Raw genomic sequence first — 53,061 nt, forward strand, 5'->3', positions numbered from 1 at the left:
GAGCTGAAGCCGGCGCCGGCCAAGGGCAAGAAGGTGCTGGTGGACGGCATCGTCGGCGACAGCCCGGCGCTGCGCGCGCTGCTCGAGAAGATCAACGTCGTCGCCAAGTCGAACGCGCCGGTGCTGCTGCGTGGTGAATCCGGCACCGGCAAGGAGCTGGTGGCGAAGGCGATCCACGAATTGTCGAACCGCGCCAAGCGGCCGTTCATCAAGATCAACTGCGCGGCGCTGCCCGAGACGGTGCTGGAATCCGAGCTGTTCGGCCACGAGAAGGGCGCTTTCACCGGCGCGATCAATGCGCGCAAGGGCCGCTTCGAGCTGGCCGACAAGGGCACCTTGTTCCTCGACGAGATCGGCGAGATCTCGCCGGCGTTCCAGGCGAAGCTCTTACGCGTGCTGCAGGAGCAGGAGTTCGAGCGCGTCGGCGGCAACCAGACCATCAAGGTCGACGTGCGCATCGTCACCGCCACCAACCGCAACCTGGAAGAGGCGGTGGCGCGCAATGAATTCCGCGCCGATCTCTATTATCGGATCAGCGTGGTGCCGATCAAACTGCCGCCGCTGCGCGACCGGCGCAGCGACATCCCGCAGCTCGCGCGCGAGTTCCTGCGCCGCTTCAATTGCGAGAACGAGCGCGATCTCACCTTCGACGTCAGCGCCATCGAGGTGCTGATGCATTGCGGCTTCCCCGGCAATGTGCGCGAGCTGGAGAACTGCGTGCAGCGGACCGCGACCCTGGCAGCAGGATCGGCGATCGGCCAGCACGACTTCGCCTGCAGCCGCAACGAATGCATGTCGGCGATCCTGTGGAAGGGCAACACGGTGACGCCGCCGCCGCCGCGCGGCCAGCCGATGGTGCCGTTGCCGATCCTGCCGCGCACCTCGGCGCCGATCGAGCCGCCAGCCGATCTGCCTGCGGCCGAGGCCGACGATGGTGAGTACTCCGAGGCCATGGACGGCGGCGCCGTCCCCGAGCGCGAGCGCATCGTCCAGGCCATGGAACGCTCCGGCTGGGTCCAGGCGAAGGCTGCGCGTCTGTTGGGGCTGACGCCAAGGCAGATCGGCTACGCGCTGAAGAAGTACAACATCGAGGTCAAGCGGTTTTGAGTGGATGGGCTCGGTCGTGATGAAGGGCGCGCTGTGGCGCGCCCTTTGTGTTTGAGGCAATGCTCGGATCGAGGACGCCGTGCTAATGAGATCCCCACTTTCGCTCCAACTGCGGTGGGCTCCCCTCCCCCTTGCGGGGAGGGGTCGGGGGTGGGGGTCCCCGAGCACACTGCGCGTGATGCGCGCGAACCTCTTCGTCAGAAACACCGCCCTTCATTGACGAAGTCGAACGCCGGCTGATCGCACAGTCATCGTCGAACGTACGCACAACAATTTATCCGACTCACAAGCATCAGCGCCCGGAGACCCCCACCCCCGACCCCTCCCCGCAAGGGGGAGGGGAGCGCACCGGCCGTGCGGCGAGATCTCGACTCTCGCTTCGCGCACGTCATCCATCGCTCCTGTCGCACTTACGACATGCTGTCGGGAGAGCGACAGCTGGCCCTCATCCGCGATATTTAGAATCTTCCTTAGAAATCAACCAAATGCGCTCTGGCACGGCGCTTGAAAGATCAGACCCGAAAGACATCGCCCGATGTCGCTGGAGCGCGGGGAACAGCACATGACCTACAAGATCATCGCTTCACAATGCACGGTCTGCGGAGCCTGCGAGTTCGAATGTCCGAACGCGGCCATTCGGCTGAAGAACGACATGTACATCATTGATCCGAAGAAGTGCACGGAGTGCGAAGGCCACTTCGACGCGCCGCAATGCGCCGCCGTCTGTCCGGTGCCGGACACCTGCGTGCCCGCCTGACGCGGGCGCGACGGCAACATTGCAAGCGGAGTGGAAGATGGCAGCTGTTCAGGAGACCATTGATCGCGTCAAGGACATCGACGTCGATCAATATCGCTACGGGTTCGAGACCGTCATCGAATCCGAAAAGGCGCCGAAAGGGCTGTCCGAAGATACGATCCGCTTCATCTCGGCGAAGAAGAACGAGCCGGCCTGGATGCTGGACTGGCGGCTCGAGGCGTATCGCCGCTGGCTCACCATGACCGAGCCGACCTGGGCGCGCGTCGGGTACCCGAAGATCGACTATCAGGATCTCTATTACTATTCGGCGCCGAAGCCGAAGAAGAAGGTCGCCTCGCTCGACGAGATCGATCCGGAGATTCTCAAGACCTATGAGAAGCTTGGCATTCCCTTGCGCGAGGTCGAGATCCTCGAAGGCGTCGAGCGTCCCTCCGCGGCAGCGGAGACCGAGGACGGCGAGGCGGCTGCGCCGCGCACCAAGATCGCGGTCGATGCCGTGTTCGACTCCGTCTCGGTAGCAACGACCTTCAAGGAGGAGCTGAAGAAGGCCGGCGTGATCTTCATGCCGATCTCCGAGGCGCTGCGCGAGCACCCGGACCTGGTGCAGAAATATCTCGGCACTGTCGTGCCGACGACCGACAATTATTTCGCGACGCTCAACTCGGCGGTGTTCTCCGACGGCTCCTTCGTCTACATCCCGCCGGGCGTGCGCTGCCCGATGGAGCTGTCGACCTATTTCCGCATCAACGAGCGCAACACCGGCCAGTTCGAGCGCACGCTGATCATCGCCGACAAGGGCGCTTATGTCAGCTATCTCGAAGGATGCACGGCGCCGCAGCGCGACGAGAACCAGCTGCACGCCGCTGTCGTCGAGCTGGTCGCGCTGGACGATGCCGAGATCAAATATTCGACCGTGCAGAACTGGTACCCCGGCAATTCCGAGGGCGTCGGCGGCATCTACAATTTCGTCACCAAGCGCGGTGACTGCCGCGGCACGAACTCGAAGATCTCCTGGACCCAGGTCGAGACGGGCTCCGCCATTACCTGGAAATATCCGAGCTGCATCCTGCGCGGTGATAATTCCAGCGGCGAGTTCTACTCGATCGCGATCTCCAACGGCTTTCAGCAGGTCGATAGCGGCACTAAGATGATTCATCTCGGCAAGAACACGTCGAGCCGGATCATCTCCAAGGGCATCGCCGCCGGCAAGTCGCAGAACACCTATCGCGGCCTCGTCAGCGCCCACCGCAAGGCCTCCGGCGCGCGCAACTTCACCGCCTGCGACTCGCTCTTGATCGGCGACAAATGCGGCGCGCACACCGTGCCCTACATTGAGGCCAAGAATTCGTCGGCGGTGTTCGAGCATGAGGCGACGACCTCCAAGATCTCCGAGGACGTGCTGTTCTACTGCATCCAGCGCGGCCTCAGCCAGGAAGAGGCGGTCGGTCTCGTCGTCAACGGCTTCGTCAAGGACGTGCTGCAGCAGCTGCCGATGGAGTTCGCGGTCGAGGCGCAGAAGCTGATCTCGATCAGCCTCGAAGGTTCAGTCGGATAAGGACGTCGCGCGCGGCGACAACAGATGAGGAGTGTTCGATGACGGCCTTGCTCGAAATCAAGGGGCTCCATGCCGAGATCTCCGGTGGTCGCAAGATCATCCAGGGCCTGGACCTCACCGTGAACAAGGGCGAGATCCACGCCATCATGGGACCGAACGGCGCGGGCAAGTCGACGCTGTCCTATGTGCTCGCCGGCAAGCCCGGCTATGAGATCACCGCCGGCGAGGTCTATCTCAACGGCGAGGACCTGCTGGCGATGTCGGCTGACGAGCGCGCCGCGAAGGGCGTGTTCCTGGCGTTCCAGTACCCGCTGGAGATCCCGGGCGTCGCGACCCTGACGTTCCTGCGGGCGGCCTTCAACGCCCAGCGCAAGGCGCGCGGCGAGGAGGAGCTGTCCTCGCCCGACCTGATCAAGCGCGTGCGCGAGATCGCCAAGACCCTGAACATCGATTCGGAGATGCTGAAGCGGCCGCTCAATGTCGGCTTCTCCGGCGGCGAGAAGAAGCGCAACGAGACCCTGCAGATGGCGCTGCTGCAGCCGTCGCTCTGCGTGCTCGACGAGACGGATTCGGGCCTCGACATCGATGCGCTCAAGGTGGTGGCCAATGGCGTCAACGCGCTGCGCTCGGCCGAGCGCGGCATGATCGTCATCACCCATTATCAGCGGCTGCTCGACTACATCGTGCCGGACATCGTCCACGTGTTCGCGGCGGGCCGCATCGTCCGCACCGGCGGAGCGGATCTCGCGCGCGAGCTCGAGGCGACCGGCTACGCGCAGTACCAGAGCGAAGCAGCGTAAGGGGCGGGGACGAGCATGGGCGTCGCGATCCGCAAGACCAAGGCCGAGCTCGGACTGGCCGATCTGTACCAGGGCGCCCGCCGTTATCTGCCGGGCGGCGAGGAGATCACGGCGGTACGCGCCGCCGCGTTCGACCGTTTCACCGCGGTCGGCCTGCCGCACCGGCGCGTCGAGGCCTGGCGCTACACCGATCTGCGTACACAGATGAAGGAGGCCAAGCGCCTCGCTTCGCTGCCGGACGATGCCGCCAAGGCCAAAGCGCGCGAGGCCAAGGATCTGTTCGCCGGCGCCGGCTTCCGCAAGCTCGTCATCGTCGACGGCGCCTTCGTGCCGGAGCTATCCGACATCGCCAATCTCGAGCCCGGCCTGACCATCCAGCCGATGGCTGATGCGCTGGCCGCCGACAAGCCGCTGCTGTCGCAGCGCCTCGGCGCGATCGTGCCGGACGACGATCCGGCGCTGGCGCTCAACACGGCGCTCGCCGCCAATGGTGTCGTCATCCTGGTCGCGCCGGGCACCGCGCTGAGCCGGCCGATCCATGTTGCCTTTGTCACGACCAATTGGGTCGCGACCTCGATGTTCACGCGCTCCCAGGTGAATATTGGCGCCGGCGCCAGCGCCACCATCGTCGAGTCGCATCAGGGGCCCGACGGTAGCGAGTATCAGGTCAACACCGCGATGCAGCTCGTCGTCGGCGACGAGGCGCGGATCGATCACGTCAAGGTGGTCAGCGAGGGCAGCAGCGCGCTGCACATCGGCTCGCTGCTCGCCAATATCGGCGCGCGTGCGACCTTCAATCAGCTCGGCTTCGTCGCCGGCGGCAGCCTGGTCCGCAATCAGCTGTTCGTCCGCATGGCAGGTGAGGGCACCGTCGCCGATATCCGCGGCGGTTCGCTGCTGTCGGGCACGCAGCATGCCGACACCACGTTGTCGATCGAGCATGCGGCCGAGAACGGCCAGAGCCGCGAGACCTTCAAGGCGGTGGTCGGCGACACCGCCCGCGCGGTGTTCCAGGGCAAGATCACGGTCGCCCCGGGCGCGCAGAAGACCGACGCCAAGATGATGTCACGCGCGCTGCTGCTGTCCGACGAGGCCGAGGCAGACTCCAAGCCGGAGCTCGAGATCTTCGCCGACGACGTGCAGTGCGGCCACGGCACCACGACCGGCGCGATCGACGATGAGTTGCTGTTCTATCTCATGGCGCGTGGCATTCCGCCGGCAGAAGCGAAGGCGCTGCTGATCCAGGCCTTCATCGGCGAGATCATCGAGGGCGCGGCCAATGAGAGCGTGCGCGACGCGCTGACCGGGGCGCTGCTGGGCTGGCTCGGACGACGGGAGTAGACGATGCATGCAGCGGTGAACGGGAGCGGCTACGACGTCGGTCGCATCCGGGCGGACTTTCCCATTCTCGGCATGCAGGTGCACGGCAAGCCGCTGGTCTATCTCGACAACGCCGCCTCCGCGCAGAAGCCGCAGGCGGTGCTGGACCGGATGAACCAGGTCTACACGTCCGAATACGCCAACGTGCATCGCGGGCTGCATTATCTCGCCAATGCCGCGACCGAGGCCTATGAGGGCGCCCGCGCCAAGGTCGCGACGTTCCTCAACGCCGAGAGCCCCGAGCAGATCATCTTCACCCGTGGCGCCACCGAGGCGGTGAACCTGGTGGCCCAGACCTTCGGCCGCGAGCGGATCGGGCCGGGCGACGAGATCGTGCTCTCGATCATGGAGCACCATGCCAACATCATCCCCTGGCATTTCCTCCGGGAGCGCCAGGGGGCTGTCATCAAATGGGCTCCCGTCGACGACGACGGCAATTTCCTGCTCGACGAGTTCGAGAAGCTGCTGACGCCGCGCACCAAGATGGTGGCGATGACGCAGATGTCTAACGTGCTCGGCACGGTCGTCCCGGTGAAGGAGGTCATCCGCATCGCGCACGACCGCGGCATCCCAGTGCTGATCGACGGCTCGCAGGCCGCGGTGCACATGGAGGTCGACGTCAGGGATATCGATGCGGATTTCTATTGCATCACCGGGCACAAGATCTATGGCCCGACCGGGATCGGCGCGCTGTATGGCAAGCGCGAGCTCCTGGCCTCGATGCCGCCGTTCAATGGCGGCGGCGAGATGATCCGCGAGGTCGCGCGTGACTGGGTGACCTATGGCGACCCGCCGCACCGTTTCGAGGCCGGCACGCCGCCGATTGTCGAGGCCGCCGGGCTGGGTGCGGCGATCGACTATGTCTCCTCGATTGGCAAGCAGCGCATCGCCGCGCACGAGCATGATCTCGTGACCTATGCGACCGAGCAGCTGCGCGAGATCAACTCGCTGCGCATCATCGGCAATGCCGCCGACAAGGGCGCCATCGTGTCGTTCGAGATGCAGGGCGCCCACGCCCACGACTTCGCCACCGTCATCGACCGCTCCGGCGTCGCGGTGCGCGCCGGCACCCATTGCGCGATGCCGCTGCTGGAGCGCTTCGGCGTCTCGGCAACCTGCCGGGCGTCGTTTGCGATGTACAACACGCGGGAAGAGGTCGATGTGCTGGTCCGCGCGCTGAAGAAGGCGCAGGAGTTTTTCTCGTAGAGACGGAATGCCGCGGGCTATTGCCGGAAAGAAGCGGTGCCAATTGCTGCGCCCTCTCCCCTTGTGGGAGAGGGCTGCGCCGCTATTAGCTCCAGACCCGCTTGGGTGAGGGGTTGCCTCCGCGAGTCATGACCGTCTGAGTATGCCGAGAGAACCCCTCACCCGGCGCGCCTTCGTTGCGCTCATGCGCACCACCCTCTCCCACAAGGGGAGAGGGTGCACCGAGTATGACGCGCTAGACGGGCTCATCAAACAAGCAAACCAACTAATTCAACCTACGCCGCCGCGGCCATTGCCGCCTGCGCATCGGCCTTGATGCGCCTGACCATCGAGCGGAAGCCGTTGGAGCGCTGCGGCGTCAGATGCTCACGCAAACCGAGCTTTTCGAACAGCGCGATTGGATCGGCCGCCAGGATCTCCGGCGCGGTGCGGCCAGACACCATCGCGAGCAGGATCGCGACCAGGCCGCGGACGATATGCGCATCGCTGTCGCCGACGAAGTCGAGCAGCGGCGCTGCCGTGCCGTGCCGCACCGACGTGGCCACCCAGACCTGGCTGGTGCAACCCTGGACCTTGTTGCCGTCGTTGCGGTCGGCGTCGGGCAGGGGCGTGAGGCCACGGCCGAGCTCGATGACGTAGCGGTAGCGGTCGTCCCAATCGTCGAGCAGCGCGAAATTCTCGACGATGTCCTCGATATCCGGATTCGCCGGAGCTGCCGTCTGCGCCATCTTCAACATGATCCTCTCCTGGTCGTCTGCTGATCTCAATCCGCCTCGGGGCGCGGCTACGTCGCGAGGCTCGGCTCGGTGCTGCGCCGCGCCAGCACCGTCTCGACCGCGTGGGTCACGCCGTCAAAGGTGATCGGCTTGGCGATGACCGCCTCGGCGCCCTGGCGCAGGCCCGCCAGCGCGAGCGGTGACCTGGTCGAGCCGGCGACGACGATGATGCCGGCCTGATTGAGCTTGCGGGCGAGCATGCCGACCGTCTCGGCGCCGTCGTCCTCGAGAATGCTGCTGCCGACCAGCACCGCGTCCGGTGTCGCCCGTGCAGCCTTGCTCAGCGCATCCGCGGTCTCTGCGAAGGTGAAGGTCTCGTGACGCTCGCTGAGGATATAGCCGAGCGCCGAGCGGATCACCTGATCGGATTCAATGACAAAGACGCACGTCCTGCTCGACATCGAAAATGCTCCTTCTGGCCCGTTCGTAGAGCGGGTTTGATCTACATCAAGCAAACTCCGTACCGCAGGCCTGAGCGGGCTTCATACATGCGCTGCGAGGGAGGATCGCTGCAGCGCTGCGTGGAGCCTGCGACGACATGTGTCGTTTCGGACAGCACGTCGTGGGAGCGTCGGGTGAAAAACCCAGATGTCGGGTTTGCAACAAGCTCATCCTACCGCCGAGCTTGACCGCATCTCTTTCAAAACATGGCGTTTTTAACGATTCCAAAGCTCTGGCACAGCCGTTGCAAAACTCCGTTCAGGCAAAGGTTGAGGGCTGAGTGCACGCCGACGCTTCGGACGAGCGATGCTCTCCTTCCCAATAACCCGTCTGCCGGTTCTGGAGAGAGGACGCGGTCTCGTCATGCAAGGCGCATGCGGGACATTGGCAATCGGTTGATGGAGAGCAGAATGTCATCACTTCGACAAATCGCATTCTACGGCAAAGGCGGCATCGGCAAATCGACGACGTCGCAGAACACCCTCGCAGCGCTCGCCGAGATGGGTCATCGGATCCTGATCGTCGGCTGCGACCCCAAGGCGGATTCGACCCGCCTGATCCTGCACGCCAAGGCGCAGGACACCATCCTGAGCCTGGCCGCTGCCGCCGGCAGCGTCGAGGACCTCGAGATCGAAGAGGTCATGAAGGTCGGCTATCGCGACATCCGTTGCGTCGAGTCCGGCGGTCCGGAGCCGGGCGTCGGCTGCGCCGGCCGCGGCGTGATCACCTCGATCAACTTCCTGGAAGAGAACGGCGCCTATGAGGACATCGACTACGTGTCCTATGACGTGCTCGGCGACGTGGTCTGCGGCGGCTTCGCGATGCCGATCCGCGAGAACAAGGCGCAGGAGATCTACATCGTGATGTCCGGCGAGATGATGGCGATGTATGCCGCCAACAACATCTCCAAGGGCATTCTGAAGTATGCGAACTCCGGCGGCGTGCGCCTGGGCGGCCTGGTCTGCAACGAGCGCCAGACCGACAAGGAGCTGGAGCTGGCTGAGGCCCTGGCCAAGAAGCTCGGCACCCAGCTGATCTACTTCGTGCCGCGCGACAACATCGTGCAGCACGCCGAGCTGCGCCGCATGACCGTGCTGGAGTACGCTCCGGAGTCGGTCCAGGCCAACCACTACCGCAACTTGGCGACCAAGATCCACGGCAATGCCGGCAAGGGCATCATCCCGACCCCGATCACGATGGACGAGCTCGAGGACATGCTGATGGAGCACGGCATCATGAAGGCGGTCGACGAGAGCCAGATCGGCAAGACCGCCGCCGAGCTCGCCGCCACGGCCTAAAGCGTCACCGGTCATCCGGCCCGTCTGTTCGACGGGCCGGGCGATCTCCGCAACCGATCATCGAGGAAAAAGCCAGATGAGCGTTATCGAGAAACAAAGCGTTGCCGAGATCAAGGCACGCAACAAGGAACTGATCGCCGAGGTCCTCAAGGTTTATCCTGAGAAGACCGCCAAGCGCCGCGCCAAGCATCTCAACGTCCATGAGTCCGGCAAGTCGGACTGCGGCGTCAAGTCGAACATCAAGTCGATCCCGGGTGTCATGACCATCCGTGGTTGCGCCTATGCCGGCTCGAAGGGCGTGGTCTGGGGTCCGATCAAGGACATGATCCACATCAGCCACGGCCCGGTCGGCTGCGGCCAGTACTCCTGGGCGGCGCGCCGCAACTATTACATCGGCACGACCGGCATCGACACCTTCGTCACGATGCAGTTCACCTCCGACTTCCAGGAGAAGGACATCGTCTTCGGCGGCGACAAGAAGCTCGCCAAGATCATGGACGAAATCCAGGAGCTGTTCCCGCTGAACAACGGCATCACCGTGCAGTCGGAGTGCCCGATCGGTCTGATCGGCGACGACATCGAGGCGGTCTCCAAGGTCAAGTCCAAGGAGTATGACGGCAAGACCATCGTCCCCGTCCGCTGCGAAGGCTTCCGCGGTGTCTCGCAGTCGCTCGGCCACCACATCGCCAACGACGCGATCCGGGACTGGGTGTTCGACAAGCTGCCGGCCGACGCCGCGCCGCGCTTCGAGCCGTCGGATTACGACGTCGCGATCATCGGCGACTACAACATCGGTGGCGACGCCTGGTCCTCGCGCATCCTGCTCGAAGAGATGGGCCTGCGCGTGATCGCCCAGTGGTCGGGCGACGGCTCGCTCGCGGAGCTGGAGGCGACGCCGAAGGCGAAGCTGAACGTTCTGCACTGCTACCGCTCGATGAACTACATCTCGCGTCACATGGAAGAGAAGTACAACATTCCGTGGTGCGAGTACAACTTCTTCGGACCGAGCAAGATCGCCGAATCGCTGCGCAAGATCGCCAGCTATTTCGACGACAAGATCAAGGAAGGTGCCGAGCGCGTCATCGCCAAGTACCAGCCCTTGATGGACGCCGTGATCGCCAAGTACCGGCCGCGCCTGGAAGGCAAGACCGTGATGCTGTTCGTCGGCGGCCTGCGTCCGCGCCACGTGATCGGCGCCTACGAGGACCTCGGCATGGAAGTCGTCGGCACCGGCTACGAGTTCGGCCACAATGACGACTATCAGCGCACCGCCCAGCACTACGTCAAGGACGGCACGCTGATCTACGACGACGTGACCGGCTACGAGTTCGAGAAGTTCGTCGAGAAGGTCCAGCCGGACCTGGTCGGCTCGGGCATCAAGGAAAAGTACGTGTTCCAGAAGATGGGCGTGCCGTTCCGCCAGATGCACTCCTGGGACTACTCGGGTCCCTACCATGGCTATGACGGGTTCGCGATCTTCGCCCGCGACATGGACATGGCGATCAACTCGCCGGTCTGGAAGATGACCAAGGCTCCCTGGAAGCAGGCTCCCAAGCCGCTGCTCCAGGCGGCCGAGTAACTGGCAAAGTAACCACAACCACCCACGGCCTGGCTCTCCTTCGGCGGAGAGCCAGCGCTCCCTGATCGACACAGGAACATAGAGAGGGTTTTCCCATGACACAGTCTGCCGAACATGTGCTCGATCACTTCGAGCTTTTCCGTGGTCCCGAATACCAGCAGATGCTGGCCAACAAGAAGAAGATGTTCGAAAATCCGCGCGATCCTGCGGAAGTCGAGCGCATCCGCGAATGGGCCAAGACGCCCGAATATCGCGAGAAGAATTTCGCCCGCGAGGCGCTGACCGTCAACCCGGCCAAGGCCTGCCAGCCGCTCGGCGCCGTGTTCGTCGCCGTCGGCTTCGAGAAGACTCTGCCGTTCGTGCACGGTTCGCAGGGCTGCGTCGCCTATTATCGCAGCCATCTGTCGCGTCACTTCAAGGAGCCGAGCTCCTGCGTGTCGTCGTCGATGACCGAGGACGCAGCCGTGTTCGGCGGCCTCAACAACATGATCGACGGCCTCGCCAACGCCTACAACATGTACAAGCCGAAGATGATCGCGGTGTCGACCACCTGCATGGCGGAAGTCATCGGTGACGACCTCAACGCCTTCATCAAGACCTCGAAGGAAAAGGGCTCGGTTCCGGCCGAGTACGACGTTCCCTTCGCCCACACCCCGGCCTTCGTCGGCAGCCACGTCACCGGCTACGACAATGCGATGAAGGGCATTCTCGACCATTTCTGGGACGGCAAGGCCGGCACCGCGCCGAAGCTGGAGCGCGTCCCGAACGAGAAGATCAACTTCATCGGCGGCTTCGACGGCTACACCGTCGGCAACATCCGCGAGGTCAAGCACATCTTCGAGGAAATGGGGATCGAGTACACCATCCTCGGCGACAACTCGAACGTGTTCGACACGCCGACCGACGGCGAGTTCCGCATGTATGAGGGCGGAACGACCCTGGAAGATGCGGCCAACGCGGTCCACGCCAAGGCGACCATCTCGATGCAGCACTATTGCACCGAGAAGACGCTGCCCTTCATCGCCAACCACGGCCAGGAGGTGGTCTCGTTCCATCACCCGGTCGGCGTCTCCGGCACCGACGCCTTCGTGATGGCGCTGTCGCGCATCTCGGGCAAGGAGATCCCGGAATCGCTTTCCATCGAGCGCGGCCGCCTGGTCGACGCGATCGCCGACTCCAGCGCCCACATCCATGGCAAGAAGTTCGCGATCTATGGCGATCCGGACCTCTGCCTCGGCCTGGCTTCGTTCCTGCTGGAACTCGGCGCCGAGCCGACCCATGTGCTCGCCACCAACGGCAACAAGGAGTGGGCAGAGCGCGTGCAGGCGGTGTTCGATGCCTCGCCGTTTGGCAAGAACTGCCACGTGTATCCCGGCAAGGATCTCTGGCACATGCGCTCGCTGCTGTTCACCGAGCCGGTCGACTTCTTGATCGGCAACACCTACGGCAAGTACCTGGAGCGCGACACCGGCACGCCGCTGATCCGCATCGGCTTCCCGATCTTCGATCGCCACCACAAGCACCGTTATCCGGTGTGGGGCTATCAGGGCGGCCTGAACGTGCTGGTCACGATCCTCGACAAGATCTTCGACGAGATCGACCGCAACACCAACGTGCCGGCCAAGTCGGACTACAGCTTCGACATCATCCGGTAAGTCACGGCGCGCGGCGGTCCCCAAAGGGCCGCCGCGCTTCGCTCCGGACGATGCGGCTCGTGGGAAGGCAACGAATGCCTGAGCCGCTTCATCCCACCAAGACGCGCCGAAGGTCCGCCAACAGGAGAAGCCGATGAGCTCGCTGTCTGCCACGATCCAGAACGTCTTCAACGAGCCGGGTTGCGGCAAGAACGCCAACAAGTCCGAGGCCGAGCGCAAGAAGGGCTGCACCAAGCAGCTGCAGCCGGGCGGCGCGGCCGGTGGCTGCGCCTTCGACGGCGCCAAGGTCGCGCTGCAGCCGCTGACCGACGTCGCGCATCTCGTGCACGGGCCGATCGCCTGCGAAGGCAATTCCTGGGACAACCGCGGCGCGGCCTCGTCCGGCTCGCAGATCTGGCGCACCGGTTTCACCACCGACATCAACGAGACCGACGTCGTGTTCGGCGGCGAGAAGCGCCTGTACAAGGCGATCAAGGAAATCATCGAGAAATACGATCCGCCGGCGGTCTTCGTCTACCAGACCTGCGTGCCCGCCATGACCGGTGACGACATCAACGCGGTCTGCAAGGCGGCCTCGGCCAAGTTCGGCAAGCCCTGCATTCCCGTCAATTCGCCCGGCTTCGTCGGCCCTAAGAATCTCGGCAACAAGCTCGCCGGCGAGGCGCTGCTCGACCACGTCATCGGCACCGTCGAGCCGGAGGTGACGACGCCCTACGACCTCAACATCATCGGCGAATACAATCTCTCCGGCGAGCTCTGGCAGGTGAAGCCGCTGTTCGACGAACTCGGTATCCGCATCTCGGCCTGCATCTCCGGCGACGGCCGCTACAAGGACGTCGCGTCGTCGCACCGCGCCCGCGCGGCGATGATGGTGTGCTCCAAGGCGATGATCAACGTCGCCCGCAAGATGGAGGAGCGCTACGGCATTCCGTTCTTCGAAGGCTCGTTCTACGGCATCCAGGATTCCTCGGACTCGCTGCGCGAGATCGCGCGTCTTCTCGTCGAGCGCGGCGCGCCGGCGGATCTGCTGGACCGCACCGAGGCGGTGATCGCCCGCGAGGAGGCCAAGGCGTGGGCGGCGATCGAGCCGTTCAAGAAGCGGCTCACCGGCAAGAAGGTGCTGCTGATCACCGGCGGCGTGAAGTCGTGGTCGGTGGTGGCGGCGCTGCAGGAGGCCGGCATGGAGCTGGTCGGCACCTCCGTCAAGAAGTCCACCAAGGAGGACAAGGAGCGCATCAAGGAGCTGATGGGCCAGGACGCCCACATGATCGACGATATGGCGCCGCGAGAGATGTACAAGATGCTCAAGGACGCCAAGGCCGACATCATGCTGTCGGGCGGCAAGTCGCAGTTCGTGGCGCTGAAGGCGGCGATGCCGTGGCTCGACATCAACCAGGAACGCTCGCACGCCTTCATGGGCTATATCGGCATGGTCAAGCTGGTCGCCGAGATCGACAAGGCGATCTACAATCCGATGTGGGAGCAGCTGCGCAAGCGGGCGCCGTGGGAGAGCGCCAGCAACAATTGGCAGGCCAAGGCGATCGCGCAGGCCAATGCGGAGGCTGCTGCGCTCGCCGCCGATCCCGTCGCGGCCGAGGCTGCGCGCCGCGCCAAGAAGATCTGCCACTGCAAGTCGGTCGATCTCGGCACCATCGAGGATGCGATCAAGGCGCATGGTCTGACCGACGTCGCCGGCGTCCGCACTCACACCAACGCCTCGGGCGGCTGCGGCGCCTGCGCCGGCCGGGTCGAGGACATCCTGGCGCGCTCGAGCGCACCGACGGAACTGCTGCAGGCGGCGGAATAGGGCGGCGCTCATGGCCAAGGTCACGATTGGAAAGAAGGCCTGCGCGGTCAATCCGCTGAAGATGAGCCAGCCGATCGGCGGCTCGTTCGCCTTCCTCGGCCTGCGCGGCGCGATGCCGCTGCTGCACGGCTCGCAAGGCTGCACCTCGTTCGGCCTGACGCTGTTCGTGCGCCACTTCAAGGAAGCGGTGCCGATGCAGACGACGGCGATGAGCGAGGTTGCCACCGTGCTCGGCGGCTACGAGAATGTCGAGCAGGCGATCCTCAACATCACCAAGAAGCAGAAGCCGGAGATCATCGGCATCTGCTCGACCGGAGTCACCGAGACCAAGGGCGACGACGTCGACGGCTACATCAAGCTGATCCGCGAGAAGCATCCGGAGCTCGCGACCTATCCGCTGGTCTACGTCTCGACGCCCGACTTCAAGGATGCGTTCCAGGACGGCTGGGACAAGACGGTCGCCAAGATGGTCGAGGTGCTCGTCGACAAGCCGACCTCGACGCGGCGTGATCCTGCCAAGGTCAACGTGCTGCCCGGCTGCCATCTGACGCCCGGCGATATCGAGGAGCTCCGCACCATCTTCGAGGATTTCGGCCTGGAGCCGTCGTTCCTGCCGGATATCGGCGGTTCGCTCGACGGCCATATCCCGGACGAGTTCACGCCGACCACGATCGGCGGCATCGGACTGGAAGAGATCGCGACCATGGGCAGTGCGTCCTGGACGATCGCGATCGGCGCGCAGATGAAGCGCGCGGCGGAGGCGATGCAGGCCAAGACCGGCGTGCCGTACCGGCTGTTCGAGCGGCTCTGCGGCCTCTTGCCGAACGACGAGTTCATGGCCTTCCTGAGCGAGATCTCGGGACGTCCGGTGCCGGCGAAATATCGCCGCCAGCGCGGCCAGCTCGCGGATGCGATGCTGGATGCGCATTTCCATATCGGCGGCCGCAAGCTTGCTGTTGGCGCCGAGCCGGATTTGCTGTTCGACGTCGCCAGCATGCTGCACGACATGGGCGCCGAGATCTCGGTCGCCGTCACCACGACGCAGTCGCCAGTGCTCGAGCGCATGCCTTGCGAGGAGGTGCTGATCGGTGATCTCGAGGATCTGGAAAACCTCGCGAAGGCGCGCGACTGCGGCCTGATGATGACGCATTCGCACGGTCGCCAGGCCGCGGCGCGGCTCAAGATCCCGTTCTACCGGATCGGCTTTCCGATGTTCGACCGGCTGGGGGCAGGGCATCTGCTGACGGTCGGCTATCGCGGCACCCGCGACCTGGTGTTCGCGCTGGCCAATCTGATCATCGCCGACCGCGAGGACAACCATCAGCCGACGCCGGACACCTGGATCGATCCCTGGAAGGATTTCCAGCAGGCCTCGCCCGAGTCCGCCGTCGTGGCACCGCTGCATTGACGCGTCAGGAGAAAGGACCGACGACATGAAAGTCGCATTCGCTACCCAGGATCTTAAACGCGTCGACGCCCATTTCGGCTGGGCCAAGAACATCGCGATCTACGATCTCGATCCCGAAGGCTATCGCTTCCTTGAGGCCGTCGAGTTCGACGGCGATCTCAAGGAGGACGGCAACGAGGACAAGCTGGCGCCGAAGATCGAGGCGATCAAGGATTGCGCGATCCTCTATGTCGCCGCGATCGGCGGCTCCGGCGCGGCGCGCGTCGTCGCCAACAACATTCACCCGATGAAGGTCACCCAGCCGGAGGACATCACCGATCTGCTCGGCAAGCTGCAGGCGGTGCTGAAGGGCACGCCGCCACCGTGGCTGCGCAAAGCCTTGGCAAAAGGCCAGGAACGCGCGCTCGATTTCGAGGAATGAGGAAACGAACATGTCGGATACCGCAGTCGTAGAAGAAGTCGTCCCCGCCGAGCAGCGGCCTTTCGTCAAGGAGCTGATCAAGGTCTGGCGCGCCCAGGACACCCATGGGGCCTGGGAGGGCAAGAAGGACGTCGAGCTGCTTGAGCCCTACATCCTGGACAAGGAGAAGCGTCGGGCGCTGCCGATCATCGGTGATCCCGATCCGGAGACGATCTGGCGGCTGGAGCTGTTCTTCAACGCGATCGCGCTGTCGATCGAGAAGGCCACCGGCGTGATGATCTCGCCGATGCTGAAGATGAGCCATGAAGGCTTCGGCCGCATGGTGTTGATCGGCGGCCGGCTGATCGTGGTGAACAAGCAGCTGCGCGACGTGCACCGCTTCGGCTTCGACAATCTCGGCAAGCTGGCCGACGAGGGCGACAAGTTCGTCAAGGCCGGCGTCGAGATGATCGAGAAGTTCAAGGACGTCGCGAATTACTGAACTGCGAGGATGAGACGATGAGCGACCTGGATACATTGAAGGCCGAGATCAAGAAGCTGTCGGCCCGCGCCATGGATGCCAAGATGAACCTGCACGATCTGTCGGAGGAACTGCCCATCAACTGGGACCAGATCCTGCCGACCGCGCAGAAGGCGCATGAGGCATTCGCCGAGCTGGAGAAGAAGCGGGCCGAGCTGAAGAAGCTCGAGGCCGCGTAAAGCCCGCACAAGGACCTGTCACCATGTCCAATTCAACCCGCGACGGCCGCGACTGGCGGCCGGACTATCTGGTCGCGATCGATGCGGCCAAGTGCATCGGCTGCGGCCGCTGCTACAAGGTGTGCGGCCGCGAGGTGATGACCCTGAAGGGCATCAACGACGAGGGCGAGTTCGTCGAGCTCGACGACGACGAGGATGACGAGGTCGAGAAGAAGATCATGGTCATGCACGACACCGGCGCCTGCATCGGCTGCGGCGCCTGCGCCCGGGTCTGCCCGACCAACTGCCAGACCCATTCGCCGGCGGGCTGAGACATCGGACGTGCTGTGATGCTGCGGATGGACGCAAAATTCACGATCGGCCAGGTGACCCGGCACCGCGTCTACGATCTGCGCGGTGTCGTGTTCGATGTCGACCTGTCGTTCTCCGAGGAAGAGGGCTGGCGGGCTATCACGATGGACAAGCGCCTCGACAAGGAGCAGCCGTTCTACTATCTGCTCGCCGAATGCGGCGACAGCAGCTACATCGCTTATGTGCCGGAGCAGAACCTCGTAGCCGATGTCTCCGGCGAGCCGGTGAAGCATCCGGATATCGGCGAGTTGTTCGATGTCGATGACGGCGGCAGCTATCATTACCGTGGCCGGATATTCCAGTAATTGACCGGCTATCCAGCGACCGCCGTCATTGCGAGAAGGCGCAGGCGACGAAGCAATCCAGAGTTCCCGCACCGGCCCTGGATCGCGTCGCCGCGCTCGCGATGACGCTGGTGATCCGTAGGGTGGGCAAAGGCGCCTGGGCGGTCTCACGATAGATGCTCGGTCTAACGCGCCGTGCCCACCGTCTGTCCGCGCGTGGGAGCGACAATGGTGGGCACGCCATCGCCCGTCGCTGCGCGCCGGACGCTGGCTTTGCCCACCCTACGATTCTTGTCCCTCATGGTGAGGAGCGCCGAAGGCGCGTCTCGAACCATGAGGCCCCTGATCGTCGACGCTTCGCCTACTCGATCCCCTGTTCCCGGGCCTTCCACATCGCGGCGATCCGGAAGCGTTCGTTGATCGCGGCGGGGCTGGCGAGGATCTCGGACTGGGCGCCGGCGAAGGCACCCTCGACGATTGCGGCTTCCTCTTTCGTCAGCGTGATCCGGCCGGCCATGTGGGTGGCATCGGGTGCCGCCTCCCAGATCTTGCGGCGGTTCGGATGCAGCTTGACCTCGACCAGCTCGAACGCCTCGAGCTCGCCGTCGAGGCAGATGGCCAGCCCGATCACCTCGACCTTGCGGCCGTCCTGCGTGGTCTTGACCAGAGTCTTTGTCATGCGTGTGCTCCCGTCATCGTAGTCTTCAGGTCACGCCGCCGCCGGCGTGTCGTCGAGCTGGCTCCATTCCGCCCAGGCGCCGTCATGCACAGCGACAGTGGGAACGCCGAGCCGGTACAGCGCCAGCGCCAGCATGCACGAGATGATGCCCGAGGCGCAGGTAGTCACGATCGGCTTCGCCAGATCGATGCCGGCGGCCGCGAAGCGCGCGGCAAGCGCGTCGGGCGCCATGAGGACACCGGTGTCGGGATCGACGAGATCGGCCCAGGGCAGGTTGATGGCGCCGGGAATGTGGCCCTGGCGCTTGAAGGTGAAGACGTCGGGCTGCGTGCCGTCGAACTTGCCGGGGCCACGGGCGTCGACGAGCTGCGCGCCACTCTGGAGCGCGCCCTGCACCTGCGCCGAGGTCGCGACCAGCTCGGGCCGGAAGCTCGCCGTGAAGCTCGCCGGCGCCGGGCGTACCGGCGTCATCTCCGCCGGCTGTTTCTCCTTGGTCCATTTGCCGAAGCCGCCGTCGAGCAGGGCGACATTGTCGTGGCCGAACACGCGGAACATCCACCACACGCGGCCCGCGGCCGAGCCGCCATAATGGCGGTCATAGACGATGACGCGGTCGGCATTGCTGATGCCGAGCAGCCCGACCTTGTGGGCGAAGTCCTCCGCCGTCGGCAGCATGTGCGGCAGCGGGTTGGTCTTGTCGGCGACCTGGTCGATGTCGAAATGCACCGAGCCCGGCAGGTGCCGGCCGCGATATTGCGTGCGGCCGTCGAGATTGGTGCTCGGATGATGCCAGGTGCAATCGAGGATCTTGATGCCGGGATCGGCGAGATGCTGCGCCAGCCATTCGGAGCTGACCAGGGCGTCGGAGGGATCTCTGCTCATGCATGCGCTCTCGATGAGGGGCCAACGGGACAGCTGACGCGGATGCGCGTCAGAGCGTTTTAGGCATCGCGTAGCCCGGGCGTGGATGGCTGTCGTAATATTCCGGGCGCTCCGGCCAGCCGCCATCGGCGATGATCTTGAAGGTCGCGACCGTGACCGGCGCGCCGGGCGAGCAGGACACTTCGGTGAACTTGATCTCGCGCTCGCCGGGGCCGGCCGAGAAATCGGCGACCGTCGTGCCATCGGCCTTGCGGGCGCGGGCAAAGCCTGGCGTGCCGACGGTGGCGGCAGGCACCGCGGCGGCGACGAAGTTCGGCTGCTCCAGGCCGTCGACCGCGGGGCCGAAAGCGGGCGAGGCGAAGGTGAAGGTCGCGAGCACACCGCTGCGGTCGACCGCCTTGTCGGCGGTGGTCGGACGCGCCACCGAGTAGACAGTCAGCGTGCCGCCGTCGAGAGCCGCCTTGATGTCGTCGAGTGAGCTTTCGACAAAGTCCAATGTCACGTTCATGTCGATCTCCTTACAAAGGGCCGTTTGTAGGAGAAATTTTCAAGTTCTGTGCCAGTCTCTCGCAATAGCGAGAAAGGCAGGAGACGCGCTTAGTTGCGCGAATCTTGCAACGTGGACCGTCAGCGAGCCGACGGTCGCTCTCGCTGTGCGGAAAGCGGCAATGTCGGACATGCGCCAGACATCGATGAGGCCTGACATGACGACCGACGTCGCCTACGCCATCTGCAGCTTCAACGACATCCCGAGCCGCCGCGCCATGGGCTTCCAGCTCATGATCGTGGCCGAGGACGGCAGCCATCGCCCGTGGCCGATCTTCGTGATTCGCTGGGGCAAGCAGGTGTTCGGCTATCTGAACATGTGCCCGCACGACAAGGTGAATCTGGACTGGGAGCGCAACCAGTTCATGGACGGCAACGGCCTGCGCATCCTCTGCGGCAAGCACGGCTCGCTGTTCGAGATCGGCACCGGGATGTGCGTCGATGGCCCGTGCAAGGGCGAGAGCCTGACGCCGGTGGCGCTGTCGGTCATCGACGGCGACATCTGCGTAACCGGCGTGACGCTGGTCGAGGATGACGAGGACGATGAGGAAGAGACCGGCCTGCAATGCGAGGAAGGCTGAGATCTCACACGAAGTCCCGGCGCGACGGCCGGGACTTCAAATTGCGTGTGAAGGAAACGGGTGGTCAGACCGGCCGGTTCTCGTTGCGGTTCTTCACCGGCTCCATCTTGGCCAGCGCGTCCGCATAGGCAATGACCTCGTAGCTCTCGCTGAACTTCACGGCAGCATCGAGCACGTAGTCGAGCTTGCCGGCGGTATCGAGCTTCTTGATGTCGTTCTTGTCGATCGACAGCAGATCCATCATTTCCTTCCAGACCGTCGATTCATCGCACGGCAGGACGTAGAACGTCACGTCACCCATCTTGATGCGGTACTTCGCCAGCAGGTCGATGTTGTTGCAGAACATGAAGTAGCTGCCGTCCGGCTTCAGCAGGCCCTTGAGCACCTCGACCGCCGTCTCGAGATAGGCGAGCGAGTGGATGTAGCCGACCAGCACGGGAATCGTCGGCTCGCCGTCGTTGACGATCGTCAGCACCTGCTCGATCGAGAAATCCGGCGGGCGCTTCTCGTCGGCGACCTGGGTCTGGAATTTCAACGCGATGTCGCCGCGGAAGCCGAAGCGGCCGGGCTTGGTGGTCGGTGCCTTCAGCACGGCGTTGAGCAGCCGTCCTTCCTTGTCGAGCTGCGCGAGCGCGGTGGTCTCGATCGCAACCGTCTTCTCCAATGTCGTCATCAGCAAATCCTCGTATGTCCTAGTCAGCCGTTCGCCGCACGGCGCGGTCAAAAGGGCAGTGATGCAAGTTGTCTGCCGATGTTCGTTGCGCGTTGATTTGCCTGGAATTTTTGCCCGTCGGGCCGGATGATTGTCGGATTTGCGCCTCGACATCGCGGCGTCACGGGCGCGACACGGCGTGAACCGCGCCTGTCGCAAAGCCGACACGCGTCGGAAACGCCACAGCGACACTCGGAAAAGTCCAAGCGTTTCAGCTGTTTGTTCCATGGCACGAGACTTGCCAATTCGGTTCGCAACAGCCGAATGGGAAAGGCCAGACGATGATGATCAACCTGACTGACAGCGCCGTCAACGCAGTACGCAACGCGATCACGACCTCCGACAAGCCGGTCGACGGCCTCCGGATCATGGTCGAAGCCGGCGGCTGCGCCGGGCTCAAATACAACATGGGTCTCGTCAGCGGCAGCGAGCCGGAGGACACCGTGATCGAGCGCGAGGGTGTGCGCGTGCTCGTCGATCACAAGAGCCTCGAATATCTCGAGGGCACGACGATCGATTTCGTCGTCGCGCTGGAAGGCTCCGGCTTCACCTTCGAGAACCCCAACGCCAAGTCGAGCTGCGGTTGCGGCAAGTCCTTCGCCTGAGCCGTCGTTCGCTTAAATCCTTCGCTTGATCCATCAACACGAGAGAAGTGACATCATGCTGGCTGAAACCCAGGGCGTCGTCGAAGCGCCGGCTCAGATGAGCGAACGCGAGCGGATCATCCGCGCCGTGATCGAGGAGGTTCGTCCGAACCTCAAGCGCGACGGCGGTGATTGCGAGCTCGTCGAGATCGACGGCAACAAGATCATGGTCAAGCTCGCCGGCGCCTGCATCTTCTGCAAGCTCGCCAGCGCGACCCTGGAAGGCATCCAGGCCCGCATGATCGAGAAGCTCGGCGAGTTCGTCCGTCTCGTTCCAGTGGCCGGCGCTGCGAAGGCGCGGCATTAAGGAGCGGCCTTGCGCCCGGTGTACCTCGACAACAACGCCACGACGCGCGTCGACCCCGAGGTCGTCGCGGCGATGTTGCCGTTCTTCACCGAGCAGTTCGGCAATGCCTCGTCCTCGCATGCCTTCGGTAGCGAGGTCGCGGGCGCCGTCCGCGAGGCGCGCAAGAGCCTGCAGGCGCTGCTGGGCGCCGCCTTCGACCACGAGATCGTCTACACCTCGGGTGGGACGGAATCCGACAACACCGCGATCCTGTCGGCGCTGGAGACGCAGGAGGGCCGTGACGAGATCGTCACGACAGCGGTCGAGCACCCCGCGATCCTGTCGCTGGTCGAGTATCTCCGGGACAAGCGCGGCGTGACAGTGCACCTGATCGGCGTCGATACCGCCGGTCGCCTTGATCTTGAAGCGTACAGGCGCGCACTCGGGCCGCGCACCGCGATCGCCTCCGTGATGTGGGCGAACAACGAGACCGGCACGCTGAATCCGATTCCGGGGCTGGCGAAGCTCGCGCATGACGCCGGCGCGCTGTTTCACACCGATGCCGTGCAGGCGATCGGCAAGATCGCGATCGATCTCAAGGCTGCCGGTGTCGACATGCTGTCGCTGTCCGGACACAAGCTGCACGGGCCAAAGGGCATCGGTGCGCTCTATGTCAGGAAGGGCACGCCGTTCGCGCCGCTGGTGCGCGGTGGCCCGCAGGAGCGCCGGCGGCGCGGCGGCACCGAGAATGTGCCGGCCATCATCGGCCTCGGCAAGGCGGCCGAGCTCGCCGCCAAACATCTCGCCGACGAGCAGGGCCGGGTCCGCGCGCTGCGCGACCGGCTGGAGCAGGGCATCATCCAGGGCGTCGGCCATTGCGCCGTGCTCGGCGACCCCGCGCAGCGCCTGCCGAACACCGCCAACATCGCCTTCCAGCATCTCGAAGGCGAGCCGATCGTGATGCGGCTGAACCAGGCCGGCATCGCCGCGTCGTTGGGATCTGCCTGCGCTTCCGGCTCGATGGAGCCGTCGCATGTGCTCAGGGCGATGAACGTGCCGCCGGATCTTTTGCGCGGCGCCGTCCGCTTCTCGCTGTCGCGCGAAACCACGGACGACGACATCACGAGCGTACTGGCCGTGCTGCCCGACATCGTCGGCCGCCTCCGCGAGACCTCGCCGGCCTGGCTGCAACATCATCCGTCACACGCGGCGGACGCCCTTCGTCCCACGGAGCTCACGTAATGAAAGTCATGATCCGCCGCTCGCCGGAAACCGGCCTCTCCATCTACGTCCCCAAGAAGGACCTGGAGGAGCCGATCGTCGAGTCCGAGCACGAGACCTTGTGGGGCGGCTGGATCCGCATCGCCAATGGCTGGGTGCTCGAGCTGCCGCAGATGGCCGCGGATACGCGGCTGCCGATCACGATCAATGCGCGCAAGCGCGGTGGAGAAGGGGACGAGTGATGAATGCGCCGCTTCCTCATATCGACATCATCAAGCAGGCCGACGCGGAGGCGCTGCTGAAGGATGTCGTCGCCAAGCTCAAGGCTGGCAAGGTCGTTCCGTTTCTTGGACCCGCCGTGTCGGAGCAATCCGGCGCTGCCGTGCCGATGAACCCGGAGGCGCTGGCCGCGTTCTTCGGCACCAAGGTGGCATTGCCGCGCCGGGCCAAGGGCAACGCCTGGGCCTCCGCGCAGCACATCGAGAGCACGCGCCACCGCTCGACGGTGACGGTGCTGATGGCCGAGGCCTTCGCTGCACCGGTCGCGCCGACACCGTTGCAGCAGTATCTGGCGTCGCTGCCGCTGCCGATGATCGTCGATAGCTGGTACGACGGCGCGATGCGGACCGCGCTGGCCGGCCGCAGCGATTGGGGCGAGGTCCAGGGCATCACCCGCGCCCATATCGGCGAGGATCGCTGGTATCGCTTCTACGACGCCGCGGGCGGCGAGAGCGATCGCGAGAAGGCCAGTGGCTGGACCACGCTGCTGTACAAGCCGCATGGCGGCATCACGCCGGCCAAGAACTTCCTGATCACCGATGCCGACTATGTCGAGGTTCTGACCGACATCGACATCCAGACGCCGATACCCGACACCGTGAAGGATCGCCGCACCGATCGCGGCTTCCTGTTCATCGGCTGCCGCTTCAACGACCAGCTGCTGCGCACCTATGGCCGCCAGGTCATCAAGCGCTCGGGCAGCGAGCACTACGTCCTGGTCGAGCCTGATACGCTGTCGAAGAACGAGCTGAAATTCTTCATCGCCGAGCGGCTGATTCCGATCGCGATCCCGCTGGCGCGCGCCACCGAGATCATCATCGGCGGCTGAGCCCGATCCCTTGCAATCACGACAGCGCGGCCGCAAGCCGCGCTGTTTTGCTGTGCGTCCGCGCGTCGGTTCGAGTCTGTAACGTTTCTAACAACGCATCAAACGAGAGGCTTTCGCATGTTGGCAAGGCGACAGCCGCAATGATTTTGCTAAGGCGTTGATAGTCCGAAGAAATGATCTTGTCCGCGGCGTGGCACGCGAGTTGCTGAACTCTTTTCCAAGGCGGTTTGCGGCTCGCCAGCAACGTTAAGGAGCGGACATGGACGCGTCAGTGCAGCACGAACAGGCGACGATACCGGACGGCGACAAGCTGAGCTCGGTGATGCAGACCATCGCAGAACATAAGGGCTGCGGCACCTCGGGCGGCAGCGGCAAGGCGAGCTGCGGCTCGGGCGCCGGCGAGAACGACCTGCCGCCGGAGATATGGGAGAAGGTGAAGAACCATCCCTGCTACAGCGAGGAAGCGCATCACCACTACGCGCGCATGCATGTCGCCGTGGCGCCCGCCTGCAACATCCAGTGCAACTACTGCAACCGCAAATATGACTGCGCCAACGAGTCGCGTCCGGGCGTCGTCAGCGAGAAGCTCTCGCCGGAGCAGGCCGCCAAGAAGGTGCTCGCGGTCGCCTCGACCATTCCGCAGATGACCGTGCTCGGCATCGCCGGCCCGGGTGATCCGCTCGCCAACCCCGAGAAGACCTTCAAGACCTTCGAGCTGATCGCGCGCACCGCGCCCGACATCAAGCTCTGCCTGTCGACCAACGGCCTCGCGCTGCCCGACCATGTCGACACCATCGCCGGCTTCAACGTCGACCACGTCACGATCACCATCAACATGGTCGATCCCGAGATCGGCGCGAAGATCTATCCCTGGGTGTTCTGGAAGCACAAGCGCTACACCGGCGTTGAAGCGGCCAAGCTGCTGACCGACCGCCAGCTGCAGGGCCTGGAGATGCTGACCGAGCGCGGCATCCTCTGCAAGGTCAACTCGGTGATGATCCCCGGCGTCAACGACAAGCACCTCGTCGAGGTCAACAAGGCGGTGAAGTCGCGCGGCGCCTTCCTGCACAACATCATGCCGCTGATCTCCTCGCCGGAGCACGGCACCGTGTTCGGCCTGACTGGCCAGCGCGGCCCGACCGCGCAGGAGCTGAAGGCGCTGCAGGACGAGTGCGAAGGCGAGATGAACATGATGCGGCACTGCCGCCAGTGCCGCGCCGACGCTGTCGGCCTGCTCGGCGAGGACCGCTCGGCGGAGTTCACCACCGACAAGATCATGGCGATGGAAGTGAACTACGACATCGACAGCCGCAAGGCCTATCAGGAGGCGGTCGAGAGCGAGCGCGTCGCCAAGGTCGTCGCCCGCCAGGAGGAGCTTGCCTCGCTCGCCGGCCAGTCCAGCGACATCAAGCTGCTGGTCGCGGTCGCGACCAAGGGCTCGGGCCTGATCAACGAGCATTTCGGCCACGCCAAGGAGTTCCAGGTCTACGAACTCTCCACGGCCGGTGCGAAGTTCGTCGGTCACCGCCGCGTCGACCTGTACTGCCAGGGCGGCTATGGCGACGAGGACAGCCTGGAGACCGTGATCCGCGCCATCAACGACTGCCATGCGGTGTTCGTAGCCAAGATCGGCGGCTGCCCGAAGAGCGATCTGCAGGCCGCCGGCATCGAGCCCGTCGACCAGTTTGCCCATGAGTTCATCGAGAAGTCGGCGATCGCCTGGTTCAAGAGCTACCTGGACAAGGTCAACGGCGGGGAGATCCAGCACGTCGTGCGCGGTGACGCCGAGATCCGCCAGGGCGCGCTGACCTCGGCGGCGTGAGATCCGATCCCGGCGGCGTTGCGGCGCCGCCGGCCCCTTTCGACAGGAGCGTTTCATGACTTTGAAGATCATTGCCTCGCAATGCACGAGCTGCTCGGCCTGCGAGCCCGAATGTCCGAACGTGGCGATCTCCGAGAAGAACGGCACCTTCGTGATCGACCCCAAGAAGTGCACCGAGTGCATCGGCCATTTCGACGAGCCGCAATGCGCCGCGGTCTGTCCGGTCGACAACACCTGCGTCATCGACAATTCGTTCCCGCGCTATCAGCCGCCGGCCTGAGGAGAGCCCGATGAACTTTACGCTCACGCCAGCCGCGCAGAAGTTCATGCGCATGATGCTGCGGGCCGACGGCGCCGCCGGGGCCGGCTTCCGCCTTGCGGTGTCGCCGGGCGGCTGCTCGGGTCTCGCCGCCGACATCAGCGTCCTCGCCACGCCGCTCTCCGGAGACGCCGTGGTCGAGCGCGACGGCGTCAAGCTGTTCCTGCCGGCCGAGAGCCGGCTGCTGCTCGATGGCGTCACCATCGATTTCGCTGACACCGCCACCCAGACCGGACTCGTGTTCCATGATCCGAAACAGGTGTCGTGCTCCAGCCATGCCTTGAAGGCGCTGCAGGACTAGGACAGCAGATCATGCCGACCGATGCCCGGCCCAACTCCCAGACTGCCATCGAGGACGCGCTGCTTGCCGACGCGCTGCTCGGTGGCGGGCTGCCGGAAGAGGCCGAGCGTCAGCTGTGGCAGGCCAGTCAGAGCTATCATCTCGACGATGTCGCCGAGGCCCATCTGAAGCAGGCCGAAGCGCTGGCGCCGGATCATGCCGCGGTCCTGATCGGCTTCTATCGTTTCTACTTTTACAAGGGTCGCCTGAACGACGCGCTGCGCATCGCCAAGCGCTGCCTCGCCAAGGCCGCGGTCGAAAACCATTTGCCGCCGCATTGGCGCGACGTCCGCCCCGAGCATGCCGAGTTCGGCAGCTTCGACCACATGCTGCCGCGCTTCTTCATGTTCACCTTGAAGGGTTACGCCTATCTGCAGATGCGGCTCGGCAATCTCGTCGAGGGGCGGCTGGCGGTGCAGAAGCTGCTCGACCTCGACCCCAGCGACAAGGTCGGCGCGCGCGTGCTGCTCGAGGTCGTCGACCGGGTGGAGCTCGACGATGAGTGACGACATCGACGAAGCCATCGACTGGCAGGGCAACGAGATCAGCTGTGGCGGCTGCGCCCATGAGCAATTGAGCGCGGCCGGGGGCTGCAAGCTCCGCCACGCCTGCGTGCACGACCGCTATGCGCGGCGCATCGACCGCTTCTTCAACTGGAATCCGGCGCTCGCCAACGATTACGTCAAGCATCCGCATTTCGAGGTGCGCGCGATTGCGGCCAAGCATGCCAGCCCCTTCTACCTCCCGCCGCTGCTCGACGATCCCGAGGAGACCGTGCGCTGGAATGCGGCGCGGCGGCTGCCGAAGCGATTGGTGCTGCGGCTGCGCCATGATCCGCATCGCGAGGTCCGCATCCGCATTGCGACCGTGCTCGATCCCGAAGACCTGATGCCGATGATGATGGACGATGATTACTACGTCCGCCTCGTCGTCGCGCGCCGGATCGTGCCGTCCGTGCTCGGCCGCATGATGGGTGATCCCGAGGCCGAGGTCCGTCGCGTCGTCGCGCGCCGGATCCCGGGCGACTGGCTGCTCGGCATGATCAGCGATCCCGACGCGCGCGTGCGCCTCGAAATCGCGGAGCGCCTGGCGCCGGATCTGTTGACCGCCATGCGCAAGGATGCCGACTGGCGCGTACGCCATGAAGTGGCGAGCCGTATCCCGCTCGCGGAGCTCGCCGAGCTCGCGCGCGACGAGGATCCGCTGGTGCAGGAGATGGCGCGCGGCCGGCTCGACAACCGTTCGGGAGCTGCGATGGAGAAACCGGCATGAGCAACATCGTTCGTGACAGCGAGGTCGTCGAGCTGTCGGCGCCGCCATACTTCACGTTCGGCGAGAAGGTGAAGGCGAAGCGCACGATCCGCAATGACGGCACCTATGCGGGCAAGGAGATCGGCGAGATCCTCGCGAAGAAGGGCGAGATCGGCTACGTCGTCTCGATCGGCACCTTCCTGCAGCAATTCTACATCTATGGCGTCGAGTTTCTGGAGAGCGGAAACCGCGTCGGCATGAAACGCAAGGAGCTCGAATCCACCGTTCCGCGTGGGGACGCGGAGGACGAACTGCCGCTGCCGGGAGCGTACAGGTCATGATCGAACCGCGGATGCCGAAATACCAATGGGGTCAGCGCGTGAAGGCGCTGATCGACCTCGTCAATGACGGGTCGTTCCCGAACGCTCCGGCGGAGGCCAAGCTCGTCGGCGTCGGCGACATGGGCGAGATCGTCCAGGTCGGCACGCACACCGAGGCGAACATGCCGATCTATCTGGTCGAGTTCGGCGAGAAGCTGGTGGTGGGCTGTCTGGAAGAGGAGATCGTCCCGGTGTGAGGGGCGATGATCAGCCATGGCGGCAGCCGCGCTCAAGTCCAGTCTCATCCTGCCCGCGCATCCCAACGAGTTGGATCGCAAGCGGATCGAGCGCGCGCTGAAGTCGCGCAAGCGCTACCGCTACGTCGAGCCGGCGGTCGTGCCGGTCGAAGAGGGTTATCAGGTCCGCAGTCCGTGTTGCTCTCGCAACATCGACAAGGACGGCGGGGTGATCGACGTGGCGCTGCTGCGTCATGATCCCGCGAAGACGATGTGGAAGCTGTTCTGGAGAGATCACGCGAAGGGGATCTGGGAGCTGCACAGCGTGCACCAGCGGTTGACCGCGGCGGTCGACGAGCTGAACGCCGACCCCGCGCGGATCTTCTGGCAGTAACGAGGAGGACGGGTGAGATGGCATTGGCGGAGCAGGAACTGAATGAGATCGCGCAAGTCCTCGAGCAACCTGACGCCGGCAGCACGGCGTTCGGCGAGTTGCGCCGCCGCTTTCCCAAGCTGGTTCTGACGCGCTGCGACGCCTCCGATGTGACGGAGGCCCCGTTCCGCACCTACGCGGCGTTCGACTTGCATCTGCTCGACGCCAGCGAGCATTGCGCTGGCGTGACCGACGATCCGGCCAAAGCCACCGGCCTGATTTTGGCCAAGCGGAGCTGATCATGACCAAGCCCTATCTGGTGCATGACGCCGACAGGCAGGAGCAGGACGAGGTCGAGCTGACGCCGGTCGGCTCCGACTTCATCCCGCTGTCCGATCCCGACATCACGACGGCGGAGATCGCAGCCGTTGAGGCGACCTTGCGCTCGCCGAGGCTGTCCACCGGTCCGCTCGTCGAAGAGTTCGAAGCGGCGTTCGCCGCCTATCTCGGGCGCAAATATGCCGTCGCGGTTCCGAGCGGGACGCTCGGCCTCCTGCTCGTGCTCAAGGCGATGGGGATCGGAGCCGGTGATGAGGTGATCGCATCGTCCTATTCGTTCCGCGAGGTCGCGCACGCGATCAGCATCGCCGGCGCCAAGCCGGTGTTTTCCGATATTGACTACTATTCCGGCACGCTGGCGCCCAGCAAGATCGAGGCGCGGATCACCGAGCGGACCAAGGCGATCCTCGCCGGCAACACCAACGGCCATCCCGCCAAATGGACCGAGCTGCAGGCGATCGCCAAGGCGCACGGTCTGCCGCTGATCGAGGATTCGAGCGAGGCGATCGGCTCGAAGTATCAGGGGGCCCTGGTCGGCACGTTCGGCGCGGCTTCGGTCTTCGACTTTTCGCAGCCATTCGCGCTGACCTGCGGCGAGGGCGGCATGATCGTCACCGACGACGTCGACATCGCGGTCGCGGTGCGCCGGCATCGCTCGCACCGCCTCGACGAGCGGGCCTCGGTCGTTGTCTGCAGCACCCCGTCGCACCAGGCGGTGATGAGCGACGTCACCGCGGCGTTGGGACTTGCGCAATTGAAGCGCATCGACGAGATCCTCGAGCGTCGCAAGCTGATCGAGCAGGTCTACTACAGCGAAGTGCAGTCGTTCGAAGGAATCAAGGATCCCTATGTCGGCCCTGACGTCACCGAGGTGAACTGGTTTCTCTACCAGGTGCATCTGGGGACGCGGTTCTCGAAATCGAGCCGTGACTCGATCGTCGAGGATCTCCGCGTCGAGCAGGTCGAGGCCGTCGCCTATTCCAATCCGCTGCATCTGCAGCGGCACTATTTCGACATGGGCTATCGTCGCGGTGACTATCTCGTGACCGAGAAGGTTGCCGACCGCGTCGTGGCCCTGCCGTTCCACGTCCATCTGACCACCGACCAGATCGCCTTCATCGTCGCGACGATGAAGGACGCCTCGGTCAATGTCGGAGCGGGCGCGGCAATCTACTGACGTGACGTGAACTCAACCCCAGTAAAGGAGAACATCAATGGCAACTCTGACAGTCATGCCCTCCGGCAAGACGATCGAGGTGGGCGAGGGCACCACCATTCTCGCGGCGCTGCTCGCCGCCGAGGTCGAAATCCCGCACAAGTGCGAGGGGCAGGCCAAGTGCGGCTCCTGCCACATCTTCCTGCAGGAGGGCCGCAAGGGCGTGTCGAAGGTCAGCAAGCTCGAGAACGAGAAGCTCGATAGCATCGTCGGCGTCGGCTCCAAGTCCCGCCTCGCCTGCCAGGCCATCATTCTCGGCACCGAGAACGTCAAGATCGAGCTGCTCGGCTTCGGCTCGGGCTTGTAATAGGAGGATCCCATGGACAACATCACGCTTCACGTTCGTTTTGCCCCGGACGGCACCGTCGCCGAGATCAGCGAACGGCCGGCGACCTTGACGCCGCAGCAATGGTTCAACAAGCTCAGCGAGGCGATCGGCCTGAAGGCCTACCAGACCTTTGCCGGCGGCCGCGGCGTGTTCAAGACGACGCGCGATCAGGTCGAGGCGCTGAAGGCCACGGCCGCTGCGTGACGGCGGCGCGCCAGGTGATGGAGGCGGGCGGCGGCATGAGCTCCGATGCGGTTCAGTTCTTCGTATCGTATACGGGCATCAAGCTGCCGCTGCGCTTGGTGACGGCGATCGCGCCGGAGCAATTGTCGAACCGCAACACTTTCATCCGCGGCTACTTCAATGCCGCGGGTGCGCTGACCGGATTCGAGAAGGTCGTGTACGGCGAAATCGAGCTGACCCATCGGTACGATTATCACGCCAACGGGACGTTGAGCCGGGCCGAGATCGTGATGCTCGACGAGGATCCGGTGACGCTGAATTTCGACGAGACCGGCTCGGCTGTCGCCGCGCCTGAGGCCGCGTGAGGAGGAGCCGTGACCGTTGCCAAGCTGATCGAGGCTCTTGCCAGCATGCCCAAGGACGCTATCGTGCTGATGGATAGCGGCGCCGGATTGTCACGGGTCGATGCGCTGGAGCTCGTGGCCGAGCAGGGGCCCGGCGCACCGGCCGAGGTGATTCTGCAGCCGAGCTTGGACGAATAGAGACGGGATCTTTTGATGGCGGACGCAGGCACGACAGAGACTGAGACGTCGGCGGCAGGGCCGGTGATCACGCCCTATGAGCGGATCGGCGGCGCAGTCGTGGTCGATCGCCTGGTCGAGTCGTTCTACCACCGGATGGATACTTTGCCCGAGGGCAAGACGATCCGCGACATGCACGGCACCCATCTCGGGCCGATCAAGGTCGTGCTGAAGCGCTATCTCTCGGAATGGCTCGGCGGTCCGAAACTGTACTCCCCCGAGAAGGGCCACCCGCGCCTGCGCCAGCGCCACATGGGTTTTCCGATCGGCAACGCCGAGCGTGACGCGTGGCTGCTGTGCATGCGCGGCGCGCTCGAGGAGACGGTGGCGGATGAAGCTGCGCGGCAGGATGTCGACGCCGCGATGACCAAGCTCGCCGACTGGATGCGCAATCAGGCCGGCAACCCGCACGATGCGCGCGCTGCGCGGCCGTGAGCAGAATGGTTCGCGCCGGACTAGCACGATCTTTGAAAGTTTGAGCGACGATGCAAGTGAATGCGCCCTCTCCCCCAAGGCGAAGCGAAGCGTCGCCAGGGTGGAAGAGGGCATGTAGGACAGCGCGTCGGACCCGGTTGCGTGAGGGGTTTCTATCCACGAGCGCGACTCGCGGAGAGGACCCCTCACCCAAGCAAGTTCGCGGAGGGGCTGCCGATGCCCTCTCCCACAAGGGGAGAGGGCGCTGTATCGGGCAGCGTTACGTGGTTGCTCCGTTTGATCAGTCGATCTTTAACCTCAATCTGTAGGGTGGGCAAAGCGAAGCGTGCCCACCGCCGCTTGATCAACAAATACCGCCGTCGGTGCGGTGGGCACGGCGCGCATGGGGCGGTGCTAACTTAAAACGGTCTGTGGCGCCTTTGCCCACCCTACGGGACTTCAACTAATACAACGGCACTCCGAAGAAATTCTCGTCGTCGCCGCCCCAGGCGCGGTGCAAGGCCAGCGCGTTCTGCCATTGCGCCATCTCGGTCTCGCTGGCATTGCGGTGGGTGATCTTGCCGTCCGGCATCTCGGCGAGCAGATAGGTCTTGCCGTTGCGGATGAAGCGGTTGAGGTCCTTGGTATCGTTGGGCCGCACCACGCAGCGCGGCCGTTCGTCGATCAGGATGGTCGTTGGCAGCATCGCGTGGCCTCACTGCACCGGATTGTCAATCAGCCGGAGGTCCCATGTCGTCGTCGGCCTTCTTCTTCTTTTTCTTGTCGACCTTGGCGAGCGCATAGGCGCCGGCGTTCTTCAAGGTGATCGGTGGCTGGCCGACGACGTATTGCGAGATCCAGGCGAGCGTTCGCTCCTGCGCCAGCGCAGCGGCCGTCTCATCATAGGTATCGCCCTCGGCGTCGAAGTCGTGGGCGGCATTGGGATAGGAGAAGGCGCTGACCTCGGGGTGGTCGGCGCGGAACATGCTCACGGCCGGGAACGGCACGACGGCGTCGGCTTCACCGAAGTGCAGCAGGGTCGGGACCTTGCGCTTGGCACCGGCGGCGTCGACGACGCCGGTCGCATAGTAGCTGACGGCGCAGGCGAGCCCGGACACCCGGTTCGCAGCGCTATAGGCGAGGCCACCGCCGGCGCCGTAGCCGACCACGGCCACCTTGCCGCACTCCTTGACGCTGTCGACGGTGGACTGGATTTCGGCGAGCAGCGGAGCGACCGGATCCTGTGTGGCTGGCGGCGGCTCGCCGTCGGCCGGGGCCTCGACCGCCGCCGGAGGCGACAGCTCCGGTGCGATCACGACATAGCCGCTCGCGGCAAAGGCGTTGGCGACCTTGCGGACCTTGCTGCTGCCGTTGCCGTCCGGCAGTACGACGATAGCGCCCTTGGGCGTGTCGGCCGGATCGGCGCGGAACGCCTGGAACGTGTGCCCGTCGTTGGCGGTGAGCTTGATGGTGCTCTCGGTAGCCATGTGATGCTCCTGCGTCGTTGGCGCGGTTTGCGCGCGTTACAACAAGCCCAGCTCCAGGGCGGTCTCTTCGGACATCCGCGACTTGTCCCACGGCGGCTCGAACACCAGCGTGACCTTGACGGAGACGACACCGTCGACGGCCTGCACGGCGTCCTCCACCATGCGGACGATCTCGCTTGCGACCGGGCAGCCCGGCGCCGTCAGCGTCATGTCGATCTCGACCGCGCCGCCGCCCTCATGCGCGATGCGATAGACCAGACCGAGGTCGTAAACGTTGACCGGAATTTCCGGGTCGTACACCGTCCGCAGCGCGGCGATCACGCTCTCGGCGGCCGTCTGGGAGCCGGTCGCCAGGGCGCTCTGCGACGGGGAGGGGGGAGCGGCGTGCATGCTCATCATGCGTTGGGTCCTCTCATGGTCCTGGTTCGCACCGGGGGATAGTCGTTGAATGTCGTGTCGAGATGGCGCTGAAGATGCTGCATGGCCTCACTCCGCGCCGAGTCCGTCGGCGAGCGCGGCCACGACTGGCCATCCAACGGCGCCGGACGGATCGAGCTGGCGCAGCGCAGCCAGCATGTCGGCCGCGCTCTCCGGATCGTTCTTGCGCAGGTGGATGAAGGCGAGCGCCTTCAGCGTGTAGAGGGCGAAGCGGCCGGCGCCATCAGGCAGCCGCTCATGCGGCACCCATTGACGCCAATCCGAGGACCAGCCGGCCTGGCGCGCAGCCTCAATGAGGCCGAGCTCGGCAACGGCCTTGGCCTCGTCGAGGTGGCCTTGATAAGTGTGAATCTTATAGAGACAGAAATAGGTCGGCAGCTCCTGTGGCGCGGCCGCCAGCGCCTGGCGAAACAGCCGGTCTGCGCGGGCATGATCGCGGCGATAGGCAGCTACGCCCTGCTGCAGCAGCGCGTCGATCTCCTCGGGAAGATCGCCGAAGTTGATCGTGTCGGGTTCGCTGACGAGTTCGAGCATCTGCATTGACCTCGATCAAATCATTGCAAGACGCGGACCGTTTTTGCGGTGGTGCAGCAGAGGCCGTCATCGCCGCGAAGCCGGCGAAAACGCGCGGGCATGTTGGATTTTGAAGGCCTTGCCTCGGTCGCATCGTCGTCCTTGTCGCAAAGCCGACGTGCCCGTCGTCAATTCAGCGCTCGAGCAACGCCGGCACAGCGCTGACGACCCGCAAATGGCTGGTTCGGAGCTTGCATGACGCTGTCATCAATCCAGCGGGAGACACAGCGATGGCGATGGCAGCAACTGATATTGAACGTCTGATCAAGGAGGCGTTCCCGGATGCAGTCGTCGTGATCGAGGATCTGGCCGGTGATGGCGACCATTATTCGGCGCGCGTCACCTCGCAGGCTTTCGCCGGGAAGAGCCGGGTGCAGCAGCATCAGATGGTCTATTCGGCCCTCAAGGGGCAGATGGGCGGCGTGTTGCATGCGCTGGCGCTCGAGACGTCATTGCCGAAATGATCGCTGCCGCGACACCTCCAGGGACGAAAGGACAACATCAATGTCGACATCCGAACGCATTCAGAAGCTGATCGACAGCAATGACATCGTTCTCTTCATGAAGGGCGTGCCGGCGGCGCCGCAATGCGGCTTCTCCGCAGCGGTGGCGCAGATCCTCGCCAAGCTCGACGTGCCCTATGAGAGCGTCAACGTGCTGGCCGATCCCTTCATCCAAGAGGGCATCAAGGAATTCTCCAATTGGCCGACCATTCCCCAGCTCTATGTGAAGGGCGAATTCGTCGGCGGCTGCGATATCGTGCGCGAGATGTTCCAGGCCGGCGAGCTTGCAACGCTCTTGACCGACAAGGGCATCAAGGCGGCCGCATCATGAGCGATGGTGGTGTCGCAGAGGCGGAAGACGATTTCGAGATTCCGCAGCTCTACAAATATCACGCCTTCGTCTGCCTGACGCAGCGTCCGCCGGGACATCCGCGCGGCAGCTGCGGCGCGCTCGGTGTGCAGCCGCTGTGGGACCGGCTGACCAAGACCATCGAGGCGCAGCGGCTGACGGATGTCGGCGTCACCGCCGCCGGCTGCTTCGGCTTCTGCAGCGCCGGGCCGATGATGGTGGTCTATCCCGACGGCATCTGGTATCGGCCGACCAAGCCCGAGGACATCGACGAGATCGTCGAATCCCACTTCAAGCAGGGCAAGCGCGTCGACCGTCTGGTGATGGTGCTGAAGCGCTGAAGTTTTGACCGGAGCCGCTCAGCGCGGCTCCGGGCAGGGCGACGCATAGGGCCGCGTGCAGCCCTGGACGTCGTCGAGATCATCCTCCCCCTGCAGCAGTGACAGCACCGGCTCGCGGTCGAAGCCCGCGCAGCACTGGCCGCCGGCCTCGATCAGCGGACGGCGGATCAGCAGCGGATCTTCCAGCATCAGATCGATCGCCGCGACGGCCTCGATCGCCTCCGGCTCGATCTCGCCTGACTTGACGCGCGGCGAGGCCGGGTTGAACCAGGACCACACCGGCGTCCCGGCGAAGTAGGCGCGCAGCCGCTCGCCGGTCCACGGTTCGGTCAGCAGATTCCTGGCCTCGACCTCATGGCCGGCGCGGGTCAGCATCAGCTTCTGCCGGGCGTTGGTGCCGCAGCCCGGCTTCTCGTAGAACACGACGGTGGTCACGTCAGAACCCGCCGAGCTGGACCAGCTGCGCGCCGCCGGCGCGGCCGAGAATGGTGTCGACCTTCTTGCGCACCGACTCGATGGTGAGCGGCTTGACCACCGCGCCATGTGCGCCCGCCTTCAACCCTTCGATGGCGATCGCCTCGTCGGCCTTCGCGGTCACGATCAGGATCCGCACGCCCTTGAACTTGGCGGCGATCTCGCGCACCAGCTCGGGCCCGCGCTGCTTCAGGAAGGACACGCCGAGCAGCACCACGTTCGGCGCCAGCCAGTCGACGCCTTTCTCATAAGCTTCTTCCGGCGTCGCCAGCTCATGAGTTTCGATCTCATCGTGCAGCATGAACTGCAGGGCGGCGCGGGTGATCTCGTCGTCATCGATCACGAACACGCGCCGCTGGTCCACCGCTTTCGCCGTTTCAACTCCGATCTGCATCAGCATCCTCCTCAAATCTTCGCAAGATCCTTGGCCGCAAGGCTGCGATGAGGATCTAGCAAATCCCGTTCCGGCTCGGATTCCGCAGGAAAACAGCCGCTCTTGTGTCGTTTCGGACAGCGGGGCGCCGCGTCCGATCTTGCGAAGCGTTCCGATGTCGGGTTTGCAACAAGCCGCCATGATCGCGGGATTGTGCTTCATCTCCTTCAAATCATGATCGTTTTCGCTCGCCTCCGGCGATGGCACAGCCGTTGCAAAACTCCGTTTAGGCAATGGTTGAGGGCTGAGTGCACGCCGACGCTTCGGACGAGCGATGCTCTCCTTCCCAATAACCCGTCTGCCGGTTCGGACACATGAGAGGACGCGGTCACGCCCTGCGGACGAGCGGGCGCGGCTTTAGCAATCGGTTGATGGAGAGCAGAATGGCATCGCTGCGACAAATCGCATTCTACGGCAAAGGCGGCATCGGCAAGTCGACGACGTCGCAAAACACCCTGGCCGCGCTGGCCGAGATGGGTCATCGGATCCTGATCGTCGGCTGCGACCCCAAGGCGGATTCGACCCGCCTGATCCTGCACGCCAAGGCGCAGGACACCATCCTGAGCCTGGCCGCTGCCGCGGGCAGCGTCGAGGACCTCGAGATCGAAGAGGTCATGAAGGTCGGCTATCGCGACATCCGTTGCGTCGAGTCCGGCGGTCCGGAGCCGGGCGTCGGCTGCGCCGGCCGCGGCGTCATCACCTCGATCAACTTCCTGGAAGAGAACGGCGCCTATGAGGACATCGACTACGTGTCCTACGACGTGCTCGGCGACGTGGTCTGCGGCGGCTTCGCGATGCCGATCCGCGAGAACAAGGCGCAGGAAATCTACATCGTGATGTCCGGCGAGATGATGGCGATGTATGCCGCCAACAACATCTCGAAGGGCATTCTGAAGTATGCGAACTCCGGCGGCGTGCGCCTGGGCGGCCTGGTCTGCAACGAGCGCCAGACCGACAAGGAGCTGGAGCTGGCCGAGGCTCTCGCCAAGAAGCTCGGCACCCAGCTGATCTACTTCGTGCCGCGCGACAACATCGTGCAGCACGCCGAGCTGCGCCGCATGACCGTGCTGGAATATGCCCCGGATTCGGTCCAGGCCGGCCACTACCGCAACCTGGCGACCAAGATCCACGGCAATGCCGGCAAGGGCATCATCCCGACCCCGATCACGATGGACGAGCTCGAGGACATGCTGATGGAGCACGGCATCATGAAGGCCGTGGACGAGAGCCAAGTCGGAAAGACTGCCGCCGATCTCGCCGCAACGGCTTAAGCAGTCTTGGTACCGGCCTTCCTCCCGTCGGAAGGCCGGTACCTCTTCTTCGAACTCTCATCGGCCTCGATAGGAGATCGCGCCATGACCATCGCAATCGTCGATACGTCGCATGCCGCCGCGGTGAACCTGCAAGCACCGCTCGCCTTCGAGGACGACAAGCGGCATCGTGGCCGGCAGATCTACCGCCTGCTGACAGGCAACGACCCCGCTGAGGCGGTGATCGACGACGACTTCAACTTCGACCGCCATGTGATCGCATCGATCCTGGCGGTGTCGGCGATGGAGCATGGTGTGCTCGCGGAGCGCGCGGGGCTTTCGACCGTCGAGCTGATTGCGCTGCTGGCGCAGCTGTTTCCCGCCGCGGCGATCGATTCCACTTGGCTGCCGATCAACGGCGCCGCTCCAGCGCCCGATGACGACGAGATCGCGATGGTACGCGATCTGCTCACGGCGCAGCGCTCGACTGATGGCGACGTCAGCCGCTGGCTCGCGGCGATGGTCGCGCGCCGCGCGATGGAGCCAAACCATCTCTGGGAAGATCTCGGCCTGCGCGAGCGCTCCGAATTGTCGCGGCTGCTGATGCGCCATTTCGCGCCGCTGGCCAGCCGCAACACGAGAAACATGCGCTGGAAGCGCTTCTTCTACCGCATGCTGTGCGAGGACGACGGCTTCGTCATGTGCACGACGCCGGTCTGCACGCAGTGCAACGATTTTGCGCTCTGCTTCGGCGAGGAGAGCGGCGAGAGCCGGATGGCGGAGCGGCGCCGCGAGGTGGCGCTGCAGGAGGCGGCCAGCGCCGCGATGTGAGTTCGAGGACTGCGACGATGCTGATGGACCCCCAGCTTGGATCCCCCTGCAACTCCGACCACGGACGCTGTCCCGAAGCGGAGACCTGCGAGGCTGGCGAGGCCCTGATGCGCCGCTGTGAGGACGCGCTGCGGCTGGCGGGCTTGCGCCCGACCCAGCAGCGCCAGCAGCTCAGCCGCATCCTGTTCGGCAATGGCAACCGTCATATCACCGCCGACGTGCTCTACGCCGAGGCGGTCGCGACTGGGATGAAGATCTCGCAGGCCACCATCTACAACACGCTCAATCAGTTCGTGGAGCTCGGTCTGCTCAGGCAGATCGGGGTCGACGGCTCCCGGTCGTTCTTTGATACCAACACCACGGTGCATCCGCACTTCTTCTACGAGGACGAGGGCGAGCTCGTCGACGTGCCCGATGTCGTCGCGTTCGATCAATTGCCCGAGCCGCTGCCGGGCTACGCCATGGAGCGGATCGACGTCGTCATTCACCTGCGCCGCACGCGCCAGGGCTGACGGCGCGGGTCCCCGCGTGGGCACATATCTCTCCATCTCCGCCACGTCCGATTCCCGACCCTGTTGCAAATCCGACAATCGTCGTCTTTCGAAAAGCCGTTTGCATTCAAGCAAATAGGGTGGTGCTTGGCCCTGGCATGGCCGTTGCTGAGTGACTGACAGGCCGTGGATTGGGCGAATTGCTCTGGCGGTCGACACAGGTTGCGACGGAGCAAGTGAATGCCTGACGTCTTCGGACCACGCGAGCCCAAGACTATCAGCAGGAATGCCCGCGAGGCCGGCTCTGCGCTCGGGAGCCAGGGTCTTGGGAGTTCGACGTCCGGGAGCCCGATGCCCCGGGTCATCCTGAACGACACCACGCTCCGCGATGGCGAGCAGGCTCCGGGCGTCGCTTTCGCCCTCAGCGAGAAGGTCGCGATTGCCCGCGCGCTGGCGCGGGCTGGCGTTCCCGAGATCGAGGCCGGGACACCGGCGATGGGCGCGGACGAGATCTCTGCTATCAGAGCGATCGTCGAGGCCGGTCTGCCGGCGACCATCATCGGCTGGTGCCGGATGCGCGAGGCGGATGTCGATGCCGCCATCGCCGCCGGCGTATCGATGGTGAATGTCTCCATCCCGACGTCGGATGTGCAGATCGCAGCCAAGCTCGGCGGTGGCCGCAGCGTCGCGCTGGAATTGCTCAAGCGCGTCGTCAGCTATGCCAGGAGCCGGGGATTGGGCGTCGCCGTCGGCGGCGAGGATTCCTCGCGCGCGGATGTCGGCTTCCTGGCCGAAGTGATTGCGACCGCGAAGGCGCTCGGCGCGCGGCGCTTCCGTGTCGCCGATACCCTGAGCGTGCTCGATCCCGATGCGACATCGGCGCTGGTCGGAGCCTTGCGCGCGACGACGGACCTGGAGATCGAATTTCACGGCCACGATGATCTCGGCCTTGCCACCGCCAACACGCTCGCGGCGATCAAGGCCGGCGCGACACATGCGTCGGTTACGGTGATCGGCCTCGGCGAACGTGCCGGCAATGCGCCGCTGGAGGAGGTGGCCGTCGCGTTGCGGCAGCTCTACCGTCGCGAGACCGGCATCGTGCTCGCCGAGCTCGATCATGTCGCTAACGTTGTCGCGGCTGCCGCGGCGCGCGCCATTCCGCTCAACAAGGCGATCGTCGGCGAGCATGTCTTCACCCACGAGTCAGGTATTCACGTCGACGGCCTGCTCAAGGATCAGCGCACCTACCAGGCGCTCGATCCCATGCTGTTCGGCCGTTCCAACCGGATCGTGATCGGCAAGCATTCCGGTCTCTCGGCGATCACGTCGCTGCTGTCCGACCTGCGTCTGCCGGCGAGCGCCGACCAGGCGCAACGCATTCTCGCGCGCGTGCGCAAGCATGCGGTCGCGCACAAGGGTCCCGTGCCGAAGGAAGCCGTTGCAGCCATCTGGCGCGAAGTCTGTGATCACCCGCATGCGAGCTTTGCCTGATCATGACCGACATCATCGATAGCCCAATTGCCAAGACCGTCGTCGCCGAGGCGAGCCCGCCGTCGCTGTTCCGGCTGATCCGCGAGGACATCGGCTGCGTCCGCTCGCGCGACCCGGCCGCGCGCAGCGAGATCGAGACCTTGCTGACCTATCCCGGCATCCATGCGCTGATCTGGCATCGACTCGCGCATCGTTTATGGATCAACGGCTGGCGGTTTCCGGCGCGGCTGCTGTCGTGGCTGGGCCGCTTCCTGTCGAATGTCGACATTCATCCCGGCGCCGAAATCGGCCGTCGCTTCTTCATCGATCACGGCGCCTGCGTCGTGATCGGCGAGACCGCCGAGGTTGGCGACGACGTCACGCTGTATCATGGCGTCACGCTTGGCGGCACCTCTTGGTCGCCGGGCAAGCGGCATCCGACCTTGGAGAACGGCGTCGTCGTCGGGGCCGGCGCCAAGATCCTTGGGCCGATCACCATCGGACCGCGCACCCGGGTCGGCGCCAATTCGGTCGTCATCCAAAGCACACCGCCCGATGTCACCGTGGTCGGCATCCCTGCGAAAGTGGTGCGGCCGGAGTTCACGCATCGCCGCACCGTCGGACGGATCGATCTGGATCATCACCTCATGCCTGATCCGGTCGGCGAGGCGCTGTCGGTGATGCTGGACCGCATCGAGTTCCTCGAAGCGCAGCTCGCGCATGTCCGCCAGAAGGTGCGCCAGGGGCCACCGCCACCAGCGCCGGTCAATGGATGCGAGGTTGATCCGACTTTGACTCAAGGAGCGAAGCAATGACTGCGGCAATACCGAATGTGCTCGAGCAACTGAAGCAGACGTCAGCGGCCGAAGAGTTCTTCAAGCTGCTCGGCGTCGACTACGATCCCAAGGTCCTCAACGTCTGCCGTCTGCACATTCTCAGGCGGATGGGTCAGTACCTCGTGAGCGAGGATTTCTCGGAGGTCTCCAATGAGGAGATCGCAACCCGCTGCAAATCCTTCCTGGAGCAGGCCTATCAGGATTTTGTGGTGTCGACGCCTCTCGACCGGCGCGTCTTCAAGGTGCTCAAGGAAGCCGTTGCGCCGCCGAAGCCCGCGCCAAAACCCTTCGTGTCGCTGACGACGCTGAAGTAACAGACGAACTCATCACGATATCCGCAAGCGCCGCCGGTCCTGCCGGCGGCGCTGTTGTTTGTGAGCGAGCGCAGCGAAATGACGTCCTGTCGTATTCCCGACGCGTGCTGCTTGCGACGTGTCGGACCTCTGCATGAACTCTCAGCAGAATTTCAGGTGCCTCCGTCAAGGCGTTGAATCGACGACGATATTCATCGCACTCGAAACTGGTACGACAATTGCTGTCCTCATCGCAGGACCACACACCCGGAGAGATCGCATGCATATCGTCGTCTGCATCAAGCAGGTCCCGGACTCCGCGCAGATCCGCGTTCATCCGGTCACCAACACCATCATGCGCCAGGGTGTACCGACCATCATCAATCCCTACGATCTGTTTGCGCTCGAAGCCGCACTGCAGCTGCGGGACAAGTTCGGCGGCGAAGTGACGGTACTGACCATGGGGCCGCCGTCGGCCGAGGACTCGCTGCGCCGCGCGCTGACCTACGGCGCCGATCGCGCCGTGCTGCTGACGGATCGCTTCTTCGCCGGCGCCGACACGCTGGCGACGACCTACGCGCTGGCAACCGCCATCCGCAAGATCAGCGACACCTTCGGTGCGCCCGATATCGTATTCACCGGCAAGCAGACCATCGATGGCGACACCGCCCAGGTCGGTCCTGGTATCGCCAAGCGGCTCGGGCTGCTGCAACTCACCTATGTTGCGAAGATCAATGAGGTCGACCCGGCTGCGCGCACCATCGAAGCCGAGCGGCGGTCGGAAGGCGGCGTGCAGGTGCTCAAGACCAGGCTTCCCTGTCTGGTCACGATGCTCGAGGCGACCAACGAGATCCGCCGCGGCGCCATGGCGGACGCGCTGCGCGCCGCGCGGGCGCAGATCGTCACCTGGAGCGCCAAGGACGCTGGCGTCGAGGACATCTCGAAGTGCGGCCTGAAAGGTTCGCCGACCATCGTCAAGCGCGTGTTCGCGCCGTCGGCACGGGCGGAGAAGGCGGTCTTCGTCGATTTCGCCAATCGCCCGCCGGCCGAGGCGCTGATCGAGGAGCTGTTCAAGCGCCAGCCGAAGCTGGAAGCCGAGCTGGTCTCGTCGGCGCACGGCTTCTGACTTCATCATCGGTTTCAGACCTCGGGCTTCTTTCGGATCAACGGGACGACGACCATGAGCGAACCCACCAAAGCACCGCCTGCCGCCGCCGGTCGCGCCGCGACCAAGAAGGAGCTGCCGGAGCATTTCAAGGCCTACAAGCACGTCTGGGTGTTCATCGAGCAGGAGCGCGGGCAGGTTCATCCCGTGTCCTGGGAGCTGATGGGAGCGGGCCGCGAGCTCGCTGACAAGCTGAAGGTCGACCTCGCGGCCGTCGTGATCGGACCGCCGGGAGAGGCGGTACAGCATGCCGCCGCCGAGTCGTTCTGCTATGGCGCCGATCTCGCTTATATCGTCGCCGATGAGGTCCTCACCGACTATCGCAATGAGGCTTACACCAAGGCGCTGACGGATACGGTCAACACCTTCAAGCCGGAGATCCTGCTGCTCGGCGCCACCACGCTCGGCCGCGACCTCGCTGGATCGGTGGCGACCACGCTGCTGACGGGTCTGACCGCCGACTGCACCGCCCTGGACGTCGATACAGACGGCTCGCTGGCGGCAACGCGGCCAACCTTCGGTGGCTCGTTGCTGTGCACGATCTACACCTTGAACTACCGGCCGCAGATGGCGACCGTGCGCCCGCGCGTGATGCCGATGCCGGAGCGCATCGAGAAGCCGGCGACCCGGATCATCGAGCACAAGCTCGGCATGGTCGAGGACGACATCGTCACCAAGGTGCTGTCCTTCATTCCGGACCGCGACTCCGCCAAGTCCAATCTCGCTTATGCCGACATCGTCGTCGCTGGCGGCCTGGGCTTGGGCTCGCCGGAGAACTTCCAACTGGTCAAGGGGCTCGCTGCCGTGCTCGGCGCCGAGTTCGGCTGCTCGCGGCCGCTCGTGCAGAAGGGCTGGGTGACGTCGGACCGCCAAATCGGGCAGACCGGCAAGACCATTCGTCCCAAGCTCTACATCGCCGCCGGCATCTCCGGCGCGATCCAGCATCGGGTGGGCGTCGAGGGCGCCGACCTGATCGTCGCCATCAACACCGACAAGAACGCGCCGATCTTCGACTTCGCGCATGTCGGCATCGTCACCGACGCGATCCGGCTGCTGCCGGCGCTGACCGAGGCATTCCGCGCACGTCTCTCGCCGCATTCGCGCGACCGTATCGCAAGCTAGGCACCAGAGGAGCAGGGCAATGATCGAGGAACGTTTCGACGCGATCGTGGTGGGCGCCGGCATGGCCGGCAACGCGGCTGCGCTGACCATGGCCAAGCGCGGCATGAAGGTGCTGCAACTCGAGCGCGGCGAGTATTCCGGCTCGAAGAACGTGCAGGGCGCGATCCTTTACGCCGACATGCTGGAGAAGCTGATCCCGGACTTCCGCGAGGAAGCCCCGCTGGAGCGGCACCTGGTCGAACAGAGGTTCTGGATGCTGGACGACAAGTCGCATGTCGGCCTGCACTACAAGTCGGACGATTTCAATGAAGAGAAGCCGAACCGCTACACCATCATCCGTGCGCAGTTCGACAAATGGTTCTCCTCCAAGGTCAAGGAAGCCGGCGCCACGGTGCTGTGCGAGACCACGGTGACCGAGCTGGCGCAGGACGCCTATGGCAAGGTGATCGGCGTCAAGACCGACCGGCGCGACGGTGAGATCCACGCCGATGTGGTCGTGTTGGCCGAAGGCGTCAACGGCCTGCTCGGCACCCGTGCGGGTCTGCGCGATCGGCCGAAGCCGGAAAACGTGGCGCTCGCGGTCAAGGAGATGCACTTCCTGCCGCGCGAGACGATCGAGGCGCGCTTCAATCTGAAGGGCGACGAGGGGGCGGTGATCGAGGCCGCCGGCACGATCTCTCGCGGCATGACCGGCATGGGCTTCATCTACTCCAACAAGGAGTGCATCTCGCTCGGCATCGGCTGCCTCGTCTCCGATTTCCAGAAGACCGGCGAGACGCCTTACGGCCTGCTCGAGCGCTTCAAGCAGCATCCGTCGGTGGCGCCGCTGATCGAGGGATCCGAGGTCAAGGAGTACTCGGCGCATCTCATTCCCGAGGGCGGCTACAACGCCATTCCGGAACTTTGCGGCGACGGCTGGGTCGTGGTCGGCGATGCCGCCCAGCTCAACAATGCGATCCATCGCGAAGGGTCGAACCTCGCGATGACCTCGGGCCGCATCGCGGCAGAGGCGATCTTCCAGGTCAAATCGCGCCGCGATCCGATGACCAAGGAGAACCTCGCGCTTTACAAGAAGATGCTGGAGGAGTCCTTCGTCATCAAGGATCTGAAGAAGTACAAGGACATGCCGGCGCTGCTGCACAACCAGTCGCAGAACTTCTTCCTGACCTATCCGCAGCTCGTCTCCAAGGCGATGCAGAACTTCGTGCGCGTCGATGGCACGCCGAAGAAGGAGAAGGAGAGCAGCACGGTGCGCTCCTTCGTCAATGCAAGGTCGTGGACGGGCCTGTTCGGCGATGCCTTCAGGTTTGCCCGCGCGTGGCGATAACTGGCGAATGAACCAAGCAGTCGAAGCCAAGGGAGATCAGAGATGAGCACGGACGTCGCAGTGCGGGTCGAAGACAAGCTGTTCTACAATCGCTACCAGGTCGATCCCGGCCGGGCTCATATCAAGGTCCGTCCGCACACGACGCCGAGCCCGCAGCTCAAGGCGCTGCTCAAGGCCTGCCCGGCGCGCTGCTATGAGCTGAACGATTCGGGCCAGGTCGAGATCACCGTCGACGGCTGCATCGAATGCGGCACCTGCCGCGTCATCGGCGAGGCCAGCGGCGACATCGAGTGGAGCTATCCGCGCGGCGGCTATGGCGTGCTGTTCAAGTTCGGCTGAGATGGGGCGCGCGGCGGGATGTGCATTCGGCTTACATGCCCCTCGCGCCAAACCTGTATCACGATTGATATAGGTCATTGAATTTTGGCGGCGGCTCTGCTTTCATTCAGCTGCAGCAATGATGCTGCAGCGAATGGAGCAGCCCGTGAAGCTGAGTGCACGTAACGTTTTGCCCGGGAAAGTCATCTCGGTTGCCAAGGGCGCGACGACCGCCCACGTCAAGGTCGAGCTCGCTCCAGGACTGACCGTGTTCTCGGCGATCACCAACGAGGCGGTCGAGGAACTCGGGCTCGCGGTCGGTGATCAGGTATCGGCCGTCATCAAATCGTCCGACGTGATGATCGGAAAATAGCCTGACGGCGCTGGATTGCTGCCTGCGATCAGCCGACCGGCAACGGACGTGACTGCAAACCAAGCCACCATGCAGTCATGGCCGGTTGAGAGGGCGGCAGCAAAGTGCCGAGATCGCCGGTGAATGTCCGCCAATCCGCGATGCACTTCTGCGGCACGGCGGTGAGCACCGGAATCCCTGACGTGATCGCGTCGGCGAGTTCGCCGCGCAAACCGCTTCCCAAGGCTTCCTGCTTGGAGAACTTGTTGATCACGATGAGCTCGGCATGGGCAGCGATGGCGCGATGAACGGCCATGCCGGCTTCGGCGAGGCCGGCGGCATCCAGCTTGCAGGCGGTCGATCCGCTGCCGAGATCCTGGCAGATCGAGATGGTGTCGCCATTGGTGAGGTCGATGACATCCATCCCGCTCTTGCGGCCGATCTCGTCGCGCGTATTGCGCTGAACGATGCCACCGACGCGCACGCCGCGCTGCAGGAGCCCCTGGACAAACTCGTCCAGCAGGGCATCGGCATCATCGCCCGGCCCATACAGGATGGCGGCGAGGCGGGGCGGATTGAGCTCGGCCGGCTCGGAACGATCGTGCGGAGTCATGCATGGGCCTCGGATGGTGCCGCCATCCCGCGCGGTTGTCCGGCCATGCCGGTCCGGCGATCGAGGGCGATCAGCGCGCGGCAGATATATCGAGAATTCGTCCCCTACACAAAGAGGAGATGTCGCGCGTGCCGACCACCGCTAGCCAGCATGAGCTGGAATCGCTGCTCCGCGACGATGTTCCCTATGGCGATCTGACCACCGAGGCCCTCGGCATCGGGACCGAGCCGGGGCAGATGCTGTTCGCCGCGCGCGACCGGATGGTGCTGGCGCTGGCTGAGGATGCCGCCGCCCTGATCGCGCTCGCCGGGGGCCGGGTCGAGCTGCTCGCGACGAGCGGAGCCGCGTTGGAGAAGGGCGCGCCGATCCTGCGGGCGGAGGGGACCGCTGCCTGCCTCCTGCGGAGCTGGAAGGTGGCGCAGACGCTGATCGAGATCTGGTCCGGCGTGGCAAGCGAGGCCGCGGCGATCGTGCGTGCCGCACGGACGGTCAGGCCCGACATCACGGTGGCCTGCACGCGCAAGAACGTGCCGGGCGTGAAGCAGTTTGCGGTGAGCGCCGTCAAGGCCGGCGGCGCCGTCATGCATCGGCTGGGCCTGTCCGAAACGCTCCTCGTCTTCCCCGAGCATCGCGCCTTTCTGGGCGAGACGCCGCTCGCGGACGTCGCCATGCGGTTGCGCCGTACCGCTCCGGAGAAGCGGCTGATCATCGAGGTCACGGGAATGGAGCAGGCTGTTGCGGCTGCAGCCGCCGGCTTTGACGCCATCCAGGCCGAGAAGTTTACCCCGGATGACATTGCGGCGCTGGTGGCCCGGATCAACGCCATGGCGACGTTGCAGGTCAGGCCGGTCATTGCCGCCGCAGGCGGCGTGAATGCGCAGAACGCCGCGGCCTATGCCGCCGCCGGCGCCGATGTGTTGGTGACCTCGGCGCCGTATCTCGCACGTCCCTGCGACGTGCAGGTGCAGATCGCCCGGGTGCTCTCACCGGACTGAAGGGGACGTTGCTATTGCGGCTGGTGTGCCGCGGGCCGCTTCTGGCGATTGGCGCGCCATGCCATGAATTCGCGGAACAGCTTGGGGTCGGCCGTCGTGTTGGCCTGCAGATCGTCGGCCTGCGCGTTGGCGCCCATCACCTGGGCGGCAGGCATGTTGCGGTCGAGCCAGTCCTGCGCCGTCTTGAACCGCGTCCAGCCCGCGATCGGAGCGAGCGGGGCCACCTCCAGCCATTTCGGATGATATGGCGGGCGTTGCAGGGCCGGCAGATTGTTGAACAGCGCCTCGACCAGCAGCGACAGGCGACGGTGACGATCGCTGCCGGGTTGCCAGTTGAAGGACGCCAGCACGGCCTCGGCCGCGATCGTATTCACCGGCGCGGAGCCGCTGATGAGGTTGGGATAGTCCTCGGCCGACAGTTTCGCCGGCAGGTAGTCCTCGTGCAGAGCCTTGTCGTAGTCGACCGGCACGAGATGCAGATTCCGGTCATTGACCTGGCTCAGCCACTGCAGCGGCTTGCCCTCGACGGCGATGATCGCATCGATGTCGCCCCGCTGCAGCATGTCGAGCGCGAGCCGGGGCTCGATGTAGAGCAGATGCGGCCTGATCCCCAGGCGCTCGAACACGTTGATCGAGGTGACGAAGGTGCCTCCGTCGGGCAGGTCGACGGCGATGGTCTTGCCGTCGAGATCGCTCAGGCTGGTGACGGATTTCGGCGCCAGCACGTGCATCTCCTCGTTGAAGAGCTTGGCGACATAAGCCAGTTGCTCGCGCACATTGTTGGCGAAGTCCTTGCGCTCGAGAAAGGCCAGTGTGTCCTTGCGGATGATGCCGGCATCGACACCGCGCAGCAGCAGGATGTCGGCGACCGATTGAACCGAGCCGCGGCCCATCACGGGAAGAATGCGCAGCTCCGTGCCCTTGTCGAGCGCGGACGCCAGGTCTGAGCCCATGTTCGCATAGGTGCTGCCGACCGAGCCGGTCATCAGCGTGACTGTATTGGCATTCAGCTGGTTCGCCAGATCGCGCTTCGCCGTACCGTAACGGAAGATGGTCTTGAAGGAGTCGCTGACGCTGCCAGGATCGATGCCGCTTCGGACCGGACCGAAGCGCTGCCACTTGCCGCCGGTGAATTGCATCATCTGCATCTGCTCCAGCGGCGCGTAGTCGTGGGCGCTGGTGTTGACGGTGATGCCCGGCGTCAGCATCGGCAATCTGACGCCCTTCAGGGATGCAGCCTGCTTCATGATGTTCTCGCGCGACAGGTCGTCGCCGCAATTCTTCAACACCGCCACCATCGCATGGGCCGCGATATAGCCGAATGTCGCAAGGCCGTTGGTCCGCGGGATGTCCGGCAGATAGCGGTCCATGAAGGCGGACCATTCGCGGTAGGACGGATCGCCGGCGGCTGCCGCTTCTTCGCCCTCGTAGTAATAGCCCGCGGACAGGATGCCTTCGGCATTCTGCAGGCCCGCCGGCTGCATCACGGCGGAGACCGACTCCGAGACGGTCGAGATGATGTGGTCAGGACGCCAGCCGATCTCGGCCGCGCGGCGGATCGCCATCGCGGCGAATTTGGGTGTGGTCACATCGAAGAAGATGTCGGCGCCAGACGCCTTCAGCGTGGCGATCTGCTGATTGACGTTGGCGTCCGTGACCTTGTAGGTCGCCTCCGCCACGATCGGAAGCTTGCCGCCGAGGCCGTCCTTCAGTCCCTTGACGTAATCCTTCCCGAAATCATCGTCCTGAGAGAGGATCGCGATCTTGCCGCGACTATGCGTCTCCAGCAGGTATTGGGCATAGACGTGCGCCTCGGCCTGGTAGCTCGGCTGAAAGCCCATGGTCCATGGGAAGTCGTGCGGCTGGTCCCACTGCGAGGAGCCGGAGGCCACGAACAATTGTGGGATCTTGTTGGCATTGAGATAAGGGCGGACAGCGAGATTGGGAGCCGTGCCCAGGCCCGCGAACATCAGGAGCACCTTGTCCTCCTCGACGAGCTTGCGGGTCATCTCCACCGTTCGCGACGGCGCATAGCCGTCGTCATAGGAAATGAAGTTGATGCGGCGTCCGTTGATCCCGCCCTCCGCATTGACCTTGTTGAAATAGGCCGCGATCGTCTTGCCGATGATGCCATAGGCGAGGGCAGGGCCGCTGTAAGGCATCGTGTTGCCGATGCGGATCTCGCTGTCGGCCGCCGAGCTGGGGCGTGACTGGACCAGCAGGGATGCGACAACGATCGTCACGGCAAGGCATGGAAGCTTGACGACGTCACGCAGCCAGCTGCCGTGATGATAATGCTGCCGGAAATCCTGACATGGTGCGGCTGCCAAGCAGGCGCGAATAGCGGCCTCGATGCCCTGACGCATGGTCCCTCCCCTCGATGTTGTCTTCGATTGAGCGCAGGCGATTGCGGCCGCTCCTCTGCCGAGAGCGGTCCGGATCGCGTTCGAGCGCTGCTCAGTCCGAGGCGTCAGCGCGCCGCGGAGATGCGGCGGCTGGCTTCCGGTGATCCTTGCTCCGCAGCCTTCAGATACCAAATGCGGGCCTTGGCCGCGTCAGGCACGGCCCCGAGGAGACGCGACTTCGTCAGTTCGGCCGGATCATAGGTGCGTGCGAGCAAGAGAGAGGCGTCCGCGATTCCTGCATCCGACAGCCGGGTAAGGATCAGGCGCGCGCTGGCGACGTCGCCTGCAGCCAGCAGATCGCGCCCGCGCTTCATCAGCGCGTCCACCTCGTCACGGGGCAGGGGAACGGTCGGACGGGATGGAGCCGCTGGGAGGGCAGGAGGCAGGCTCGTCGAAACCGCTGGTGGGGCAGCCGCTGGCGGCGGGGACTGTGGAGCTGACGGCCAGGAGCGCGTCGCGATGTCGGTCGCGCTGGGCGCCACCAGTGAGGCCACCGTCTGCGGCGGATCGTCCTGGGCGACCTTGGCTTCGGCCGGGTCGATCTGGGCAAGGCTCTCCAGCACGGTGGACGGCATGCTCGGGCTCTTGCGGACCGATGTCGATGTGCCGTTGTCGAAGGAGATCGCGTTCGCGACGATCATGGCGACCGAGGCCGCGACGCCGATGGCGGCGCCAATCTTGATCAAGCCGCCAAGACGGGACGCCTTGTCCGTATCTTCCGGCGGCAGCGGCATCACCACAGGATCGAGCTTCGCACTCCACGCCCGACGCTGCTCCTCGTCGTCCAGATCGATCGCAGGCGTCCGCGCCGGCAGCAAGCTGCTCCGCGCAATCAGGTGATGCGGCAGACGGGGGCCTTCCTCCGGCACATCCTGGGCGGTCGCGCCGTTGTCGGGCTGGTGCCGGCGCGGGGCGTATTTGCGAAGCTCTTCGCTCGCCCATGGCGGCGTCGGCTTCGCCGGATCGTTCTCAACTGGAGCACTCATCACTAGCCTCCTGTCTCCGACGATCGGATCGTGGGAGAGAGATTCAGGGCGTCAGGCGCGCGCGGTCCTGCCGAGGATCGCATGCTGCGAGTTCGGAGGGAATGCACCAACGCTTCCGTCGAGACTGACAGGTCCGGTTTCCTTCCGACACAGGCGCCACGGTTTTCGCGCGCCCTGGTCACATTCGATGTTGCTTGGCCCTTAAGCTGATCAATGTTCTTGGCGGGAAGCGTGAGTTGGTAAGGCTATTTGGTGGAAATTTCCCGGCTGGTCGTCTTGATGAATGCTCGTAATGCGCGAACACGGCCGGAGGCTTTAATGCCCTCCGGACGATCGACTGGAGTATCTGGATGCCGCGATTGTCCCGACTTTGCCGCGAACTCAGAGGGTTAGTTCCCCGTTCGGTTGCAGGCGCGGGTCTCGGATTTGCAATCCATGCGGGAGATTGCGAAAAAGAAAATGCGGCCGGACAAGGCCGGCCGCATTCACATATCGGGTCGATTTCTACTCGGCCGCCAGGGCGACGGTCACACCAGCGGCCTCGATGGCAACGGCAACCGACTGGATGATGGCGGCAAAGCGGACGGCCGTCTGGATCGAGGCTGTGGGCACGCCCGCATCCTGCAGAACCTTCTCATGCGCATCGATGCAGGTGCCGCAGCCGTTGATGGCGGAAACCGCGAGCGACCACAGCTCGAAGTCAGCCTTGTCGACCCCGGGATTGGCGATGACGTTCATCCGCAGCCGGGCCGGCATGGTCGCGTACTCCTTGTTCGAGGCAAGGTGCACAAAGCGGTAGTAGACGTTGTTCATCGCCATGATCGCGGCGGCCGACTTTGCCGCGGTCAAGGCAGCCGGCGACAGATGCGCTGCCGCGACCGATTCGAGGGCTGCCGTCACCGTCGGATTGCGGGTCGCAATCGCGCAGGCGACGAACAGCCCATACTTGGCCTGGGCCGACAGCGTCTCGTCCGACGCCATGGACGACAGATTGAGCCTGACGTCCTTGGCGAAGTCCGGGATCTGGTCCTTCAACTGCTCGATCGACATGATCAAGCGACCTTCAGGGTCTCGCCGCCGACCTCGCGGTTGCACGGGCAGAGCTCGTCGGTCTGCAGCGCGTCGAGCACGCGCAACGTGTCCTTCGGCGCTCGGCCGACGTTGAGGTTGGTCGCATAGACGTGCTGGATCGTGTTGTCGGGATCGACGATGAAGGTGTAGCGGTAGGCGACGCCGTCCGGCGAACGGACGCCGAGGCCGTCGACGAGCGAGCCCTTGGTGTCGGCGAACTGCCAGATCGGCAGCTTGTGCAGATCCTTGTGGTCGCGGCGCCAGGCGAGCTTGCAGAACTCGTTATCGGTCGAGCCGCCGAGCACGACGGCATCACGATCGGCAAAGTCGCTGGAGAGGCGCGCGAACTCCGCGATTTCGGTCGGGCAGACGAAGGTGAAGTCCTTCGGATAGAAGAAGATGATCTTCCACTTCCCGGGGAAGCTGGTCTCGGTCAGGGTCTCGAAGGCGCTCTCGCCCTTCTCCTCCTGCAGGTGAAAACCGGGCTTCACACCGACGATTTCGAACGAAGGCAGCTTACTTCCAATTCCGAGCATGTCGCACTCCAAGAAATTTCTGCGCTGCAATAGCGAGGCGCATTGTGCATTGCAAGCGATATGCCATTAGCTATCAACATCAATGCGTTGTCGGAAACGCAACACTCATCTCCCCGATGTTGCGATTGCGAATGACAGCAATGTTCGAGACCTGACCAGGCGCCGGGGGACGCACGAGCCGTCCGGTACGATTCGTGACATCAGCGTGAATGAGTGTGACGCATGCGGAAGGTGCACGTGGGCGCCAACGCAAAACGAGGTTGACGCCGACGCCGTGGCGTCTCTCGTGTGAGTTCCTGGGGCGCGCGACCCATCGATCCGGACGTGCAATTTCTTTGTGCGGCCGGAATGGCAAAATTGACATTATTGCCCGTGTTGCGATGCACGTTTGACCAGGGCGGCTTGAGAAGCGGCAGCAAGGTGACAAGCGCTCGGCAGCGCGCAGCGCTGCGCAGTGGTGGCGGTCTCGGCCATTCTCGTTGTTGTCAGCTTTTCAG

General features: G+C 64.5%; 69 protein-coding genes (1 of these 69 running past the window's edge). 52 read left to right on the forward strand and 17 right to left on the reverse strand.

Features of this window, described 5'->3' with window-relative positions; genetic code table 11:
• The 6 genes from nifA to BRAD285_RS07715 all read left to right on the forward strand — a co-directional run.
• Positions 1-1,107 carry the 3' portion of a nif-specific transcriptional activator NifA gene (gene nifA / locus BRAD285_RS07690; protein ID WP_006609647.1) on the forward strand. 633 nt of this gene lie to the left of the window's left edge, so the window shows 1,107 of its 1,740 coding nt (coding positions 634-1,740); its start codon lies beyond the left edge, outside the window; the stop codon is at positions 1,105-1,107.
• 562 nt (positions 1,108-1,669) lie between these two features.
• On the forward strand, positions 1,670-1,864 hold the full coding sequence (locus BRAD285_RS07695; RefSeq protein WP_006609648.1) for a 4Fe-4S dicluster domain-containing protein: 195 nt from the start codon (positions 1,670-1,672) through the stop codon (positions 1,862-1,864).
• 37 nt (positions 1,865-1,901) lie between these two features.
• Positions 1,902-3,419: a Fe-S cluster assembly protein SufB gene (sufB, locus tag BRAD285_RS07700; RefSeq protein ID WP_006609649.1), complete on the forward strand. Its 1,518-nt coding sequence runs from the start codon at positions 1,902-1,904 to the stop codon at positions 3,417-3,419.
• Between the two features lie 38 nt (positions 3,420-3,457).
• Positions 3,458-4,219, forward strand: a complete 762-nt coding sequence (gene sufC, locus BRAD285_RS07705; protein WP_006609650.1) for a Fe-S cluster assembly ATPase SufC — start codon at positions 3,458-3,460, stop codon at positions 4,217-4,219.
• Positions 4,220-4,234: 15 nt separating this feature from the next.
• Complete coding sequence (gene sufD / locus BRAD285_RS07710) at positions 4,235-5,560, forward strand: Fe-S cluster assembly protein SufD (protein WP_006609651.1); 1,326 nt, start codon at positions 4,235-4,237, stop codon at positions 5,558-5,560.
• A gap of 3 nt (positions 5,561-5,563) precedes the next feature.
• Complete coding sequence (locus tag BRAD285_RS07715) at positions 5,564-6,805, forward strand: cysteine desulfurase (protein WP_006609652.1); 1,242 nt, start codon at positions 5,564-5,566, stop codon at positions 6,803-6,805.
• A 275-nt stretch (positions 6,806-7,080) separates the two neighbouring features.
• Here BRAD285_RS07715 and BRAD285_RS07720 read toward each other — a convergent pair whose 3' ends face one another.
• A complete protein-coding gene (locus tag BRAD285_RS07720) occupies positions 7,081-7,542 on the reverse strand; it encodes a SufE family protein (protein WP_035644661.1) in 462 nt (153 codons plus the stop codon).
• Positions 7,543-7,589: 47 nt separating this feature from the next.
• Complete coding sequence (locus tag BRAD285_RS07725) at positions 7,590-7,982, reverse strand: response regulator (protein ID WP_006609654.1); 393 nt, start codon at positions 7,980-7,982, stop codon at positions 7,590-7,592.
• Positions 7,983-8,432: 450 nt separating this feature from the next.
• Between BRAD285_RS07725 and nifH (BRAD285_RS07730) the strand changes: the two genes are divergently transcribed.
• The 10 genes from nifH (BRAD285_RS07730) to hspQ all read left to right on the forward strand — a co-directional run bounded on the left by nifH (BRAD285_RS07730) (position 8,433) and on the right by hspQ (position 17,545).
• Positions 8,433-9,320, forward strand: a complete 888-nt coding sequence (nifH, locus tag BRAD285_RS07730) for a nitrogenase iron protein (protein WP_006609655.1) — start codon at positions 8,433-8,435, stop codon at positions 9,318-9,320.
• Between the two features lie 76 nt (positions 9,321-9,396).
• On the forward strand, positions 9,397-10,899 hold the full coding sequence (gene nifD / locus BRAD285_RS07735) for a nitrogenase molybdenum-iron protein alpha chain (RefSeq protein WP_006609656.1): 1,503 nt from the start codon (positions 9,397-9,399) through the stop codon (positions 10,897-10,899).
• 95 nt (positions 10,900-10,994) lie between these two features.
• A complete protein-coding gene (gene nifK / locus BRAD285_RS07740) occupies positions 10,995-12,554 on the forward strand; it encodes a nitrogenase molybdenum-iron protein subunit beta (RefSeq protein ID WP_006609657.1) in 1,560 nt (519 codons plus the stop codon).
• A 133-nt stretch (positions 12,555-12,687) separates the two neighbouring features.
• Positions 12,688-14,361: a nitrogenase iron-molybdenum cofactor biosynthesis protein NifE gene (gene nifE / locus BRAD285_RS07745; protein WP_006609658.1), complete on the forward strand. Its 1,674-nt coding sequence runs from the start codon at positions 12,688-12,690 to the stop codon at positions 14,359-14,361.
• 10 nt (positions 14,362-14,371) lie between these two features.
• Positions 14,372-15,769: a nitrogenase iron-molybdenum cofactor biosynthesis protein NifN gene (gene nifN / locus BRAD285_RS07750; RefSeq protein WP_006609659.1), complete on the forward strand. Its 1,398-nt coding sequence runs from the start codon at positions 14,372-14,374 to the stop codon at positions 15,767-15,769.
• A 25-nt stretch (positions 15,770-15,794) separates the two neighbouring features.
• Entirely contained in the window at positions 15,795-16,190 is a 396-nt protein-coding gene (gene nifX, locus BRAD285_RS07755; protein ID WP_006609660.1) for a nitrogen fixation protein NifX, read from the forward strand.
• Positions 16,191-16,200: 10 nt separating this feature from the next.
• Positions 16,201-16,671 (forward strand): NifX-associated nitrogen fixation protein, encoded by a 471-nt coding sequence (locus tag BRAD285_RS07760; RefSeq protein ID WP_006609661.1) that lies wholly within the window; start codon positions 16,201-16,203, stop codon positions 16,669-16,671.
• Positions 16,672-16,688: 17 nt separating this feature from the next.
• Positions 16,689-16,889 (forward strand): CCE_0567 family metalloprotein, encoded by a 201-nt coding sequence (locus tag BRAD285_RS07765; RefSeq protein WP_006609662.1) that lies wholly within the window; start codon positions 16,689-16,691, stop codon positions 16,887-16,889.
• Positions 16,890-16,912: 23 nt separating this feature from the next.
• Positions 16,913-17,200: a ferredoxin III, nif-specific gene (gene fdxB, locus BRAD285_RS07770; protein WP_006609663.1), complete on the forward strand. Its 288-nt coding sequence runs from the start codon at positions 16,913-16,915 to the stop codon at positions 17,198-17,200.
• A gap of 18 nt (positions 17,201-17,218) precedes the next feature.
• A complete protein-coding gene (hspQ, locus tag BRAD285_RS07775; protein WP_006609664.1) occupies positions 17,219-17,545 on the forward strand; it encodes a heat shock protein HspQ in 327 nt (108 codons plus the stop codon).
• 340 nt (positions 17,546-17,885) lie between these two features.
• Here hspQ and BRAD285_RS07780 read toward each other — a convergent pair whose 3' ends face one another.
• The 3 genes from BRAD285_RS07780 to BRAD285_RS07790 are packed head-to-tail and all read right to left on the reverse strand — an operon-like array spanning position 17,886 to position 19,593.
• Positions 17,886-18,203 carry a hypothetical protein gene (locus BRAD285_RS07780; RefSeq protein ID WP_006609665.1) on the reverse strand — a complete coding sequence of 106 codons (318 nt, stop codon included), beginning with the start codon at positions 18,201-18,203 and terminating at the stop codon, positions 17,886-17,888.
• A gap of 30 nt (positions 18,204-18,233) precedes the next feature.
• Entirely contained in the window at positions 18,234-19,085 is an 852-nt protein-coding gene (locus BRAD285_RS07785) for a sulfurtransferase (RefSeq protein ID WP_006609666.1), read from the reverse strand.
• A 49-nt stretch (positions 19,086-19,134) separates the two neighbouring features.
• Positions 19,135-19,593, reverse strand: a complete 459-nt coding sequence (locus BRAD285_RS07790; RefSeq protein ID WP_006609667.1) for a hypothetical protein — start codon at positions 19,591-19,593, stop codon at positions 19,135-19,137.
• 196 nt (positions 19,594-19,789) lie between these two features.
• On the opposite strand from BRAD285_RS07790, the gene BRAD285_RS07795 reads away from it, so the two are divergent.
• On the forward strand, positions 19,790-20,212 hold the full coding sequence (locus BRAD285_RS07795) for a Rieske 2Fe-2S domain-containing protein (RefSeq protein ID WP_006609668.1): 423 nt from the start codon (positions 19,790-19,792) through the stop codon (positions 20,210-20,212).
• Between the two features lie 64 nt (positions 20,213-20,276).
• On the opposite strand, the gene BRAD285_RS07800 is transcribed toward BRAD285_RS07795, so the two are convergent.
• Positions 20,277-20,885 carry a hypothetical protein gene (locus tag BRAD285_RS07800; protein ID WP_006609669.1) on the reverse strand — a complete coding sequence of 203 codons (609 nt, stop codon included), beginning with the start codon at positions 20,883-20,885 and terminating at the stop codon, positions 20,277-20,279.
• 323 nt (positions 20,886-21,208) lie between these two features.
• Between BRAD285_RS07800 and BRAD285_RS07805 the strand changes: the two genes are divergently transcribed.
• The 20 genes from BRAD285_RS07805 (at position 21,209) to BRAD285_RS07895 (ending at position 31,926) form a co-directional block, all read left to right on the forward strand.
• Positions 21,209-21,529, forward strand: coding sequence for an iron-sulfur cluster assembly accessory protein (locus BRAD285_RS07805; RefSeq protein WP_006609670.1), 321 nt, complete (start codon positions 21,209-21,211; stop codon positions 21,527-21,529).
• Positions 21,530-21,584: 55 nt separating this feature from the next.
• Positions 21,585-21,875: a NifU family protein gene (locus BRAD285_RS07810; protein ID WP_006609671.1), complete on the forward strand. Its 291-nt coding sequence runs from the start codon at positions 21,585-21,587 to the stop codon at positions 21,873-21,875.
• Positions 21,876-21,884: 9 nt separating this feature from the next.
• On the forward strand, positions 21,885-23,096 hold the full coding sequence (nifS, locus tag BRAD285_RS07815) for a cysteine desulfurase NifS (protein ID WP_006609672.1): 1,212 nt from the start codon (positions 21,885-21,887) through the stop codon (positions 23,094-23,096).
• A complete protein-coding gene (nifT, locus tag BRAD285_RS07820; RefSeq protein ID WP_006609673.1) occupies positions 23,096-23,317 on the forward strand; it encodes a putative nitrogen fixation protein NifT in 222 nt (73 codons plus the stop codon). Before nifS ends, nifT begins: the two co-directional genes overlap by 1 nt.
• The gene (locus BRAD285_RS07825) at positions 23,317-24,183 is read left to right on the forward strand and encodes an SIR2 family protein (protein ID WP_006609674.1); all 867 of its coding nucleotides are present in this window, start codon (positions 23,317-23,319) and stop codon (positions 24,181-24,183) included. Before nifT ends, BRAD285_RS07825 begins: the two co-directional genes overlap by 1 nt.
• Positions 24,184-24,442: 259 nt before the next feature.
• On the forward strand, positions 24,443-26,005 hold the full coding sequence (gene nifB / locus BRAD285_RS07830; protein ID WP_006609675.1) for a nitrogenase cofactor biosynthesis protein NifB: 1,563 nt from the start codon (positions 24,443-24,445) through the stop codon (positions 26,003-26,005).
• Between the two features lie 55 nt (positions 26,006-26,060).
• The gene (locus BRAD285_RS07835; protein WP_006609676.1) at positions 26,061-26,285 is read left to right on the forward strand and encodes a YfhL family 4Fe-4S dicluster ferredoxin; all 225 of its coding nucleotides are present in this window, start codon (positions 26,061-26,063) and stop codon (positions 26,283-26,285) included.
• Between the two features lie 10 nt (positions 26,286-26,295).
• Positions 26,296-26,625: an iron-sulfur cluster assembly accessory protein gene (locus BRAD285_RS07840; protein ID WP_006609677.1), complete on the forward strand. Its 330-nt coding sequence runs from the start codon at positions 26,296-26,298 to the stop codon at positions 26,623-26,625.
• Between the two features lie 11 nt (positions 26,626-26,636).
• Positions 26,637-27,170 (forward strand): hypothetical protein, encoded by a 534-nt coding sequence (locus tag BRAD285_RS07845; protein WP_006609678.1) that lies wholly within the window; start codon positions 26,637-26,639, stop codon positions 27,168-27,170.
• Complete coding sequence (locus BRAD285_RS07850; protein ID WP_006609679.1) at positions 27,163-27,936, forward strand: 4Fe4S-binding leucine-rich repeat protein; 774 nt, start codon at positions 27,163-27,165, stop codon at positions 27,934-27,936. The genes BRAD285_RS07845 and BRAD285_RS07850 overlap by 8 nt, the downstream gene beginning before the upstream one ends.
• Entirely contained in the window at positions 27,933-28,256 is a 324-nt protein-coding gene (locus BRAD285_RS07855) for a nitrogen fixation protein NifZ (RefSeq protein WP_006609680.1), read from the forward strand. The genes BRAD285_RS07850 and BRAD285_RS07855 overlap by 4 nt, the downstream gene beginning before the upstream one ends.
• Positions 28,253-28,492 (forward strand): nitrogen fixation protein NifZ, encoded by a 240-nt coding sequence (locus BRAD285_RS07860; RefSeq protein ID WP_006609681.1) that lies wholly within the window; start codon positions 28,253-28,255, stop codon positions 28,490-28,492. Before BRAD285_RS07855 ends, BRAD285_RS07860 begins: the two co-directional genes overlap by 4 nt.
• Positions 28,493-28,508: 16 nt before the next feature.
• Complete coding sequence (locus BRAD285_RS07865; RefSeq protein ID WP_006609682.1) at positions 28,509-28,865, forward strand: DUF3024 domain-containing protein; 357 nt, start codon at positions 28,509-28,511, stop codon at positions 28,863-28,865.
• Between the two features lie 17 nt (positions 28,866-28,882).
• On the forward strand, positions 28,883-29,143 hold the full coding sequence (locus BRAD285_RS07870) for a hypothetical protein (protein WP_006609683.1): 261 nt from the start codon (positions 28,883-28,885) through the stop codon (positions 29,141-29,143).
• 2 nt (positions 29,144-29,145) lie between these two features.
• Entirely contained in the window at positions 29,146-30,360 is a 1,215-nt protein-coding gene (locus BRAD285_RS07875; RefSeq protein WP_006609684.1) for a DegT/DnrJ/EryC1/StrS aminotransferase family protein, read from the forward strand.
• Between the two features lie 37 nt (positions 30,361-30,397).
• The gene (locus BRAD285_RS07880; RefSeq protein ID WP_006609685.1) at positions 30,398-30,706 is read left to right on the forward strand and encodes a 2Fe-2S iron-sulfur cluster-binding protein; all 309 of its coding nucleotides are present in this window, start codon (positions 30,398-30,400) and stop codon (positions 30,704-30,706) included.
• A 12-nt stretch (positions 30,707-30,718) separates the two neighbouring features.
• Entirely contained in the window at positions 30,719-30,931 is a 213-nt protein-coding gene (locus BRAD285_RS07885) for a hypothetical protein (RefSeq protein WP_006609686.1), read from the forward strand.
• 35 nt (positions 30,932-30,966) lie between these two features.
• Positions 30,967-31,275 (forward strand): DUF6156 family protein, encoded by a 309-nt coding sequence (locus BRAD285_RS07890; protein ID WP_035644697.1) that lies wholly within the window; start codon positions 30,967-30,969, stop codon positions 31,273-31,275.
• A gap of 9 nt (positions 31,276-31,284) precedes the next feature.
• On the forward strand, positions 31,285-31,452 hold the full coding sequence (locus BRAD285_RS35695) for a hypothetical protein (RefSeq protein ID WP_006609688.1): 168 nt from the start codon (positions 31,285-31,287) through the stop codon (positions 31,450-31,452).
• Between the two features lie 15 nt (positions 31,453-31,467).
• Positions 31,468-31,926: a group II truncated hemoglobin gene (locus BRAD285_RS07895; protein ID WP_006609689.1), complete on the forward strand. Its 459-nt coding sequence runs from the start codon at positions 31,468-31,470 to the stop codon at positions 31,924-31,926.
• A gap of 442 nt (positions 31,927-32,368) precedes the next feature.
• On the opposite strand, the gene BRAD285_RS07900 is transcribed toward BRAD285_RS07895, so the two are convergent.
• The 4 genes from BRAD285_RS07900 to BRAD285_RS07915 form a co-directional block, all read right to left on the reverse strand.
• Positions 32,369-32,611 carry a hypothetical protein gene (locus BRAD285_RS07900; protein ID WP_006609690.1) on the reverse strand — a complete coding sequence of 81 codons (243 nt, stop codon included), beginning with the start codon at positions 32,609-32,611 and terminating at the stop codon, positions 32,369-32,371.
• Positions 32,612-32,636: 25 nt separating this feature from the next.
• Positions 32,637-33,392 carry a dienelactone hydrolase family protein gene (locus tag BRAD285_RS07905; RefSeq protein WP_006609691.1) on the reverse strand — a complete coding sequence of 252 codons (756 nt, stop codon included), beginning with the start codon at positions 33,390-33,392 and terminating at the stop codon, positions 32,637-32,639.
• 36 nt (positions 33,393-33,428) lie between these two features.
• Positions 33,429-33,788, reverse strand: coding sequence for an iron-sulfur cluster assembly protein (locus BRAD285_RS07910; protein WP_006609692.1), 360 nt, complete (start codon positions 33,786-33,788; stop codon positions 33,429-33,431).
• Between the two features lie 90 nt (positions 33,789-33,878).
• Positions 33,879-34,370 (reverse strand): hypothetical protein, encoded by a 492-nt coding sequence (locus BRAD285_RS07915; protein WP_006609693.1) that lies wholly within the window; start codon positions 34,368-34,370, stop codon positions 33,879-33,881.
• 263 nt (positions 34,371-34,633) lie between these two features.
• Here BRAD285_RS07915 and BRAD285_RS07920 point away from each other — a divergent pair, with 263 nt between their 5' ends.
• From BRAD285_RS07920 to BRAD285_RS07930, 3 genes are read left to right on the forward strand one after another with little or no spacing between them, the layout of a single operon-like run.
• On the forward strand, positions 34,634-34,867 hold the full coding sequence (locus BRAD285_RS07920; protein ID WP_006609694.1) for a BolA/IbaG family iron-sulfur metabolism protein: 234 nt from the start codon (positions 34,634-34,636) through the stop codon (positions 34,865-34,867).
• Positions 34,868-34,907: 40 nt separating this feature from the next.
• Positions 34,908-35,237, forward strand: a complete 330-nt coding sequence (grxD, locus tag BRAD285_RS07925; protein WP_006609695.1) for a Grx4 family monothiol glutaredoxin — start codon at positions 34,908-34,910, stop codon at positions 35,235-35,237.
• On the forward strand, positions 35,234-35,596 hold the full coding sequence (locus tag BRAD285_RS07930) for a ferredoxin (RefSeq protein WP_006609696.1): 363 nt from the start codon (positions 35,234-35,236) through the stop codon (positions 35,594-35,596). Before grxD ends, BRAD285_RS07930 begins: the two co-directional genes overlap by 4 nt.
• Positions 35,597-35,614: 18 nt before the next feature.
• On the opposite strand, the gene BRAD285_RS07935 is transcribed toward BRAD285_RS07930, so the two are convergent.
• Positions 35,615-36,139 (reverse strand): ArsC/Spx/MgsR family protein, encoded by a 525-nt coding sequence (locus BRAD285_RS07935; protein ID WP_349509729.1) that lies wholly within the window; start codon positions 36,137-36,139, stop codon positions 35,615-35,617.
• Complete coding sequence (locus BRAD285_RS07940) at positions 36,033-36,464, reverse strand: response regulator transcription factor (protein WP_006609698.1); 432 nt, start codon at positions 36,462-36,464, stop codon at positions 36,033-36,035. Before BRAD285_RS07940 ends, BRAD285_RS07935 begins: the two co-directional genes overlap by 107 nt.
• Positions 36,465-36,886: 422 nt before the next feature.
• Here BRAD285_RS07940 and nifH (BRAD285_RS07945) point away from each other — a divergent pair, with 422 nt between their 5' ends.
• The 11 genes from nifH (BRAD285_RS07945) (at position 36,887) to BRAD285_RS07995 (ending at position 45,979) form a co-directional block, all read left to right on the forward strand.
• Complete coding sequence (nifH, locus tag BRAD285_RS07945; protein WP_006609699.1) at positions 36,887-37,774, forward strand: nitrogenase iron protein; 888 nt, start codon at positions 36,887-36,889, stop codon at positions 37,772-37,774.
• An 84-nt stretch (positions 37,775-37,858) separates the two neighbouring features.
• A complete protein-coding gene (locus BRAD285_RS07950; RefSeq protein WP_006609700.1) occupies positions 37,859-38,584 on the forward strand; it encodes a nitrogen fixation protein NifQ in 726 nt (241 codons plus the stop codon).
• A gap of 17 nt (positions 38,585-38,601) precedes the next feature.
• Complete coding sequence (gene irrA / locus BRAD285_RS07955) at positions 38,602-39,096, forward strand: iron response transcriptional regulator IrrA (RefSeq protein WP_006609701.1); 495 nt, start codon at positions 38,602-38,604, stop codon at positions 39,094-39,096.
• 330 nt (positions 39,097-39,426) lie between these two features.
• Positions 39,427-40,566, forward strand: coding sequence for a homocitrate synthase (nifV, locus tag BRAD285_RS07960; protein ID WP_006609702.1), 1,140 nt, complete (start codon positions 39,427-39,429; stop codon positions 40,564-40,566).
• A gap of 2 nt (positions 40,567-40,568) precedes the next feature.
• Positions 40,569-41,360, forward strand: a complete 792-nt coding sequence (gene cysE, locus BRAD285_RS07965; RefSeq protein WP_006609703.1) for a serine O-acetyltransferase — start codon at positions 40,569-40,571, stop codon at positions 41,358-41,360.
• Entirely contained in the window at positions 41,357-41,695 is a 339-nt protein-coding gene (gene nifW, locus BRAD285_RS07970; RefSeq protein ID WP_006609704.1) for a nitrogenase stabilizing/protective protein NifW, read from the forward strand. The genes cysE and nifW overlap by 4 nt, the downstream gene beginning before the upstream one ends.
• A 259-nt stretch (positions 41,696-41,954) precedes the next feature.
• Positions 41,955-42,800 (forward strand): electron transfer flavoprotein subunit beta/FixA family protein, encoded by an 846-nt coding sequence (locus tag BRAD285_RS07975; RefSeq protein WP_006609705.1) that lies wholly within the window; start codon positions 41,955-41,957, stop codon positions 42,798-42,800.
• 54 nt (positions 42,801-42,854) lie between these two features.
• Complete coding sequence (locus BRAD285_RS07980; protein ID WP_006609706.1) at positions 42,855-43,961, forward strand: electron transfer flavoprotein subunit alpha/FixB family protein; 1,107 nt, start codon at positions 42,855-42,857, stop codon at positions 43,959-43,961.
• Positions 43,962-43,980: 19 nt separating this feature from the next.
• Positions 43,981-45,288, forward strand: coding sequence for an FAD-dependent monooxygenase (locus BRAD285_RS07985; protein WP_006609707.1), 1,308 nt, complete (start codon positions 43,981-43,983; stop codon positions 45,286-45,288).
• A 42-nt stretch (positions 45,289-45,330) separates the two neighbouring features.
• Positions 45,331-45,627: a ferredoxin family protein gene (locus BRAD285_RS07990; RefSeq protein ID WP_006609708.1), complete on the forward strand. Its 297-nt coding sequence runs from the start codon at positions 45,331-45,333 to the stop codon at positions 45,625-45,627.
• Between the two features lie 145 nt (positions 45,628-45,772).
• Positions 45,773-45,979: a molybdopterin-binding protein gene (locus tag BRAD285_RS07995; protein WP_006609709.1), complete on the forward strand. Its 207-nt coding sequence runs from the start codon at positions 45,773-45,775 to the stop codon at positions 45,977-45,979.
• Between the two features lie 28 nt (positions 45,980-46,007).
• On the opposite strand, the gene BRAD285_RS08000 is transcribed toward BRAD285_RS07995, so the two are convergent.
• Positions 46,008-46,571, reverse strand: a complete 564-nt coding sequence (locus tag BRAD285_RS08000; protein ID WP_006609710.1) for a DUF2478 domain-containing protein — start codon at positions 46,569-46,571, stop codon at positions 46,008-46,010.
• 128 nt (positions 46,572-46,699) lie between these two features.
• Between BRAD285_RS08000 and modD the strand changes: the two genes are divergently transcribed.
• Complete coding sequence (gene modD, locus BRAD285_RS08005) at positions 46,700-47,566, forward strand: ModD protein (RefSeq protein WP_006609711.1); 867 nt, start codon at positions 46,700-46,702, stop codon at positions 47,564-47,566.
• Between the two features lie 11 nt (positions 47,567-47,577).
• Here the strand turns inward: modD and BRAD285_RS08010 are convergent, their stop codons facing one another.
• From BRAD285_RS08010 to BRAD285_RS08030, 4 genes are all read right to left on the reverse strand, one after another.
• Complete coding sequence (locus tag BRAD285_RS08010; protein WP_006609712.1) at positions 47,578-49,932, reverse strand: ABC transporter substrate-binding protein; 2,355 nt, start codon at positions 49,930-49,932, stop codon at positions 47,578-47,580.
• Positions 49,933-50,036: 104 nt separating this feature from the next.
• Positions 50,037-50,957 (reverse strand): hypothetical protein, encoded by a 921-nt coding sequence (locus tag BRAD285_RS08015; protein WP_006609713.1) that lies wholly within the window; start codon positions 50,955-50,957, stop codon positions 50,037-50,039.
• Between the two features lie 504 nt (positions 50,958-51,461).
• Entirely contained in the window at positions 51,462-52,007 is a 546-nt protein-coding gene (locus BRAD285_RS08025; RefSeq protein ID WP_006609714.1) for a carboxymuconolactone decarboxylase family protein, read from the reverse strand.
• Positions 52,008-52,009: 2 nt separating this feature from the next.
• Positions 52,010-52,564 carry a peroxiredoxin gene (locus BRAD285_RS08030; protein ID WP_006609715.1) on the reverse strand — a complete coding sequence of 185 codons (555 nt, stop codon included), beginning with the start codon at positions 52,562-52,564 and terminating at the stop codon, positions 52,010-52,012.
• Between the last annotated feature and the right edge of the window lie 497 nt (positions 52,565-53,061).

Origin of the sequence: Bradyrhizobium sp. ORS 285 (genome assembly GCF_900176205.1) — a bacterium.
Lineage (GTDB): Bacteria > Pseudomonadota > Alphaproteobacteria > Rhizobiales > Xanthobacteraceae > Bradyrhizobium.

Coding starts and splice junctions, on each gene's coding strand:
- BRAD285_RS07695 (WP_006609648.1), top strand. CDS start 1,670: ATGACCTACAAGATCATCGCTTCACAATGCACGGTCTGCGGAGCCTGC.
- sufB (WP_006609649.1), top strand. CDS start 1,902: ATGGCAGCTGTTCAGGAGACCATTGATCGCGTCAAGGACATCGACGTC.
- sufC (WP_006609650.1), top strand. CDS start 3,458: ATGACGGCCTTGCTCGAAATCAAGGGGCTCCATGCCGAGATCTCCGGT.
- sufD (WP_006609651.1), top strand. CDS start 4,235: ATGGGCGTCGCGATCCGCAAGACCAAGGCCGAGCTCGGACTGGCCGAT.
- BRAD285_RS07715 (WP_006609652.1), top strand. CDS start 5,564: ATGCATGCAGCGGTGAACGGGAGCGGCTACGACGTCGGTCGCATCCGG.
- BRAD285_RS07720 (WP_035644661.1), bottom strand. CDS start 7,542: ATGTTGAAGATGGCGCAGACGGCAGCTCCGGCGAATCCGGATATCGAG.
- BRAD285_RS07725 (WP_006609654.1), bottom strand. CDS start 7,982: ATGTCGAGCAGGACGTGCGTCTTTGTCATTGAATCCGATCAGGTGATC.
- nifH (WP_006609655.1), top strand. CDS start 8,433: ATGTCATCACTTCGACAAATCGCATTCTACGGCAAAGGCGGCATCGGC.
- nifD (WP_006609656.1), top strand. CDS start 9,397: ATGAGCGTTATCGAGAAACAAAGCGTTGCCGAGATCAAGGCACGCAAC.
- nifK (WP_006609657.1), top strand. CDS start 10,995: ATGACACAGTCTGCCGAACATGTGCTCGATCACTTCGAGCTTTTCCGT.
- nifE (WP_006609658.1), top strand. CDS start 12,688: ATGAGCTCGCTGTCTGCCACGATCCAGAACGTCTTCAACGAGCCGGGT.
- nifN (WP_006609659.1), top strand. CDS start 14,372: ATGGCCAAGGTCACGATTGGAAAGAAGGCCTGCGCGGTCAATCCGCTG.
- nifX (WP_006609660.1), top strand. CDS start 15,795: ATGAAAGTCGCATTCGCTACCCAGGATCTTAAACGCGTCGACGCCCAT.
- BRAD285_RS07760 (WP_006609661.1), top strand. CDS start 16,201: ATGTCGGATACCGCAGTCGTAGAAGAAGTCGTCCCCGCCGAGCAGCGG.
- BRAD285_RS07765 (WP_006609662.1), top strand. CDS start 16,689: ATGAGCGACCTGGATACATTGAAGGCCGAGATCAAGAAGCTGTCGGCC.
- fdxB (WP_006609663.1), top strand. CDS start 16,913: ATGTCCAATTCAACCCGCGACGGCCGCGACTGGCGGCCGGACTATCTG.
- hspQ (WP_006609664.1), top strand. CDS start 17,219: ATGCTGCGGATGGACGCAAAATTCACGATCGGCCAGGTGACCCGGCAC.
- BRAD285_RS07780 (WP_006609665.1), bottom strand. CDS start 18,203: ATGACAAAGACTCTGGTCAAGACCACGCAGGACGGCCGCAAGGTCGAG.
- BRAD285_RS07785 (WP_006609666.1), bottom strand. CDS start 19,085: ATGAGCAGAGATCCCTCCGACGCCCTGGTCAGCTCCGAATGGCTGGCG.
- BRAD285_RS07790 (WP_006609667.1), bottom strand. CDS start 19,593: ATGAACGTGACATTGGACTTTGTCGAAAGCTCACTCGACGACATCAAG.
- BRAD285_RS07795 (WP_006609668.1), top strand. CDS start 19,790: ATGACGACCGACGTCGCCTACGCCATCTGCAGCTTCAACGACATCCCG.
- BRAD285_RS07800 (WP_006609669.1), bottom strand. CDS start 20,885: ATGACGACATTGGAGAAGACGGTTGCGATCGAGACCACCGCGCTCGCG.
- BRAD285_RS07805 (WP_006609670.1), top strand. CDS start 21,209: ATGATCAACCTGACTGACAGCGCCGTCAACGCAGTACGCAACGCGATC.
- BRAD285_RS07810 (WP_006609671.1), top strand. CDS start 21,585: ATGCTGGCTGAAACCCAGGGCGTCGTCGAAGCGCCGGCTCAGATGAGC.
- nifT (WP_006609673.1), top strand. CDS start 23,096: ATGAAAGTCATGATCCGCCGCTCGCCGGAAACCGGCCTCTCCATCTAC.
- BRAD285_RS07825 (WP_006609674.1), top strand. CDS start 23,317: ATGAATGCGCCGCTTCCTCATATCGACATCATCAAGCAGGCCGACGCG.
- nifB (WP_006609675.1), top strand. CDS start 24,443: ATGGACGCGTCAGTGCAGCACGAACAGGCGACGATACCGGACGGCGAC.
- BRAD285_RS07835 (WP_006609676.1), top strand. CDS start 26,061: ATGACTTTGAAGATCATTGCCTCGCAATGCACGAGCTGCTCGGCCTGC.
- BRAD285_RS07840 (WP_006609677.1), top strand. CDS start 26,296: ATGAACTTTACGCTCACGCCAGCCGCGCAGAAGTTCATGCGCATGATG.
- BRAD285_RS07845 (WP_006609678.1), top strand. CDS start 26,637: ATGCCGACCGATGCCCGGCCCAACTCCCAGACTGCCATCGAGGACGCG.
- BRAD285_RS07850 (WP_006609679.1), top strand. CDS start 27,163: ATGAGTGACGACATCGACGAAGCCATCGACTGGCAGGGCAACGAGATC.
- BRAD285_RS07855 (WP_006609680.1), top strand. CDS start 27,933: ATGAGCAACATCGTTCGTGACAGCGAGGTCGTCGAGCTGTCGGCGCCG.
- BRAD285_RS07860 (WP_006609681.1), top strand. CDS start 28,253: ATGATCGAACCGCGGATGCCGAAATACCAATGGGGTCAGCGCGTGAAG.
- BRAD285_RS07865 (WP_006609682.1), top strand. CDS start 28,509: ATGGCGGCAGCCGCGCTCAAGTCCAGTCTCATCCTGCCCGCGCATCCC.
- BRAD285_RS07870 (WP_006609683.1), top strand. CDS start 28,883: ATGGCATTGGCGGAGCAGGAACTGAATGAGATCGCGCAAGTCCTCGAG.
- BRAD285_RS07875 (WP_006609684.1), top strand. CDS start 29,146: ATGACCAAGCCCTATCTGGTGCATGACGCCGACAGGCAGGAGCAGGAC.
- BRAD285_RS07880 (WP_006609685.1), top strand. CDS start 30,398: ATGGCAACTCTGACAGTCATGCCCTCCGGCAAGACGATCGAGGTGGGC.
- BRAD285_RS07885 (WP_006609686.1), top strand. CDS start 30,719: ATGGACAACATCACGCTTCACGTTCGTTTTGCCCCGGACGGCACCGTC.
- BRAD285_RS07890 (WP_035644697.1), top strand. CDS start 30,967: ATGAGCTCCGATGCGGTTCAGTTCTTCGTATCGTATACGGGCATCAAG.
- BRAD285_RS07895 (WP_006609689.1), top strand. CDS start 31,468: ATGGCGGACGCAGGCACGACAGAGACTGAGACGTCGGCGGCAGGGCCG.
- BRAD285_RS07900 (WP_006609690.1), bottom strand. CDS start 32,611: ATGCTGCCAACGACCATCCTGATCGACGAACGGCCGCGCTGCGTGGTG.
- BRAD285_RS07905 (WP_006609691.1), bottom strand. CDS start 33,392: ATGGCTACCGAGAGCACCATCAAGCTCACCGCCAACGACGGGCACACG.
- BRAD285_RS07910 (WP_006609692.1), bottom strand. CDS start 33,788: ATGAGCATGCACGCCGCTCCCCCCTCCCCGTCGCAGAGCGCCCTGGCG.
- BRAD285_RS07915 (WP_006609693.1), bottom strand. CDS start 34,370: ATGCAGATGCTCGAACTCGTCAGCGAACCCGACACGATCAACTTCGGC.
- BRAD285_RS07920 (WP_006609694.1), top strand. CDS start 34,634: ATGGCGATGGCAGCAACTGATATTGAACGTCTGATCAAGGAGGCGTTC.
- grxD (WP_006609695.1), top strand. CDS start 34,908: ATGTCGACATCCGAACGCATTCAGAAGCTGATCGACAGCAATGACATC.
- BRAD285_RS07930 (WP_006609696.1), top strand. CDS start 35,234: ATGAGCGATGGTGGTGTCGCAGAGGCGGAAGACGATTTCGAGATTCCG.
- BRAD285_RS07935 (WP_349509729.1), bottom strand. CDS start 36,139: ATGGCGCGGTGGTCAAGCCGCTCACCATCGAGTCGGTGCGCAAGAAGG.
- BRAD285_RS07940 (WP_006609698.1), bottom strand. CDS start 36,464: ATGCAGATCGGAGTTGAAACGGCGAAAGCGGTGGACCAGCGGCGCGTG.
- nifH (WP_006609699.1), top strand. CDS start 36,887: ATGGCATCGCTGCGACAAATCGCATTCTACGGCAAAGGCGGCATCGGC.
- BRAD285_RS07950 (WP_006609700.1), top strand. CDS start 37,859: ATGACCATCGCAATCGTCGATACGTCGCATGCCGCCGCGGTGAACCTG.
- irrA (WP_006609701.1), top strand. CDS start 38,602: ATGCTGATGGACCCCCAGCTTGGATCCCCCTGCAACTCCGACCACGGA.
- nifV (WP_006609702.1), top strand. CDS start 39,427: ATGCCCCGGGTCATCCTGAACGACACCACGCTCCGCGATGGCGAGCAG.
- cysE (WP_006609703.1), top strand. CDS start 40,569: ATGACCGACATCATCGATAGCCCAATTGCCAAGACCGTCGTCGCCGAG.
- nifW (WP_006609704.1), top strand. CDS start 41,357: ATGACTGCGGCAATACCGAATGTGCTCGAGCAACTGAAGCAGACGTCA.
- BRAD285_RS07975 (WP_006609705.1), top strand. CDS start 41,955: ATGCATATCGTCGTCTGCATCAAGCAGGTCCCGGACTCCGCGCAGATC.
- BRAD285_RS07980 (WP_006609706.1), top strand. CDS start 42,855: ATGAGCGAACCCACCAAAGCACCGCCTGCCGCCGCCGGTCGCGCCGCG.
- BRAD285_RS07985 (WP_006609707.1), top strand. CDS start 43,981: ATGATCGAGGAACGTTTCGACGCGATCGTGGTGGGCGCCGGCATGGCC.
- BRAD285_RS07990 (WP_006609708.1), top strand. CDS start 45,331: ATGAGCACGGACGTCGCAGTGCGGGTCGAAGACAAGCTGTTCTACAAT.
- BRAD285_RS08000 (WP_006609710.1), bottom strand. CDS start 46,571: ATGACTCCGCACGATCGTTCCGAGCCGGCCGAGCTCAATCCGCCCCGC.
- BRAD285_RS08010 (WP_006609712.1), bottom strand. CDS start 49,932: ATGCGTCAGGGCATCGAGGCCGCTATTCGCGCCTGCTTGGCAGCCGCA.
- BRAD285_RS08015 (WP_006609713.1), bottom strand. CDS start 50,957: ATGAGTGCTCCAGTTGAGAACGATCCGGCGAAGCCGACGCCGCCATGG.
- BRAD285_RS08025 (WP_006609714.1), bottom strand. CDS start 52,007: ATGTCGATCGAGCAGTTGAAGGACCAGATCCCGGACTTCGCCAAGGAC.
- BRAD285_RS08030 (WP_006609715.1), bottom strand. CDS start 52,564: ATGCTCGGAATTGGAAGTAAGCTGCCTTCGTTCGAAATCGTCGGTGTG.